Annotated in this window: 40 protein-coding genes; 12 read left to right on the forward strand and 28 right to left on the reverse strand. The window is 40.7% G+C overall.

The genetic code is table 11. The annotated features are described in order from the left end of the window. Positions 1-4: 4 nt before the first annotated feature. The 20 genes from AC1XUD_RS24010 to AC1XUD_RS24105 all read right to left on the reverse strand — a co-directional run bounded on the left by AC1XUD_RS24010 (position 5) and on the right by AC1XUD_RS24105 (position 25571). Positions 5-1900, reverse strand: a complete 1896-nt coding sequence (locus AC1XUD_RS24010) for an acyltransferase family protein (RefSeq protein ID WP_483363579.1) — start codon at positions 1898-1900, stop codon at positions 5-7. Positions 1901-1930: 30 nt separating this feature from the next. Beyond that, entirely contained in the window at positions 1931-3070 is a 1140-nt protein-coding gene (locus tag AC1XUD_RS24015; protein ID WP_483363580.1) for a DUF1972 domain-containing protein, read from the reverse strand. Between the two features lie 12 nt (positions 3071-3082). Then, complete coding sequence (locus AC1XUD_RS24020) at positions 3083-4153, reverse strand: glycoside hydrolase family 99-like domain-containing protein (RefSeq protein ID WP_483363581.1); 1071 nt, start codon at positions 4151-4153, stop codon at positions 3083-3085. A gap of 34 nt (positions 4154-4187) precedes the next feature. Beyond that, positions 4188-5282: a glycosyltransferase family 4 protein gene (locus AC1XUD_RS24025; RefSeq protein WP_483363582.1), complete on the reverse strand. Its 1095-nt coding sequence runs from the start codon at positions 5280-5282 to the stop codon at positions 4188-4190. A gap of 11 nt (positions 5283-5293) precedes the next feature. Continuing rightward, on the reverse strand, positions 5294-6061 hold the full coding sequence (locus AC1XUD_RS24030) for a glycosyltransferase family 2 protein (RefSeq protein WP_483363583.1): 768 nt from the start codon (positions 6059-6061) through the stop codon (positions 5294-5296). Next, positions 6030-7373 (reverse strand): O-antigen ligase family protein, encoded by a 1344-nt coding sequence (locus tag AC1XUD_RS24035; RefSeq protein ID WP_483363584.1) that lies wholly within the window; start codon positions 7371-7373, stop codon positions 6030-6032. Before AC1XUD_RS24035 ends, AC1XUD_RS24030 begins: the two co-directional genes overlap by 32 nt. Positions 7374-7404: 31 nt before the next feature. Next, positions 7405-8568, reverse strand: coding sequence for a glycosyltransferase (locus tag AC1XUD_RS24040; RefSeq protein ID WP_483363585.1), 1164 nt, complete (start codon positions 8566-8568; stop codon positions 7405-7407). Between the two features lie 25 nt (positions 8569-8593). Then, on the reverse strand, positions 8594-9529 hold the full coding sequence (locus AC1XUD_RS24045) for a glycosyltransferase family 2 protein (RefSeq protein WP_483363586.1): 936 nt from the start codon (positions 9527-9529) through the stop codon (positions 8594-8596). Positions 9530-9638: 109 nt separating this feature from the next. After that, the gene (locus tag AC1XUD_RS24050) at positions 9639-10484 is read right to left on the reverse strand and encodes an acyltransferase (protein ID WP_483363587.1); all 846 of its coding nucleotides are present in this window, start codon (positions 10482-10484) and stop codon (positions 9639-9641) included. A gap of 93 nt (positions 10485-10577) precedes the next feature. Beyond that, positions 10578-11471, reverse strand: coding sequence for a glycosyltransferase family 2 protein (locus AC1XUD_RS24055; protein ID WP_483363588.1), 894 nt, complete (start codon positions 11469-11471; stop codon positions 10578-10580). A gap of 6 nt (positions 11472-11477) precedes the next feature. Next, the gene (locus tag AC1XUD_RS24060) at positions 11478-12620 is read right to left on the reverse strand and encodes a polysaccharide pyruvyl transferase family protein (protein WP_483363589.1); all 1143 of its coding nucleotides are present in this window, start codon (positions 12618-12620) and stop codon (positions 11478-11480) included. Between the two features lie 22 nt (positions 12621-12642). Then, positions 12643-13710 (reverse strand): nitroreductase family protein, encoded by a 1068-nt coding sequence (locus AC1XUD_RS24065; RefSeq protein WP_483363590.1) that lies wholly within the window; start codon positions 13708-13710, stop codon positions 12643-12645. A gap of 7 nt (positions 13711-13717) precedes the next feature. Continuing rightward, positions 13718-15163 carry a lipopolysaccharide biosynthesis protein gene (locus AC1XUD_RS24070; RefSeq protein WP_483363591.1) on the reverse strand — a complete coding sequence of 482 codons (1446 nt, stop codon included), beginning with the start codon at positions 15161-15163 and terminating at the stop codon, positions 13718-13720. A gap of 8 nt (positions 15164-15171) precedes the next feature. After that, positions 15172-16317: a GDP-mannose 4,6-dehydratase gene (gene gmd, locus AC1XUD_RS24075; RefSeq protein WP_483363592.1), complete on the reverse strand. Its 1146-nt coding sequence runs from the start codon at positions 16315-16317 to the stop codon at positions 15172-15174. A 56-nt stretch (positions 16318-16373) separates the two neighbouring features. Next, complete coding sequence (gene fcl, locus AC1XUD_RS24080; protein ID WP_483363593.1) at positions 16374-17315, reverse strand: GDP-L-fucose synthase; 942 nt, start codon at positions 17313-17315, stop codon at positions 16374-16376. 80 nt (positions 17316-17395) lie between these two features. Continuing rightward, entirely contained in the window at positions 17396-18400 is a 1005-nt protein-coding gene (locus AC1XUD_RS24085) for a mannose-1-phosphate guanylyltransferase (protein WP_483363594.1), read from the reverse strand. Between the two features lie 76 nt (positions 18401-18476). Beyond that, positions 18477-19805, reverse strand: a complete 1329-nt coding sequence (locus tag AC1XUD_RS24090; protein ID WP_483363595.1) for a UDP-glucose dehydrogenase family protein — start codon at positions 19803-19805, stop codon at positions 18477-18479. 1578 nt (positions 19806-21383) lie between these two features. Beyond that, positions 21384-23750 carry a GumC family protein gene (locus tag AC1XUD_RS24095; RefSeq protein WP_483363596.1) on the reverse strand — a complete coding sequence of 789 codons (2367 nt, stop codon included), beginning with the start codon at positions 23748-23750 and terminating at the stop codon, positions 21384-21386. 47 nt (positions 23751-23797) lie between these two features. After that, complete coding sequence (locus AC1XUD_RS24100) at positions 23798-24544, reverse strand: polysaccharide biosynthesis/export family protein (RefSeq protein WP_483363597.1); 747 nt, start codon at positions 24542-24544, stop codon at positions 23798-23800. Between the two features lie 286 nt (positions 24545-24830). Next, positions 24831-25571 carry a tyrosine-protein phosphatase gene (locus AC1XUD_RS24105; protein ID WP_483363598.1) on the reverse strand — a complete coding sequence of 247 codons (741 nt, stop codon included), beginning with the start codon at positions 25569-25571 and terminating at the stop codon, positions 24831-24833. A 394-nt stretch (positions 25572-25965) separates the two neighbouring features. On the opposite strand from AC1XUD_RS24105, the gene AC1XUD_RS24110 reads away from it, so the two are divergent. Next, positions 25966-27702, forward strand: a complete 1737-nt coding sequence (locus AC1XUD_RS24110) for a T9SS type B sorting domain-containing protein (RefSeq protein WP_483363599.1) — start codon at positions 25966-25968, stop codon at positions 27700-27702. 3 nt (positions 27703-27705) lie between these two features. Here AC1XUD_RS24110 and AC1XUD_RS24115 read toward each other — a convergent pair whose 3' ends face one another. Beyond that, the gene (locus tag AC1XUD_RS24115) at positions 27706-29472 is read right to left on the reverse strand and encodes an ABC transporter ATP-binding protein (protein WP_483363600.1); all 1767 of its coding nucleotides are present in this window, start codon (positions 29470-29472) and stop codon (positions 27706-27708) included. Between the two features lie 133 nt (positions 29473-29605). Here AC1XUD_RS24115 and AC1XUD_RS24120 point away from each other — a divergent pair, with 133 nt between their 5' ends. Continuing rightward, entirely contained in the window at positions 29606-30244 is a 639-nt protein-coding gene (locus AC1XUD_RS24120; protein ID WP_483363601.1) for a 3-keto-disaccharide hydrolase, read from the forward strand. Positions 30245-30246: 2 nt separating this feature from the next. Here the strand turns inward: AC1XUD_RS24120 and AC1XUD_RS24125 are convergent, their stop codons facing one another. Further along, positions 30247-31167: an AraC family transcriptional regulator gene (locus AC1XUD_RS24125; protein ID WP_483363602.1), complete on the reverse strand. Its 921-nt coding sequence runs from the start codon at positions 31165-31167 to the stop codon at positions 30247-30249. A 224-nt stretch (positions 31168-31391) separates the two neighbouring features. On the opposite strand from AC1XUD_RS24125, the gene AC1XUD_RS24130 reads away from it, so the two are divergent. The 7 genes from AC1XUD_RS24130 to AC1XUD_RS24160 all read left to right on the forward strand — a co-directional run bounded on the left by AC1XUD_RS24130 (position 31392) and on the right by AC1XUD_RS24160 (position 37738). Beyond that, a complete protein-coding gene (locus tag AC1XUD_RS24130) occupies positions 31392-32945 on the forward strand; it encodes an aldehyde dehydrogenase family protein (RefSeq protein ID WP_483363603.1) in 1554 nt (517 codons plus the stop codon). Between the two features lie 71 nt (positions 32946-33016). Beyond that, positions 33017-33385: a DUF779 domain-containing protein gene (locus AC1XUD_RS24135; RefSeq protein ID WP_483363604.1), complete on the forward strand. Its 369-nt coding sequence runs from the start codon at positions 33017-33019 to the stop codon at positions 33383-33385. A gap of 235 nt (positions 33386-33620) precedes the next feature. Further along, positions 33621-34931 carry a DEAD/DEAH box helicase gene (locus tag AC1XUD_RS24140; protein ID WP_483363605.1) on the forward strand — a complete coding sequence of 437 codons (1311 nt, stop codon included), beginning with the start codon at positions 33621-33623 and terminating at the stop codon, positions 34929-34931. 141 nt (positions 34932-35072) lie between these two features. Beyond that, positions 35073-35795 (forward strand): DUF1361 domain-containing protein, encoded by a 723-nt coding sequence (locus AC1XUD_RS24145; protein WP_483363606.1) that lies wholly within the window; start codon positions 35073-35075, stop codon positions 35793-35795. 57 nt (positions 35796-35852) lie between these two features. Further along, positions 35853-36587 (forward strand): class I SAM-dependent methyltransferase, encoded by a 735-nt coding sequence (locus AC1XUD_RS24150; RefSeq protein WP_483363607.1) that lies wholly within the window; start codon positions 35853-35855, stop codon positions 36585-36587. After that, complete coding sequence (locus tag AC1XUD_RS24155; protein ID WP_483363608.1) at positions 36587-37309, forward strand: pseudouridine synthase; 723 nt, start codon at positions 36587-36589, stop codon at positions 37307-37309. Before AC1XUD_RS24150 ends, AC1XUD_RS24155 begins: the two co-directional genes overlap by 1 nt. Before the next feature lie 183 nt (positions 37310-37492). Beyond that, entirely contained in the window at positions 37493-37738 is a 246-nt protein-coding gene (locus tag AC1XUD_RS24160; RefSeq protein ID WP_483363609.1) for a DUF4287 domain-containing protein, read from the forward strand. A gap of 125 nt (positions 37739-37863) precedes the next feature. Here the strand turns inward: AC1XUD_RS24160 and msrB are convergent, their stop codons facing one another. The 6 genes from msrB to AC1XUD_RS24190 all read right to left on the reverse strand — a co-directional run bounded on the left by msrB (position 37864) and on the right by AC1XUD_RS24190 (position 44035). Next, positions 37864-38427, reverse strand: coding sequence for a peptide-methionine (R)-S-oxide reductase MsrB (gene msrB / locus AC1XUD_RS24165; protein ID WP_483363610.1), 564 nt, complete (start codon positions 38425-38427; stop codon positions 37864-37866). An 89-nt stretch (positions 38428-38516) separates the two neighbouring features. After that, positions 38517-39242, reverse strand: a complete 726-nt coding sequence (gene bshB1 / locus AC1XUD_RS24170) for a bacillithiol biosynthesis deacetylase BshB1 (RefSeq protein WP_483363611.1) — start codon at positions 39240-39242, stop codon at positions 38517-38519. Between the two features lie 7 nt (positions 39243-39249). Then, positions 39250-40353, reverse strand: a complete 1104-nt coding sequence (locus AC1XUD_RS24175) for a peptidoglycan DD-metalloendopeptidase family protein (protein WP_483363612.1) — start codon at positions 40351-40353, stop codon at positions 39250-39252. Between the two features lie 36 nt (positions 40354-40389). Beyond that, positions 40390-41349: a thioredoxin-disulfide reductase gene (gene trxB / locus AC1XUD_RS24180; RefSeq protein ID WP_483363613.1), complete on the reverse strand. Its 960-nt coding sequence runs from the start codon at positions 41347-41349 to the stop codon at positions 40390-40392. Between the two features lie 158 nt (positions 41350-41507). Beyond that, the gene (locus AC1XUD_RS24185) at positions 41508-43403 is read right to left on the reverse strand and encodes an OmpA family protein (RefSeq protein WP_483363614.1); all 1896 of its coding nucleotides are present in this window, start codon (positions 43401-43403) and stop codon (positions 41508-41510) included. Next, entirely contained in the window at positions 43403-44035 is a 633-nt protein-coding gene (locus AC1XUD_RS24190) for a 7-carboxy-7-deazaguanine synthase QueE (RefSeq protein WP_483363615.1), read from the reverse strand. Before AC1XUD_RS24190 ends, AC1XUD_RS24185 begins: the two co-directional genes overlap by 1 nt. A 107-nt stretch (positions 44036-44142) precedes the next feature. Here AC1XUD_RS24190 and mnmE point away from each other — a divergent pair, with 107 nt between their 5' ends. From mnmE to AC1XUD_RS24205, 3 genes are all read left to right on the forward strand, one after another. Beyond that, entirely contained in the window at positions 44143-45501 is a 1359-nt protein-coding gene (mnmE, locus tag AC1XUD_RS24195; RefSeq protein ID WP_483363616.1) for a tRNA uridine-5-carboxymethylaminomethyl(34) synthesis GTPase MnmE, read from the forward strand. Positions 45502-45690: 189 nt separating this feature from the next. After that, positions 45691-46797 carry a phage integrase SAM-like domain-containing protein gene (locus AC1XUD_RS24200; RefSeq protein WP_483363617.1) on the forward strand — a complete coding sequence of 369 codons (1107 nt, stop codon included), beginning with the start codon at positions 45691-45693 and terminating at the stop codon, positions 46795-46797. Positions 46798-46829: 32 nt separating this feature from the next. Then, on the forward strand, positions 46830-47459 hold a 630-nt coding region (locus AC1XUD_RS24205; RefSeq protein ID WP_483363618.1), incomplete at its 3' end, for a hypothetical protein.

Raw genomic sequence — 47459 nt, forward strand, 5'->3', positions numbered from 1 at the left:
TATTTCAATTGACACTTTGTAAACTGACCAGGTCCAAATTGGACTTGTCGATAAATTTTTCAAAATTCTTATTCGAAAAAATATTCAGAATGATTCGGTCTGCGCCGTGTTTCGTAAAATGATTTTGGTCAAACATGTAAGGGACAAATTCTGGCGATAATTTTTCACTCGCACCAATATTGTAAATGTCGACGTACGATGAGCCTAATTGCTGGCTCAGAAACTCATTTATATTCTCTGCTTCTTTGGTTAGGTATTGATTGCTTATCGATACATTATATTGATATTCGCGTGCAACAATTGAAGGAAAAGGAATAGTATATGTTTCATTTTGACCGATGATAATAGACTTAATATGAAGTTTGTCTAAATAATCAATCGTTTCGTGTAGATCTTTATTCAAGCCAGCAAATCCATTTTTATTTACGTTGGACCAATTTGCACTTAAAATAACGCCGTCGATATATTCAGCATTTTTTGGCAAATAATTAGTATATATATAGTCGATAATTTCGTTACATCTCGTCTCTCCATTTTTCTTGACTGTAGGAAAGCAGCCACTCGCAGAAGCTTGAATCAAATGTATATTTTCCTTTTCAAGTGCCTCTCTTATCGACTGAGAAAAATGAGCAGCGTGGCTATCACCCAAAAGAAGTATATTCTTTTTGTTGGTTTGTATATCCAGGCAATATCTTGCACTGTAATCTTTTAACCCAGTTTGCTCACTTGATATAAAGCAGGAATCTGCCGACCCGAACTGCGCATTTTTCTCATCCTGATGAGTGTCCGAATATCCCGAAATTGCCAATGTATTTTCTTTGAAAAGCAATTTGTTTGGATTTGTAAATGTAAAGATCCCGGCAAGAAGGCAAAGCGAGGAAGTATAAATTAATATGTTTCTTCCATTAAATTTATAAGACTCAACGTACCTGAAGGAAATATATGACAGGGCAATAGAAATTGTAATTAACACGAGCGTAGTTATGGGGCCCTGATCGACGCCGAGATAATTGGCGAGTACATACACCGGCCAGTGCCACAGATACAATGAATACGAGAGTTTTCCGGCCCACTGCACTACATTGTTCTGCAAGATTTTAAAGTCGTTAAAATTAGATATGAGGATCAGGAAAGTTGCGAAAACCGGAAGCGAAGTGTAGAAGCCCGGCCATCTTAGATGACTGTTCAATAATGTTATACACAAGAATAGTGCAATGTAACTCGTAATAGCAATCGCCTTTTTTAACTGTTCGTTCTTCAAATCCATAAAGAAAACTGCGATTCCACCAGCGAGCATTTCCCATGATCGGGTTGGCAACAAATAAAAGGAAGCAGTCGGATCTTTTTTATTGTACCAGACCGATATAATAAAAATTACAAAAGTAAGGCCGCTAAATAAGAGCAGAAATTTATTTTTGTTTGAAGAAAAGAAGCGATAAAATAATGCAATAACAATAGGAAGTATTAAATAAAACTGCCACTCAACTGATAGCGACCAAGTGTGCAGCAAGACATTCGTTTCGGAAGAAGGATGGAAATAGTTACTGTCTTTCCAATACAAAATGTTTGAAATAAATAACAAACTCGCTGTTGCATTTTTGGTCAATACCTGATAATCATTCGGCAGATAAATAAAGAAGCCAATAATCAGCAGAGCGAGAATAAGTGCGAATAAGGCTGGCACTATCCGCTTTACTCTTTTCATATAAAACTCACCCAAAGAAAAGGTATTCGCCTCCAATGAATTCATGACAATTTTTGTCATTAGGAAACCAGAAATGACATAGAAAATGTCCACGCCTGCGAAACCTCCGTCAAGAAATGGAACTTTAAAGTGGAAAAGAACTACCCCAATAACGGCGATAGCCCGTAGAGCATTAATATCGTATCTGAATTTCATATTTTTTTAATTTGGCACATATCATCTTCACTACCCCATTAATTTCGCCTTTTCCGTATGTGCGTTATGCCCGAACTTTTTATCGTAAATAAATTTGAAATGATCCTCATACTGCTCGATGATTTTATTCCATTCATATAAGTTTCTTATTTTGTCCATATTGTTGTCAACAAATGGCAAATAATCTTTTTTGTAAATGGTTTCAATCACTAATTTAACTTCGTTGCTATTAGAAAAATAGAGCGCATCTTTTTCCAATATTGTAGAGTTAAACTCATTTTGATTGGCGCAAATCAAAGTCTGTGAAGCCATCGCCTCTAACAGGGATGGATTCGTGCCGCCAACAGAGTGTCCGTGGAAATATATGTTGGAATAATACCTTAAATTATTGAGCGCGTTGATATCATAAATTCCACCGACAAATCTTATATTTTCAAATTCTTTATACTTATTTTTAAGATATTCTCCATAAGTTGTCGCGTGTTTTCCAACCACCAGAAACGGTGCGCTCGACGAAGATTTAGATACGCCTTCCAAGATTGTATCCACGTTGTTTTCTGGTTCAAGCCTGGCTATTAACATGTTATAGCCATACGCTTTCAGACCATATTCAGTCAGGATAGAATCACTTGCATTTTCAAAAGGAAAGGCACCATATGGGATATAGGTAGAATCGGTTCCGTATTCCTTGCGCAGATAACTCTGAATTCCAAGGGAATCTGCGATCCAATAGTCACTGAAAACTGTGCCGAGATATTCTGCCTTTTTCAAAAAAGCCCTGACCGGTTTTGAATATTTCGTTCGTTTCCATTCAAGACCGTCCATATTGGTCGTCACGATACTCTTTTTTCTCGGTAAAAGCCAGCCCCAAACAGTGCTGCTGGTATAGCCTAATTGTAAAATGATATCGAAATTTTGGGTACGGGTGTGACGAATGCAGTTCAGATCATATACGAACTGTCCTGCTGTTCCCCATTTATCCTCAGGGTCGTTGCAATGCACAAGTTTTACACCATTCCATTCTGATTCCTGGTATGGGTGAGAATGCGAATTATACACCGTAATATCATGGCCGCGTTCTACCAATCCCTTCGCCAGGTATTCAGCAAATTGTTCAAAGCCTCCATAGTGATTTGGAATTCCCCGGGTACCTATTATGGCGATTTTCATTTGATATTTTTATTATTTTTCGTTGAGTCCTGCTTTTAATCCCTCTAGTAAACTATTTTTTGAAGCTTTGGTGGGCGTAAGCCATGCTCCTTCTCCATATTCATTCCAGGCATATAATATTGCAATATTCTCCTTGCACAAATGGGATCGGTTGTTGACCATCCAATGCTTATAGGAAATAATGGATTCTTTAACAGATTCGCCTGAGAATCCTGAAAACCTCCTTGAAACTTTCGAGCTTTTGTTCCAGGGACGCTTATCCCAATTAAGCGTAATTGCCGGTATAATCGGTTTGTTCCACTGTGAAAGAATCTGATTCCAAACGTTTTCTTCCGTAGAACGCATATTGTCTATTGGCATCACTTCGTCCTGGTTGGCAGCAAGGCCATAACTTGCATAATTATATCCCGTTATTATATCGACCTTACAATTGATTGCCATTTTAATTGAGGCAGGTTTTGATCCAAAAACTGCCGCGATTGTGACACCCGGTAATCCCTCGCGAACAGCCATTTTTTTCAGATCGTCAAATTTTTCAACCACCTTATTGGTCGACCCAAACGATTTAACCAGAGAAGGCATATCAAAGAAAGTAAGCAACGGCTTTCCATTCGCTTGTAAATAGTTATCGCTCTTGAAAATTTTTATCCAGTAACGACAAAGCGAATCCCAGTTATCGGGGTTAATGGCATATTGGCCATTGTTGACGATGAGAATAGAAAACTCGAGTTTATTTCTGTTTTTAGCATTTTGAAATAACTGCAATGCATTATTTTTTGGATCCGATCCCAAGACACCAACTGGAGAATCTTTGTCGTTATACCAGCAAAAATTGAAAAAGTCGATTCCTGCAGCATTTGCCAAATCTATCTGCTGTTCCATAATTTCTGGCGTGCTTGTAATCCAGCCCCACTCGGGCTCTCTTTCAGGAAATGACTTTACTAATTTATCTGAAATATGGTAAGTCTTTCCTGTCCATCCATCAAAATAGTAAGCTCCTAATTTTATGGGTTCGTTTTGAGCAGGTTTACCAGAAACAAATAGCGTTGCCAGAAATATTAGGGAACATATTAATTTTGTCATTTTGAATGATTTAAATTGAAGTGTATTTTGTGAATTAAAATACACTTTCAAGCTGTTTGTGAAGCTTGTCGACAGAGAATTTATCCAAAAATATTTTTCTGGATTCCTCTCCATGTTTTTCCAAAAGTTGGCGATCGGCCAGGTATTCTTTTAAATATGTGATAAATGAATTTTGATCGTTTGGGGGGAATAGAAATCCATTCACGTTGTGTTCCACTATTTCAGGTAGTCCACCATGATTTGCCGCAATTACCGGTTTGCCTATACTCATAGCTTCAATGGCAATTCTTCCAAATGGTTCAGGTTTTATCGACGGAACGACGAGTAAATCGCAGTTTTGATATTCCGAAGAAGGATCTTCTGTGAATTCCACAAATTCAATTTGAGATGTCAGGCCCAGATCTCGAGTGAGCTGTTTCAGGTCAACGAGAATATTTTCATTTCCTGCTGCCGTACTTCCAACAATTCTGAGCGAAATATTTTTATTGCCGAGTGCAGCAATTGACCGTATTACGAATTCCTGCCCTTTCCACGGATTGATACGACCTATTACCAATATCTTTAATGGAGTACTGTTCGTTACGGAATCTTCGGCCGACTTTTTTATAAATTCATATCCTTCAAACGCATTGTGGATAACCATACTATTCTCAAACTTCTCAAAACTTTCCTTTGTGGAATATGAATTGAAAATTACAAGTGCATTCGATTTTTTGATAAAACTCGAAAGTACTTTACTTAGCCATGGGGCAGGAATTTCTCTTATATGAATTATTTTTTTAACGTTTATGAAGGGAGCTATCGCATAGAAGTCAAGAATTACCGACGTATTTGCGTACACTATATCATACTTGTTCATGAAAGCCTTCTTTTTATTAAAAGAAAGCAATGGAAAAATGATTTTGTGCCACTGTAATTTTTTCAAATATGTCTTACTTAAAAGGGACATATCCTCAAACTTAACATCCACATCCAGTTTTTGAAGTTCGAGTACCAACGGGCCTGTTCTTGGTAAAATGACAGTGATTAATTCAAATTTTCCGGAGAATTTCAAATACTCGACTACTTGTAAGAAGCTTCTGTCTGAACCGTATAGGTCAGCGCTTTGGTGCAGGCAAAGAATACGCATTTGGATATAGTTTATCGTTTGAGATAAGCATTAATACCAATTCTTCTAAGGGTTTTGCGAGCCGTAAATTTGGAATATACCCAGACCGCATTTTTGTATGCTAAGAACGGAGAATATCCTCCCGTTTTTATGGCTGCAATGCAGTGCTCCTTAATTCCAATTAAGCCATCGCTGATCCCGCCTTCTTGCATCACAACGGTTATTTCGTTCATGAAGCCACTTGATAGCGTGTCTTTTGGCCGTAATAAAAGTTCGAAATCCCCGGCACTTCGATAAGACGAGTCGAATACACCATATTTTTCGAAAAGTTTTTTTGAGTGCAGAGAACCTGGATGAGCTATCGTCGTTTCCTTTAGAAATTTCGGCCATTCCCAACTCCAGCCCTTGACACGAATGGGGTTGTTGTTTTCATCAACCATTTGCATGCGGGAAGAAACATACAGCAGATTATCTCTATCCGGATGTTGCTTTATAAAGGCCTCGTATTTATCGATCGCTCCTGGTAGCAATCTGTCGTCCGCTCCCAAAAACATGATCCAGTCGCCAGTCGCTTTTTTGATTCCTTTATTCCACGCATCATAAATCCCCTTATCAGGCTCACTAACCGAATAACTGATATACTTTTTAAAGCGCTGTATAATTTCCAGAGTACTGTCTTTTGATCCTCCGTCTATCAGAATGAGTTCGTAATCGCCGGAGGTGCCTTCAACAACACTTGACAGTGCTCGTTCCAAATACTTTTCAGCATTATACGTGGCTATAATAATTGAGTATTTCATCTTTACGTTTAACGTTGTCTCTTGTATTGATTTTGTTCATTCCCAGGCCTAATATCAGCCACCAAAAGTAAATGAAAGGCATTCCGTAAGGATTGATTGAAACAAAACTTACAACCAAAGCGGCAAGGGAGATACCGATTGCCAACGAGGCAAAAGGTGATAATTTCTGCGAATCGGCAACTCTAAGTAAAGATATGATTCGAAGATGCAGGAGAATTAAGGTAATCAAGCCAAGAATACCCAGCTCGTATGCGTTGTTTAAAAAAGCAGATTCAACGAAGAATTCTGTATTTTGAGTCCTGTTATCGGTAGTGGCCAGCCCATGGCCGAAAGGTTCCTCCTGTAATTTATCTAGTCCTCTTTGTAAAATACTCCCACGCGCCGCTGCACTTGCTTCCTTCCCGGAAACTGAAGCTTCGAAGATGTCGGATACTTTGGGCACAAAAACTATTACCGAAAACACCACAATGAAAAATGCTGTTACACCTGCAAATACGATTTTTGGGTTAAACGATATACTTTTGGTAACCACTAAATAGAAAAGTGTAATTACCGAGATCACCCAACCCGCCCGTGAAAATGAGAATATAAGGCATATACCCAGCATAATCGCTGTTATAGTAGTGAACATTTTTACCTTGGATGAAACCCGAAGTTTTTCCTTAGCATATAGTTGGTAGATACATATACAGAATGCAAAAGAACAGTATAACCCAAAGTCGTTTGGCCCGCTGAATAACCCAGACATTCTTTCAAAACCCATGATCCTGGCGGACACGGTTCGATATTGAATATAACCCGAACTGTCGATAAAATCGATCGACCCTTTCAGCGTGGAAATGAATTGATTGAAGAAAAACTGCTGCAGGAAACCTCCGCACGCTGTCAGAAAAGCGCCAATAACAAAGGATAAGAATATTCCTTTTGCCTGTTCTTTATCAATGGCCGTTTTAGATATCGCAAGGAAAAGCAAGATCGTAAATATATGGTCACGCAACTTTGCTAATGCCTCACCATAATTTTTTGCGACAACAAAATAAAGTAAAGTTAGAAGAACATAAAACCCCATTACTGTAACCAGTTTGGGATTTATAATTGATTTTCCTGCTTTGATAAGTTTCAATATCAGGAAAATAACGGCAAGTTCCTTCCAAAAGGCAAATAAAGAACCTCCACCAAAATAGTAAAAAAGGGAATTTTTAACAAATAAGTGAAAAGGAAGCAGCAGAACTAGCACCCTTGTAAGGTTATATGAACTGGTAAGAAACAGATACAAAACCAGTATACCAAAAAGTGCAATTTCTACTATCATAACGTCACGTCTAAAATTGAATCAGGAATACCTACTTCAGATATTTCTTTTTTACCTTAATCCAAAGTATATTCAAATAATCTCTGATTCTTTTCTTTCCGTAATAATAATCCCAGTCAATTTCCGTGAACTCAAGCTTCGAACTGTTATCAAAGTTTTCTGCTTTTGATAAAAAAAGGACATCACCAACTACACCATACAGGATATTCAAGGCGGCAGGTTTCAGATCGATGTCATACGATTTTCTGTATTCACCTGTCAGCAATTTCTTGGCAGAAATTACATAATTGCCAGTGTGAAAACTTAAATCTTTTATTCCGTATGTGTCAATCGTAGCAATATCAACATCTGAAATTGGAAGTTTTAATTTTTTTAATTGTCTTGCATCTAATTCAAAATAGCTATCGTAAACATTGATCGATTGATCAAAATTTACGAACTGAATATTTTGAGCATTAAAATCATAAAAGAAAGGAACACTATAAGTGTATTCCTTGCTTTTGTGATGCGTCCCTGCGTCACTCATATTTGAAGTAAACGAACGCTTGGGATATGCAAAATGTTTGTCAGTATTTACTAAATACTTAATGTAATATTTAACCCAGGACGATTCTGGCCAATTCTTGATTTTTTCCGGAATATTATCTTCTGCACCCATTACCGGACCTTTCCCGTACCATTCTGCAAAACCCATCCACTGAGACTTAGTCCATGCCTGACCCCAGGAAGCCGCGATTTGCATAAAATAAACGTCGTTAGAGTCTGGAATCAGGTCAAACGGCAGGTCCGCGCAGTAATTGTGCCGATGGCTGTAGAGTGATATACCACCAATGTTTCCATCATTGGAATAGTATCCGAGCGCTTTTTGAGCGTATAAATAAAAATGTGGGCTCACGACAAGATCGTCTTCCAGCATGATCAGGGAATCATAGTTTTCAACCAGATTTCCGCAACTGATCACATGCTTTCTCAATCCAAGGTTTGCTGCATGAACAATTACCTTTTTGTTACCATGAGCCCATTCAAACTGCTGAGCAATCTGCACCACCTCATTGTGCGCTTCTGAGTCCTGAAAGTCAATGCTGATGACAAGTTCGATATTTTGGTTGTCGTATACAGCTCTATCGACAAAAGACAAAAGCCTTGTCAATGATTTTGGTCTGTTATAAGTTATGACAACAATCGAAGGATTCATTACGTACGCCAATTAGGTTTTATTGCTATTTGAATTTCATTATTTTGAAATTCATCAAATGCTTTTTGATATTATATTTCAAATTTGAACTTAACCAGAGGTTCAAAGGAACATGAAGGTTAAGTTGTCTGATTGTTTTGTCAACGTGGTCAGGAACAAGTAGTTTTTTCCCCATCAAGTGGCTGAAAAGAAACGTGTTGAAATACTCATTGAGCTCGTTGTTGTAACTGCCTTTTGAGATCAAATATTCTTTAACTCTCAACCGAACACCTACCAGGTTATTCAAAATTTTCTCAAGTCTGTTTTTATCCTGAGTCCTCGAAATGGAGTTGTCCACAGAATAAACCACAGCCGAAGTGACCATATCAAAAGTAACTTTACAATCCGCTGCAAGGAGTCTGAACAACAAATCGTATTCCTGAGAAGAACTCAGTTCTTCGTCCCATCCGCCGATGCTCATTAATTTTTCTTTTCTCCAAAGATTGGCACTGGTTATACCTAGCTTGGAGCCGATTAGTCCTTTCCAAACATTTCCCGATTCAGGGTTGACAACACTGTTTTCAATCTGCCCTTTTTTCTCCTTGATGAATTTGTAGGTCGAGCAAATAATGTCCGCCTGATTTTCGATCATCAATTTTACCTGCCGGTCCAATTTGTCTGGCAATATTTCATCATCAGCATCCAAGAACTGTATAACCTCTCCGGTTGCGTACTTTAGTCCCGCATTTCTGGCAGGGCCGCTTCCTTTTTTAGTTTCCAGTAATGACCATACTTTGGTTGGATACTTAAGCTGATATTCGTTAAGTATGGCTTGTGTGCCATCTGTCGAATTGTTGTTTACCAGAATAAGGTTCCAATTTTTGTATGTCTGATTTAATACGCTGTCAACAGCTTTTCTTACATATAATTCACAATTGTAACAAGGGATAATTACCGAAATCGTTGGATTTGAGCTTAACATAAGTATTGAAATTTGAGGGTTTGTTTTTCATAATTAACATTTTTTAAGATTACAAATTTTCTAGAGTGGAATTTTAGGTATTAGTTACTACACTTACTTATACTATTAATTAAATCATTTCGGAATCCATCCTCTCCCGGTGTTCTGGAAAGGGAGTTTTCATCACTATATTCTGAATTTTGCTTACTACAGTAGTGTTTTCCTCGACTTCTAAATTGGAAATTACTGTTCTGTATCCGACTATTACATTTGCATTCAACTTACTTCCTTTTAATATCGCCGCCTCTCGTCCTATCCAACAATCATTCCCGATGTAAATTGGTTTTGTTTTTGGTTTCTCAAACTCATAGCCAAACACTGGGAATTTTGATTTGACAAGTTCTCTTCGGTGTTCATTTGAATAGAGATTATGCGTGTTAGTGTCCCATATGATGCACTTATATGAAATCCTTACAAAATCACCAATTTCAATGCGCTGATCGCAGCGTATTTCACATTCTTCGTTGATATTCGTGTATTCTCCTGTAGAAAAAACGCCACCATATTGTACTTTTACTTTTCCTCTGATTCTGTTATGATGGCCGATATATGCTTCCCCGGTTACCGATATCGGAACTAAAGCCGTCGAGTATCCGCCTTCAACGATCGTGTGATGACCTATCACCAATGTTCCGTTTTTAACAGTAATCTTTACTTTATCCAGTGATACACCTTTGCCTACTATCAGTTTCGCTCCATTTTCGAGTATAATCACAGAATCGCTAATCCTAACTCCTTCAGCAATAGTTGAATCTGACCCCTTTCTGAACCGGATACTGGATCGTTTGATCTTAACATTCGGTGCCAAAACAACCTTAGACCCGTTCTTTCTTACAACTACGGAGCGCTTAAACAAAAACTTGTGATCAATTTGCGTAAGCAGAATATTCAGTATGGAAAAAAAATTACTAATCATGGGGCTTTGTTTTAGTCTGTGGAGGGTAGATTACAGATGCCTGATTTAGTTTTATTCGTGTGTGCTGTCAAATTTTTGGTATTTCGCATGCCTTTACTGCCTGTTTGATGTTTTTCCCAGAGAAATTAACAATGCTTCCTGCGAGCAAACATAGTCGATGTAATAGCGGGTTAAAAATACCTTGAATTTCTGTATTACTGTTAATTCTTTCCCATATTCTAAAATTTGTTTGATGGTGTAAAAAGGTGGTTTTACTGCCTTGATATATCTGACAAACGCAGACATCCTGTTGCGTCTGTTCATCATGGCATGGCCACCGGTTACCCTTTTACTTTTCATCACAAGCAGATCCAGATCTTTTCTTGCAGGATGGTAAATAGATACTTCTTCCCCGAAGACAATATTGAATCCATTTTGATGGGCTCTGGATGACCATTCAAAGTCACCGCCGGAAAAAAGGCTATCGTTGAAATTACCCACTTTGTCCATTACGTATCTCCATGTAAACATGTTTCCTGTTACGGCTGCATGATGCTTGTTGACATATTGCCTTTGCTTGAACGCGAATACTTTTTCGTACAATTCCGCACTGGTCGGCTTTTTCGGATTTTCATAATACAGTTCAATATTTCCAGCTATACGACTGTATTTCTGGCTTTCAAGAATTTTGACCGCACTTTCAATCCAAGTTGGAAAAGGTATACAATCAGAATCAGTAAACCCGTAGATATCTCCTGTAGCAACCTTCAAAGCTGCATTGCGTGCAGCATATGAACCAGGTTTAGATTCGGTAAGCAACTGAAAACCAGATGGTAATATATATCCGGCAGGTGGCTTATCGTTAGGATCATTGTTGACAATAATGACTTCGATAAGTTCTTTGGGATATGTTTGCTGTTTTAAAGCGATAATGCAAAGTAACAGTCTGTCCCAATCACGGTAGGTGGGGACAATTACGGAAACCTTTATCTTTTTTTCAGTGTGCATGGTAACTCAGTTTTTTATTACATCAAAAACCATATTCCACATATCTTGTGATAGTTCTTTTTGTCTTGTTGAGGCAAGTTTAAGCCGCTGATGGATGTCTTCCGAAGACTTAGGATTTAATATTAAATCTAACTTTTCTTTTAAAGCCTCTCCGTTCAAATCTTCATCTTTGATGAGACCTTCGGCAAAAGCATAATCCTCCATGAGCGCAAGATATTTGTGGCTCCAGCCCACACAAAGACATGGGATAGCCTGAGATAAAGCACTCACAAGTCCATGGAATCGGGAGGTAACAACTCCTTGTGATTTCGAAATGATACCCTTCACATGTAAAGGATCGTCTACCCGCAAAATCGGAACTTGCTTGTTATATATCGTATTAACTTCTTCTGCCAGTTTAAAATCTTTCACTCCTTCATGTATAAGGAAAAAAGGCTTTTTACCGCTTTCTGTGATCAAGGTAGTCACATTATTAAGGAAATCAAGGTATTTTTCTCTGCTGCTGAAAACCTTCGATTCAAGAAGCTTATTATTCGGGATGATCGCGATTTCATATTTTTCGCTATCAAAGTACTCAGGAACCTTTCCTTTAATAAGATTGGTAAAATCTGGTCTGAGAAACAAATTGCTATGATTCGCGGGGATATTTTTCAGATATGAATACGAGTAATTATCACGCGCAAAAACCAGATCTGCTTTGTTCAAAATAACAGACATTTTTTCCTGAAGATCTTTATTCTCAAAAGAGCCGAATGCCTGAGAAAGCATGATCACTTTTTTCCCCTGGTGAGTCCATCTTTCGATATGATTGGCCATTCTCATTCCGGCTTTTTCCGGTCCCCAGAAATCTCCGAAAGCAAAGCCTGATCCATCGAGTACAACGTTAATCTCTTTTTCCGGTATATAACCCAATTTCTCGGTCAGTTGCTGAGGAATAAATTCAGTAGTAATTCCAAACTTTTTGCTGTGGAGTTTTGTGAAAATTCCTACCTCCCGCTGTTTCTTAATAGGCGCAATATCTCTCTTTTCCATTACAAATTTTGCGTCAGGAAGCTCTTTACGCACTTTTTCAAGTATTGCGTAAAGCATCAATTCTGCACCTTTGTTGTGAAATTCGACTCCGCGAAGTTCGATGACATATTTTTTCATAAGAAGTAGTGAGTTACGTGATCTAGTTATATTTTCTAATTTGATTAATCGGTCTTTTTTCTGAAAATGCGACCAGACCTTCGGGATCAGGGTATCCGATTCCCATACACATTATTGGCCGTTGATATTTTTCCAATTTCAGAAATGATTCCATTTTTTGCTCACGATCTTCCATATCCGGCCAATTAATAGAGCAGCTGCTGAGTCCCATTGTTTCCAACGCAAACATCATGCTCATTGAGGCTAATGAGGCATCTATATACATCACGTGGCGATCCCTTTCGTCAAAATAGGCATCCAGATTTCCAACTATTACAACCATCACTTGAATACTATGGCCATATCCCTTCGTACCCATTGGAAATTTCACTACTTCTTTTACCTTTTCAGGATCATCGAAAACCCGGAATTCAAAAGGCTGTCTGTTGCATGCGCTTGGTGCCTGATTAGCAGACATAATCGCTTTATCGATGAGTTCGCGCGGCACCGGCTTGTCCAGAAACCAGCGGACGGAGCGGCGTTGCTTGCAGAGTTTATAGAATTCGTCGAAATCTATCGAACTTTTATTTTGATCCAGCCTCAAATAAGGAACCCTCTTGCCGTTGATACTGAGTTGCTTTGGATCTTTGGCTTTATCGACGATCTTTCTAAATCTCTGCTCTTCTTGTTTTATTAATGGATCAGTTAAATCCATGTTTGCAAAATATTCGCTCAAAACGTCATAGAACCATTTCATTTGCGGATTTGGCCCATTGTGCTCCTCAGGTGTCCAGATTCCCTCAAAACTGTCAACTGTTTCAGTAATGAAATCCTTTCCGAAGACAGGTCTTCTTGGCTTCATCAAAAGTCCTTTTTCCAGTCGGTGTGTATTTCTTACCAAAAGGAAATAATTAGCTTTTAATTTATTTGTATCGTCAATATGCTGAATTCGTCCAGCCAAAACGGCTTGCAGTTCGCGGTCAAAAGAACGATCAAACAGTAAGTAGTACAAGGCTGACATTTTTTTCGAATTCACCGACCATCTTGGTAATTTATCCGAAACAATCTGCCGTATTACTGACTTTGGATATCGCAATGCTTTATTTATCATCTGGTATTTATTTTTTTGAAAACCTTAACTCCGATAATTGTGTCTTGAATTCTTTACCCATAAATATCCAAATGACAATCCCATAACTAAGGAATAGAAACAGTCCGGCCACAATGTAATTTAGGTGAAGATAATTATAGAGGAGGTTTGCAATACAATATGCGACCAAGCTGCCAATCCAGGGATCTTTAACCGCATAAAGGAATTCTGCTGTTGTAATTTTGATAGACAACAGATTATTAAAAGTATACTGAGCGATAATTACTGCAATGAATTTGTTTATCAGCACGGCATAAGCTGCACCGACTACGCCGTAATAGTAAATCCCGGCGATTAGCATTGGAATGAAAATGGCACCCTTTAAAAGCTGCAACTTCATTTCCAGATCCGGTCGTCCCATTCCCCTGATTAGTGCGGCATTGCTGTTTACCAACATATGCACCATAACGGAAAACGACAGGATTTGAAGTGGAACTATCGAATCCACCCACTTTTCACCGAAAAACATAAAGATGAAAGGTTGACCAAGTGTTATAAAAAACACCATGATCGGGTACATTACAATGCTGTTGTAGTTAATTACTTTCAGATAGTACTTTTTTAGAGATGCCGGGTCAGACTGTTTTTTTCCGTACATCGGATACATTACAGTATTCACCACCATCATAATTTTTGTCCTGAAAGTATCTGTCAGAATAAAAGCAAAGGTGTAAGATCCAAGTGCCTGCGCCGATAATAGTTTACCAATAAAAAGGTAATCCACATTATTAATCAGGTAGTTGATCACTCCGGTTCCGGTGGTATATACTCCGAACCCGAATACGTCTTTAAACGCCTGATCATCCCACATGAACTTAGGCTTCCACTTCGTCGCGTTGAAGTATAATGGAATGGCAATTACAATCGAAGCAACAGAATTGAAGGCAAGTGACCAAACTCCTAAGCCTTGGAATGCAAGAACCAGCGCGATACATCCTGAGATAATGTTCGAGGTATTATCGATGAACGCTATCTTCTTGAAATTCATTTGCTTGGTCAGCTGCGCCTTATGAACCAGGTTTACCGGACCAGATAAGATTCCCAAACTAAGAAACGGTACAAGCTTTCCTAAAACAGGCTGATTGTAAAAATCGGCAATAAAAGATGCGGCAACAAAGCTGATAATAAGGTACAAAAAGACTGACCATATAACACCTGTCCAAAAGGCTGTGTGGAAATGTTCTTCCCTCAGGTTTTCGTCCTTTCTTTGGATTAAAGCCGCACCAATACCTATATCATTCAATACCTGAACAAATCCTATGAAAACTGTGGCCATCCCCACTAACCCAAACTGCTCAGGAAAGAGCACTCGGGCCAGGACGAGACGAATAACAAAACTAAAAGATGTGTTAACCACCATCTGTAAGCTGCTCCAGAATACGCCACTTACAATTTGCTCTTTAGACTTATCCATGGTAGCGATTATTCAAAATAATTCAACACTCCAAAGCCTTCTTTAAGAAGCAATTGGTCTTTCTGGAATAGACGAAGATCTGATCCAGCCATATCTTCAATAAGCATATCCAGCGAATATTTAGGTTTCCAGCCTAATTGAGTTTGCGATTTTGTCGGATCTCCGATCAACAATTCAACTTCGGTAGGGCGGTAGTATCTTGGATCAATACGCAGAACGACAGTTCCGACAGCCAGGTGCTCACCGTTGGCAAGTCCCAGTTCTTCCAATCTCAACGGATTGACAGAAGCTATTGTCGCTATTTCATTTTCTTCGCTCCCGGTAAATTCCAATTCAACACCTAGGAAGGCAAATGTTTTACGGATAAATTCACGAACGCGGGTTGTTACACCAGTTGCGATGACAAAATCTTCCGGTTTTTCCTGCTGAAGAATAAGGTACATTGCTTCAACGTAATCTTTGGCATGGCCCCAGTCACGTTGAGAATCAATATTTCCCATATAAAGGCAATCCTGAAGTCCCAAAACGATTTTTGCGGCAGCTCTTGTAATCTTGCGGGTCACGAAAGTTTCACCTCTCAAAGGAGATTCGTGGTTGAAAAGAATACCGTTACAAGCGTACATGTCATATGCTTCACGGTAATTCACTGTAATCCAGTATGCATACATTTTAGCAACTGCATATGGAGAACGTGGGTAGAACGGTGTGCTTTCCGACTGAGGAACAGCTTGAACGAGGCCGTATAGTTCAGAAGTAGAAGCCTGATATATTTTCGTTTTTTTGGTAAGGCCTAAAAGTCTTACAGCTTCAAGGATACGCAAAGTGCCAATTCCGTCAGCGTTGGCCGTATATTCAGGTTCGTCAAAACTTACCTTCACGTGGCTCATCGCCGCAAGGTTATATATTTCATCAGGTTGAACTTCCTGAATAATTCTGGTGAGGTTCATGGAGTCCGTAAGGTCTCCATAGTGCAAAATAAACCGGGGGTTTTCGCTATGAGGGTCCTGGTATAAATGATCAATACGTTCTGTATTGAACAGTGAACTTCTACGTTTAACACCGTGAACAGTATAACCTTTGCTTAGCAGAAGCTCGCTTAAATAAGCTCCATCCTGACCGGTTACTCCTGTTACTAAAGCTACTTTGTTTTCCATCTTAAGATATCGTTGAGTGACTTGTATTAGATTCGATTTAGTTATTTCCCGCCGGTTTAAACGGCATATATTTCTTGATTGTTCAGGTAATCCTGGTAGGCTAATTCAATCCCTTCCCGGAGGTTAATCGTATGTTTCCACCCCAAACTGTGCAGTTTGGAAACATCCATCAACTTACGCGGTGTGCCGTCCGGTTTTGAAGTGTCCCATTTGATTTCACCGCTATAGCCCACGATCTCAGCTACCAGTTCGGTAAGGTCTTTAATGGAAAGGTCTTCGCCCGTTCCCACGTTTACCAGTTCACGTCCATTATATGTTTCCATTAAAAATAAACATGCCTCAGCGAGATCGTCGGCAAAAAGGAATTCGCGTAGGGGAGAGCCCGTACCCCAAGCCTGAACAAAAGGCTTGTCTTCGGTTTTGGCTTCGTGAAATTTCCTGATCAAAGCAGGGAGAACGTGCGAATTATTTAAATTGTAGTTATCGCCATAACCATATAAGTTGGTTGGCATTGCGCTTATAAAATTGCTGCCATATTGGTCATGATATGCTTCACAAAGTTTAATACCAGCGATTTTTGCAATGGCATATGGTTCGTTGGTTGGTTCAAGCACACCTGTTAGGAGGTAATCTTCTTTCAAAGGTTGCGGAGCCATTTTCGGGTAAATACATGAAGACCCCAAAAACATCAGCTTCTTGACTCCACAAACATGAGACTGGTGAATGATATTGGATTCTATCATCAGGTTTTCATAAATGAAATCAGCGCGGTAGGTATTGTTGGCTACGATACCACCAACTTTTGCTGCAGCCAAAAAAACATATTCAGGTTTTTCATCTTCAAAGAAATCGGCAACAGCCTGTTGATTTCTAAGATCAAGTTCAGATGAAGTGCGCGTGATGATGTTGGTAAATCCTTGTTGTTCCAGCGCTCTTGTAATAGCACTTCCAACCATCCCACGGTGCCCTGCTACGTATATTTTAGATTCTTTTTCCATGTTAATAATTCTTGCGGGGGGCTTTTGTATAAATTCTGTTACCCTTTTTGAGGCGGATATTCTGGTAATTGATATTGGTGTTACCTTACTAATTCAGGTTTTTCTTTCTCGAGTCTTTCATAAATGTTCTTCACTTCCTGAGAGTTGTCTTTTGACAAAACCAGAATAGCATCTGGTGTTTCCACCAAAACAATATTGTTTACTCCCAAAAATTCCACGTGCTTTGTCGAACCAACAACACAGTTGTTATTTACAAAATGGTAAGTTTCGCCCTGTCCTTCCCAGTGCTCCCAAATAGATTCAAACGAACCCAGATCAGACCAACCGAAATCGGCTTTTACTACCTTAATTTTTTCCGAGCGTTCCATCACAGCATAATCAATACTTTTCGATGGAATAAGCATTGTCTCATATTCAGGCAAGAAATTCTCCATGCTTTTTTCATAGCAAGCAATGGATTTATCGAAGATATCTTCTTCGAATTTTTTCAATTCCTCAAGATATACACCTGCCTTAAAGCAAAACATACCACTATTCCATAGGAAATTACCGCTTTCGATGAAACTGATTGCATTCTCAGCATTCGGTTTTTCACGAAAAGAAAGGACTTCGTTTTCCTTATATTCAATATAACCGTAACCAGTCTCAGGTTTTGTTGGGTTGATACCAAACGTAACCAAAGATCCAGCTGTTGCCAGAACAATAGCTTCTTTCAATGCGAGGGCATATGCCTGATCGTCAGTGATAATGTGGTCGGAAGGAGTAACAAAAAGAATGTCATCCGGATCGCAGGCGGAAGCGGCAAAGGCAATCGCAGCAGCAGTGTTTCTGGGCGCAGCTTCAATAATCTCGCTATACTTTTTCAGTCCAGCCCTGATCAGGTCTGCTTGTGACAACAGATAATTGTCCTTATTGCCAACGATTATCGTATGATCGGCAAAAATCTTGTTTCTCTCTGCCGTTAGCTGGAATAAAGATTTATCTCCAAACATTGGAATATATTGCTTGGGCATCGATTTTCTGGAAACCGGCCAAAGCCTGCTTCCAACACCTCCTGATAATATTACATGAACAATGTTTGACATTCTGTTTTATTTTTTGCTGTTCGAATGATTCTTGGAACGTGACGTCGTTGCCGACGTCACTTCTTACAGTCATTTTTTAAGCTTCAATAAATTCTTTCTCGTTAACTGCGGAGCGTCCGATACTATAGTAAGTGAAGCCCATTTCTTCCATCTGGCTCAGTTCGTACAGGTTACGGCCATCGAAGATCACCTTTTCCTTTAGTAACTTACCCATTTTTTCAAAATCAGGAGTCCGGAATTGCGGCCATTCTGTGAAGATCATCAGAGCGTCCGCATCGTCCAAAGCTGCATACGCTGTATGCGTATAAGTTACTTCCGGGATCAGTTTTTTCACGTTTTCCATCGCCTCAGGATCGTATGCAGTAACCTTAGCTCCCGCAGCAAGAAGTGCTTTGATATTCTCCAAAGCCGGAGCTTCACGGATATCATCTGTATATGGTTTGAAAGCCAATCCCCAAACTGCAATGGTTTTGCCAGCCAGCTCACCACCGAAATATTCGCTTACAATAGGAATTAGTTTTTTCTTTTGGTCATCGTTAACAGCCATTACCGATTTAAGGGTACGGAAGTCATATCCATAGTCTTCAGAGGTTTTAGCCAAAGCCTGAACGTCCTTAGGGAAACAGCTCCCGCCGTAACCAATACCAGCAAACAAAAATCTTTTGCCTATTCTGCTATCTGTTCCAATTCCGCGACGAATATCGTCCACGTTCGCGTTTACTTTTTCGCAAAGGTTCGCGATCTCGTTCATAAACGTGATTTTCAGCGCAAGGAAAGAGTTGGCAGCATATTTCGTCATTTCAGCAGAACGTTCGTCCATGAAAATAACTGGATTTCCCTGGCGAACTAGTGGTGCATAAAGCTTTTCCATAACCTTTTTCGCTTTGTCCGAAGTTGTTCCAACAACTACACGGTCAGGCTTCATGAAATCTTCAACAGCAACACCTTCGCGCAAGAATTCAGGATTTGATACTACATCAAAGTCAACAGTTGCGTTTTTAGCAATAGCTGCACGAACTTTCTCCGCTGTTCCCACAGGAACGGTGCTTTTGTCAATAACCACAACATATTGATCCAGGATAGGACCGAGGTCATCCGAAACACCCAATATATATTTAAGATCTGCCGAACCATCTTCTCCTGGAGGAGTAGGCAACGCAAGGAATATAACCTCCGCTCCTTTGATCCCCTCTGCAAGGTTGGTAGTGAATGAAAGACGACCTTCAGCAATGTTACGGTCAAACAGAACGTCAAGTCCTGGTTCGTAAATAGGAATTTCGCCGTTTTGAAGTCTTGCTACCTTGGAAGCATCAATATCTACGCAGGTAACCTGGTTTCCTGTTTCAGCAAAACATGTTCCTGTTACAAGGCCAACATAGCCTGTACCGACAACTGCAATTTTCATATGTTATGTTTTTATGATTATGATCTGGAAGTAAGACTTTATAGTAAATTTTCAGATTTTGACTGAAAAGAAAAGAATCCGAAAAGTTCTTGGAACCCTCGGAGGCCAGGATCCCTTGATGATAAAATTCGATGTGTAGTTTTCATAATACGTTGAGCAAATTGTTAGGTGAAAATTCCCTGATACCTTATTAAACGACTTAAGTTTGTATTAAGAGATTATCACAAGTCGAAAATAAGACTTTTTTAAGAAACGCGCAACTATTTTTAGTCGAAACTTGATTAAGTGCAAAAGACCACATGATTAATAAAATTAAATTTAATGCAAATAAAAGTTTTGCATTTTCCCGAAGCGTCGAACAGTTTATGATTTCATTCGCACTTTTGCCAAGTTTTCTTCTGTTTCCAATGCTAAAGAATTTAACAAAATCTTAATGACAATTTATCTAGCGGTAAGATACAAGTTGTACAAAATTCATACTTAACGGTTAGGATTTAATTATTGCCCATAATAGGAGTGCAAATAATTAGTGTCCGATTTCTATTTTGGTGTTTATTTCTCAATTTAATGCCATGGCGAAGGTTAAGCTCCTTGCTCGAGCAACTGGGCGTTGTGAAGATCCAGCCTTTCAAATCGGGATGCACCGGTTTGACTACTACAATATAAAGCTGTTGGTGTATAGTAGTAGTTTTACGAGATTTTATGGGTAAAGTTCTTTAAAATATACAATTCGATAAAATCAATTTCTCTCCGGAATTATGGTTGATTTTCCAACATTATTGTGTCAATACGCGACTTTTATGGCAAATCGTGTAGCGGTACAGGTTGCTCAGCTAAGAATTTTCTCATTTTTAATTGTATATATTGTTGTAAATGAGTCTATTGTGCTTTTTTTACGTATCAGTTTGAGAAGATCGATTTATTCGCTCTTGCGATAGCAAATTCAGTTGGTCGCGCTGGAAGCATTCATGATCAGTCATTGATATAGAAATCCTCCTTATTTTATGCAATTCCAATTCTAGTACAAATGTAGAATAAATTGTATTAAATATCCAGCAGGTTGATAAGGTTTTTTGCGCAACATATTGAAATTTGTGTAGTGCTCGGAGTGGGAGTCAAGCATGATATAATTAATTATCTAGAAATTTGGAAAAAGACCAGAATTACCGCTGCTACCATATTAATTGGGAACTTGCATGTTACTCAAAGCCTCATTTGGGTTTGAGATTGGTTCAGAGCTGTGTTTCATGATACGTAATTTGCCAGCGGTATGCTGTTAGAAGTAATCCTATTTAAATAAAGAATATTCCTCCACGAATTGCAGAATTTTGATTTAGGTTTTTTTCTTCAATCTAAGGAGACGAGAGAATTATTCTAGACCCTGCAATCGTTAAAGTTATATTTTATCGAAGATGGCTGGGTATAAACGTAACATATACAATTTTGTATTTTTCTTATCAGAGGCCATTCTCGATCATCTCCCATAATATTGGTTTGAAATGCGGGGATCCTACGAAAAAAGGCTTCAGGAGAGATCCTGAAGCCTTTTTTCTTTGAGCTATGCTAATTGAAACATTCCTAGCTTTTACCAACCAGTTTCTTTAAATCAAACTTTTTGGATTTGGTTGACGAAGGATCGTCCTCCGTATAATAACCGTAGCCATAACCCCCATATCCGTAGCCGTAGCCATATCCTGCACCGTAATTGACACCATTGAATATGATACTCAAGTTTTTGAAACGTTTTGATCTCTGAAGGTCTCCAATTCTTCTAAGGTGATCCAGAAGAGTATAGTTAAAGCGCACTACATATAACGTCGCTTGAACGAACTCTCCAATTAAGGAAGCATCGGTAACCAAGCCATATGGAGCGGAATCGATCAAAACATAGTCATATTCTTCTCTTAGCTCAGCAATAAGTTGAGGCAAACGGCCGTTGGTCAACAACTCCGATGGGTTAGGAGGTACAGGACCGCTGGTCATTACATCAAATTTCGGATGGACTCCCGTCGGTTGGATAAGATCAGCCAGATTGGTTTGACCCACCAGATAATTGGATACACCTTTTTTGTTCGCAACCTGCAGTCTGTCCTGCAACGAGGGTTTCCTTAAATCTATCCCCAGTAGGATGACGCGTTTGTCAGAAAATGCAAGACTGGCTGCAAGGTTAATACTGATAAAGCTTTTCCCTTCTCCACCGATTGAAGATGTGAACATGATTGTTCGACAATTGCCATCTCCGAGATATTGCAAATTCGTTCGGAGCGCCCTGAATTGTTCTGCAACCGCACTTCTACTTGTCATTTTAATGATGGCGTCGGAAGCCGGCTGATCTTTGGAAGTTTTCATTAATCCAATTTCACCCAAAATTGATGAGTTGGCTTTCCTTTCGATCTCGTCACGACTTTGAACTGTATTGTTTAACAGAAATAGCAGGTTAATAATAATCAAAGGTATTGCAAACCCACCGACACCTGCGCCGAGCCAGATGATGAGTTTCTTAGGTTTTATCGGAGCTATCGAAGCAACAGGTGCGTCCACCAAACGGCTATCCGTAACAGTAGAAGCATATGCAAGTGCCGTTTCTTCGCGTTTTTGAAGCAAATACAAATAAAGATTTTCCTTAATTGTTTGCTGACGTTTGATGCCCACATATTCTCTTTCTTTCTGAGGAATCGTTCTTAACCCAGCAGAAAAACGGGTGTTAACTGACTCTAGCCCTTGTTTCGTAACATCCATACCACGACGGAGATTCTGAACATTTTCCTTAATAGCCTGTCTTGTCTGGGCTAATTGGGTATTGATCGTCTCAAGCAGCGGGTTATTGGCCTGTGTAGTTCTCGCATAGCGTTCTCTTTGAAGATCAAGATCATTGTATTTCGTTAATAACGAGACAAGGACCGGGTCATTGATCATGTATGTAGCCGGCGCCGGTGCTCCTTCGCCCGCTTTCTGAATGTAATTATCAACGCTTTCCAGAATTTTGATCTGCGTGTTGATTTCGGTCAGCTTATTGTCATTCTCCTTGATGTTTTGAAGAAACAACTGAGACTCAGTACTAATGTCCGTAAGCCCTTTTGATGTTTTGTAAGATTCTACGTCTTTCTCAACATCACCCAATTCTCCCGTTATAAGTCCTAGCCTGGTTTCAATAAACTTCAGTGTATTGCTTGCTTCGGTATTCTTGTCGGCCAGAGACGACTGCACATATACATCCAAAAGCTTGTTAAGAATATCCTTACCACGTTGAATAGAAACGTCTGAATACGTCAATTCAAGAACTGTACTCTTTACATTTGGTTGTTCAACAGTGAGATTCAGAATCATTGACTCCACCAGAATGCTTGGGTCGTAGAAGAAGACGTTAACGTCTTCCACTTCAACATCCATTCCTTTTTTTACAACAAAGGCGCCCCATTTATTTTGAAAACGTTGGCCGAACTTGTAAACCTGATCTTCATCATTAAACCTGAAATGGTCTTTGTCTGCGACGTGAATAATAAGCGGTTCCTTATATCCTTCCTTGGTAATTACCTCAGGAGTCACAGAAATAGGGCTGCGTTTATAAAGCGTTTCCGTTTTCAAGCCATTGGAAGTAGTATAAGCGACATCAAGATCAAGTTCTTTAATTACCTGATCCATTAAGGTCTGCGACTTCAGGATTTCGATTTCGTTTTCTACAAGTTTATTTCCTCCGAATTGAGAAAGTTCGTCCAATATTTCATTTGTACCTCCGGCCGAAAGTCCTTTCTTTTCATCTTTAATCAAGATTGAGGTTCTGGACAAATAAACAGGCTGGGTAATTTGTAAATAGAAAAACGCAGCAATCAGCGCTCCAACAAAAAATATAGGGAATAAATACCAGTATCTGATAAAACGTCTTAAATACCCTTGGAGGTCAAACCCCTCTTCCTCTTCCGAGGATCCATTTTTAAAACTATCCATGCTACTCATAACGTTAAGTTCTTAAGTGATCAATTTTTAGCGAGGGGTTAAGGTATTCTCGTTAATATAAGGGATAAAGAAACTGCCAAACTAATGAACAAAGGAGCAAGCTGAACCATTCGGTCGGTCGCATTCATTCTTGTTTTGCCCGGTTCTACATAAATAATATCATTTTTGTGAATATAATAATATGGGGAATTGAAGGTTTCACGGGAGGTTAGGTCAACGCGCGCATATTCTCTTTTTCCATTCTCCTCGCGAATCACCAAAACGTTGTCACGTTTTCCATAGATAGTAAGATCACCTGCCAAGCTCAACACTTCCGGCAGCGTGATTTTCTCGTCAGGAACAACATATACGGCAGGACGAGAAACTTCACCAAGGATTGATACCTTGAAATTCAGGTTTCTAACTATGACGGAAGGCTCTTTCAGATATTTCTCCAGTCGTTTTTTTATGGTATCGGCCGCGGCCAGAGTTTCCAGCCCTGAAATTTTTATTTTGCCAACCAGCGGAATGTTAACTTCACCGTTAAAGTCAACCAAGTAACCAAGTGGCTGAATTCTTCCGCCACTTCCGGAGGCAGTTGAATAGTTCATGCTAGTTGTTGTAGCAGTATTGGCCGAATTGAAAACTTCGTTTGCCTCTGCATTCAAGCTCCCAACCACAATAGACAACAAATCGTTTGGCTGAATGGTGGGCACGTATTTTTGATGAATCTCCTGAATTGAATACCTGGCAGAGTCACCTTGGAAATATACAATTGTCTTCGGGTTCACGCATGAGGTGAACATTCCTAGAAAAGTTATACACGCAAGAAGAAGGGTAGAAATTGATTTTGTTATCGTGGCGTTACGGAATTTCATAGAAAATGGTTGAGTAAAATTTTTCAAGCTTTTGACTTATTATTAGGAATTATGACTTAAACTTTTCCGTTTTTTTTCATGTACTTTCAAGTGTGCGTAGGAAATACATTCCTTGTGACTGCCAGTTAATTATCATTGATCTCTTTTTTCGAAAAAATGCTACCAGGTAATATTAGGATTAAAACTACAAATGTAGGATAAATTCTAGATAAACTTACTTTTCAAGTCGAAGTTTTTCGTTTTGAAAAGGGTAATCTGTCAATCTCCCTTGTTTGTTGCTCTTACTTATCATTTCCAGATGTTGAATTCTGTGTGCGTCTGTACCCAAAAATGTAATCAGCTGATTTTTAAGCAACCAGTCAGCCATTTTATGTACATTTTCTCCATAATAATTTCCCAGCGAAAGAATGTTTACCTGTAGCTCACAGCCTTGCGCACATAGTCTTTCGTAAACTGACGGGTCGGAATGGAAATAGGTGTATCTCTCCGGATGAGCCAAAACAGGTCTATAACCCTTCTCAATGATCGAGAAAAGGGTTTCCGAAGTGTTCATCAGTGGCGTTGAGTAGGGAAGTTCAACCAGCAACCGATTGCCTGGCAACGTAAGCAAACGTTCCCCATTATTAAGCATTTCAACAAAATGTTCGTCGATAAAATACTCGGCAGCGGCATTCAGGCTTATTTCAATCCCATTCTCCTTTGCTGCTATCTTTACTTCCTCAAGTCCAGACAGAATAATATCAGGTGTATTTCGATAGCAATCCCAAATGACGTGCGGTGTGGTAAAAAGGGTATCATATCCTAATTGCTCATATTTTCGGAGCATAGCCAGCGATTCCTCTACCGTTTCGACACCATCGTCGATTCCGGGTATGAGGTGGGAATGAATATCAATCCCAATTCGGGCAAGGTTAGTTTCCTTGGATTTTTCCTTTTTAAATAGCCAGTCTAGCATAATCTTTTCCGGATTCACGAATCTTTGCTATTTACTATATTGAACAGCAAATACCAGTTTTCCGAAATATTGAGTCTATCACAATTGAGCAAATTTAAGTGAAAATACACGACTTCTTCCAAAATTTTCTATCATTAATTTCTTAATAATGCTGGAATAGTAGAATAAAACCATTCTACTGGACGTTTTTACGTTTCTGAAATAAATATAATATTCTCTTTGTTCCCAACTGCAACAAAACCTACTAGGTAGGCGTACTACAAAGAGTATTCCAGCAGGTAAACCGTTCTACATAAAATATTTTATTCTAAAGGCGGGCGTCTGAAATTATTCTACTATATATCTGGAAATTAGTCGATTATGATTTTGAGGAAAATATTGTTCCTGTATAAAAATGAGGAAATTATTTTACTACGTATTTTTTGCCCTTTTGCCCTTTTTCGCTGAGGCACAGGTTGACTGCAATAATATTGGTTTCGAACTTGGAAATACCTCAGGTTGGAAACTGAGCTACGGTACGGTGGATGATCAAAATCAAAAGGTGGTATATCTCAACGAGGTCGACGGAACACGTGAAAACGAACATTATATTACAAGTGCCTCTGACGGTAGTGATCCGAAAGTTGCCGCCATATCGGCGGTTGCTCCCGGAAGTACGCATTCGATTCGGATTGGGAATATGTCAACAGGAACGCATTTTACTCGAATAAAGACAGAATATCTCGTTACCGGCGACAACACTTTGTTTCAGTATAAATTCGCCGTTTTGTTGCAAAATACCTCAGGTGGAACGCAAAATCATGAATCATATCAGAAGCCTGGGTTCAACATTGAAATTTTCAACAGCAAAGGTGATCCGTTAACGTGCAGCAACTATGATATTCAGTTACAGGGTAATAATACAGTTGACGGGTTTCAAACATATGGTGATATTCAATATCGCAACTGGACAACCGGGGCGATTGATCTGAGAAGTTATATCGGTCAAACGATAACGATTGTTGTGACTGCCCATGGTTGTACTCAAAGGGGACATTTTGGATATGCCTATTTCGACGCCCAATGCTTGAAATCTGAAATCAGCGCCGCATCGAGTTGTCCTGACCAGGAGGGCTATATGACACTTGTAGCACCGTCCGGCTTCGGAAAATATACCTGGAATACCGGTGAAACTTCCCAGGCAATTAAAGTAAAGGCGAATCTGGGTGACAAATTTAACGTTCAGATGGTGCCCCTGGCGAGCTTGGATGAGTCTTGCTCTTTGGGCCTCGAATATAAGATCAGGTTTAACCAGGCATCTTACGAATTTGCAAAAAGCATTTGTGAAGGAGAAGAAGTAGCAGTTGGAGATACAGTTTATCGAACGTCCGGAATTTTCGTGAGGAACGTGAGCACGAGCAACGTATGTGACAGTACCGTTACGTTAAATTTGACGGTAAACCCAAAAGCGGCATTTACTCAGGATTTGCAGATTTGTAGAGGAGAGCAAGTAAAAGTGGGAGACTCCACCTATACGGAATCAGGCACATACACTAATTTATTTTCCCTTCCAACAGGGTGTGATAGCCTTGTCACAACCAACTTGGATGTCAAGGAGGTAGATTTAACAGTTACACCAAACGTAAATATCGTTGCCGGAGAAGTGGCCGAGTTACATGCTATGGTATCACCTGCTGGTGCTTATTCTTACAGTTGGACATCGGATGAGGGGTTGTCTTGCTCCACTTGTCCGGATACCAAGGCGAGTCCCGCCGTAACGACGGTTTATACCGTTTTGGTTACGGATAATGAGAATATTTGTGCTGAACAGGCACGGGTTACAGTCACGGTCCGGCCATGTGGGATCATCGTTCCTGACGTTTTTACTCCAAATCAGGACGGTAAAAACGAGATTTTCTTTGTCTATGGAAATAGTTGTGTGAAGCTGGTGACAGAAATGACGATATACGATCGCTGGGGCATAGTGATATTTAATAAGGTCAATTTTATTGCCTCCGATCCTGCCAGTGGTTGGGATGGCAGCTACAAAGGTGCGCTGGTTAATGCTGGGGCGTACCCCTACAAGATTAAAGTAGAACTGAACAGTGGTGAGAAACTTGATTATAAGGGTGCTGTTACGCTCGTAAGATAGACTCTATTGCTGTTGCTGCTCCTGATGTTTCCAAAGTTCCTGGAAATAGACGCTGTTATTTTTCAGTTGGCCGAAATTCCCTTCGTCAATAATTCGTCCATCCTTGAGAATATATATATAATCGAATTTGGTGAGCAAATGCAGGCGGTGCAGCGAAGAAAGTATGGCTTTTTCCTTAAATTCCTCAAACATTTTATCATATATAAGCGATTCAGTCTTTGGATCCACGCTGCTGGTTGGTTCGTCTAGCAACACGATATCACTACTTCGGGCAGCTAACACGCCTCTGGCGAGCGCAAGCCGCTGTTTTTGTCCTCCTGATAAGTTGACTCCTTTTTCCTGAATATTAGATTCAAGGCCGTTAGGAAGTTTGCCAATCACTTCGGTAAAATGAGCGGTATCACAAACCTCAAGAATGTCATCACTCTCAAATGGAAGTCCGAGGGTAATATTGTATGCAATTGTATTTTCAAAGATTTCGGGGTCTTGAGGAAATAGTGTGATCGTGTCAGACAGGGCTCCCATCGACGATTTTGTCTTTCCGTCAATGACGACATTGGCGTTTGGCTCGGCCTCATAGAGTCCCCTCAATATGGCCAGCAGCGTACTTTTACCGCTGCCGCTTTCGCCTATGAAAGCGATTCTTCGTCCTCTTTGAATACGAATATCAACACTGTGAAGGCTGTGTGCTTTAATATTGTCATAGTCTTGCCCATGAGTAAAACTAAGGTTTGTTATACTGATATCAAGCCAATTAGGAGGAAGCTCTTCCTGCCCGACGGACAAATGATTTTCTGCGAAAGCTTCGGAAATATTTCTGGCAGTCTGAACTTCAGTATTATATCGAATGATCTCGGTATACTGCCACGCCACGTCTTGAAAGACACTGGTAAATTGGTTGACATAGCCAAGAAGTGTGACCAGTCCGCCTACCAGAAATGCTTGTCCCGGCGTATATTGTTGATATATATATCCAACGGTAACTACAATATAGATAACGCCGATTAGTATACTTGCAACAAACCATTTCCATTCATTGATGACCACAGACCGGCGAAATGGAGGAAAAACATCCGCCACTTTTTTCATCAAACTGTTCTGCATCCTTTTTTCAAGCCTCAGCGTGATGACGGTTACAATATTGGACAAGCTGTCAAAAAGCGTTGAGGAGACAATATGTTCTTTTTCGTTGGTTTCGTCCAGTGCCTTGATGAACGGCTTATCGAATCTGAAAATAATATAGATTGTAAGAACACCAATTGCAATTCCGATTGAACCAAAAAGTGGCGAATACCAGACAATTGCAATGAATGAAAAGACAAACTTTGAAAAGGCATGCAAAAACATAAAACCGTTCTGAAAAAAGTCTTTCAAAGCCTCATATGCCTTTCTTATTCTGTTGATCGTTGCGCCGCTGTGGTGATCCTGATGCCAGCTGATAGGTAAATGAAGTGCCTGATGATACATCTCGTCCAGGAAATTTTTGCTAAGATCAAAAGCCAGCTTTCGCTCCATTATCCTGGCCGGGCCGTGAAATGCCCATTCCCCCAGAGTTAGCGCCATATATGCAGATCCGTACAAGGCTACATTCGATAGCACAGCATCGGGCTCTGTTTGTATTGATTGTATAAACCAGCCATATATCAATGGATGAATGGCCAAAACGACGTTGGCCATGATAAAAAGCAGGTATACCGATACATAGCGTTTCTTGTCACGGCGTGCATATCGCCAGGATGTCGACAGGAGTGAGATATACGGATTTGGCATCTGTTTCGTGTGAATTTTGTCTCAAATATAACGGGCTTCCCGCCTTAAAGTTAAATACAAGCTTCAAAGAGTAGTTTTAAAGCCGGACTTCTCTTTTTGAATAAAAGTTTTAGCAAAACATTATTTCGCACATATGAAACACAAGTTTTTTGGCCGGGCCGTATTGGTGCTGGCGTTGCTTTCAGGAAGTCTTTCATCTTTCGCGCAGGATGGATGGATATCGATTTTTAATGGTAAAAACCTGGACGGTTGGAAAGTTGGGAATAATGCGTCTTCCTTTAGCGTAGTGGATGGTACGATAAAGGTGGCCGGGCCGGTTGCGCACTTGTTCTATGACGGAGCCATTAAAAACCATATGTTCAAAAATTTTGAGTTTAAGGCACAGGTAATGACTAAGCCCGGTGCGAATTCAGGAATTTATTTCCATACGGCTTATCAGGAAACAGGCTGGCCGGCTAAGGGATATGAGGTGCAGGTAAATAACTCACATACAGACTGGAAGCGTACAGGAAGTTTGTACAATGTGGTCGATATCAAAGAAAATTATGCGAAGGATGACGAGTGGTATACCGAGCATATCATCGTAGAAGGCAAGCATATCACCATCAAAATCAATGACAAGGTGGTTGTCGACTACGAAGAAAAGTTAGATAACCGCAACGACGATATGAAAGGCCGGATCATCAGCAGCGGCACTTTTGCTTTGCAGGCGCATGACCCGAAAAGCGTTGTGTATTATAAGGATATTCAGGTTAAGCCTTTGACTGAGTAATATCAGCCAGCGTGTGAGGTAAGAATTCGATATTGGGAGGGAGAAATTCCCTCCATTTTTTTGAACTGTCTTCCAAAATAATTCAAATCCGAGAATCCCAGCTCGTAACATATCTCGGTAATACTGCTGTCAGAAACAGCCAGAAGTTGCTTCGCTTTCTTGATTTTTTCGTTCAACACAAAATCTAACGGACTGATATTGAACTCCCTTTTAAATGCGCGATAGAAGGATGCTCTGCTCATGCAAGCTTTTTCGCTCAACTTATCGACGTGAATCTTCTCGGTAATATTGGCTTTTATATAAGCGATGATATAACCTAAAGCGTGATCCGGTTCCACTTTTTCATGTTCGCATGCCTGCAGATTCTGAGACTGGATAATATGAACAATCAGCTCCTGAATGGCCAAGTCCGCCAGAATATCTTTTCCCAGATCACTTCCTGAGCAAATCTTGATGAGCTTGTTAAGATTTTGAGCCAGCTCTATATTATTCAGGAAATGGTATTCATTGAATTTCAGATCCCAATATTGGTTTTTATCTTCTCTTGGATAGCGCTCATTTAATACCTGCAAGACATGTTTGATTTTGCTCTGATCCAATGCCAGGGCGATGCACTGCGTGGGGTTTGAGGTTGTAGCTTCCGGAAAATCAATCTTCATGGTAACATTCGCAGGAACAAGTACCGTTTCGCCGGGTAGATAGTCAAAGCCCGGTTTGTCAAACAAATGCATCACCTTTTTACCCCGGAGCATGCTGGTTACTACAAAGTCAGAAAAGGTAAGGGGTACCAGCGCCGATGTCTGCAAGGTTTCAAACACATTCAGTTCGCAGTTCTGAAGTGAAAAAGCGCGCCTGTTTTCCACCATGGTCTTGAGTGATTTCTCATCAGAAATTGCGACGTGATTCAACTGGAAGCCTTGCATATTGATTTACTTTTCTGGGAAGCGGTTAACTTTTGGATAGGTACTATGAACAAAACGATGGAGGAATGAACAAAGATATGGTTATGCTCATCTTCTTATATAAATATAAATGTTTTTTGAATAAATGAGATAATTGTGCGACACAATGGAACGATTGTACCAATGATTCACAATTGTTAAATCTAGATTTGAATTAATAATTCATTATAACTCTTGATCAAATTATGGATACTACAATTGCAAGCCCGGATTTGGATTCACAAACCCATGTGAACGAAAATTTGGCTAAAAGACCTCAGTTCAAGGAAAAGTATGGAAATTATATTGGCGGGAAATTCGTGGATCCAGTTAAGGGAGAATATTTCGACAACGAATCACCGATTGATGGCAAAGTATTCACAAAAGCTGCGAGATCAACAAAAGAGGATATTGAGCTGGCTCTGGATGCAGCACACGCTGCGTTCGCAACATGGAGCAAAACGGCAGCAGCATATCGAAGCAATATTTTATTGAAAATTGCGCAGGTCATCGAGGATAATCTTGAATATCTGGCGGTTGTGGAAGCTATTGACAACGGAAAAGCGATCAGAGAAACGCGCGCGGCTGATTTGCCCCTTTGTGTTGATCATTTCAGGTATTTCGCAGGCGTAATACGCGCCGAGGAAGGTTCCGTGTCAGAGCATGACGAAAATACAGTTTGCATTAACCTTCATGAACCGCTTGGGGTAGTTGCCCAAATCATTCCATGGAACTTTCCATTGCTGATGGCGACCTGGAAAATTGCGCCTGCGCTGGCGGCTGGTTGTTGCGTTGTTGTAAAACCGGCTGAGCAAACGCCGACTTCTATTATGATATTGATGGAATTGATCGGTGATATCCTCCCAGCTGGGGTGTTGAATATTGTCACTGGTTTTGGCGTGGAAGCTGGAAAGCCCCTCGCTTCATCACCACGAGTTGCGAAAGTCGCTTTCACGGGTGAAACTACCACTGGTCGTCTGATCATGCAATATGCATCTGAAAACCTGAATCCGGTGACGATGGAGTTGGGAGGAAAGTCTCCCAATATCTTCTTCCCTTCTGTCGCTGATGCAGACGATGCATTTTTTGATAAAGCGATTGAAGGAGCGGTACTTTTTGCTTTAAATCAAGGAGAAGTTTGTACTTGTCCTTCCAGGATCCTCGTACACGAAAGTATATATGAAAAATTTATTGGTCGGGTTATTGAGCGCACGAAGGCCATCAAAATGGGACACCCGCTGGACGGAACTACGATGATGGGGGCCCAGGCGTCTAATGATCAGTATGAAAAAATTCTGTCGTATCTCCAGATAGGAAAGGAAGAAGGAGCAGAGGTATTGGCAGGAGGTGCGGCGCAGAAATTTGAAAACGGGATTTCAGGTGGGTACTATATCCAGCCAACGATTTTTAAAGGGCATAACAAAATGCGGATATTCCAGGAAGAAATCTTCGGGCCTGTTGTATGCGTAACTACGTTTAAAACCACGGAGGAAGCGATTGAGATTGCAAATGATACCCTATATGGATTAGGCGCAGGTGTTTGGACCAGAAATGCTCATGAGCTGTATCAGGTTCCGCGGGCCATTAAAGCGGGTAGGGTATGGGTGAATAATTACCATGCATATCCAGCGCATGCCCCTTTTGGTGGATATAAAAAATCAGGTTTTGGTAGAGAAAACCATAAAATGATGTTGGATCATTATCGCCAGACTAAGAACATGTTGATCTCTTATGATCAAAATAAGCTTGGGTTTTTCTGAGATCTGAGGAGGGTAGAATGATGGGGGAGTTAAGGGGTTGGCTCCCCATTTTTTAACTTAACAAAACGGAAATGACCAGAAGAGTGACGGTGACCGCGGAGGCAGAAAAGGTGATAAACCAGTTGAGAGAGAGATATGGAGAATTGATGTTCCATCAAAGCGGCGGATGTTGTGATGGCTCGCAGCCAATGTGTTTTGAAAAAGGCGAGTTTAAAACAGGAGATAGCGACGTGAAGCTGGGTGAGATAGCCGGTTGCGAATTTTTCATGAGCCGTGACCAGTTTGAGTATTGGAAGCATACGCAACTTACCATCGATGTCACACCCGGGCGCGGGGCCAGTTTTTCGCTTGAGATTCCTTTGGGCGTGCGGTTTATCACCAGATCAAGAATGTATACAAAGGAGGAGGAAAGGGAATTAGAGGAAGTATTTGTTGAGTAAAGTTGTTGGTAGTATATAGAGTAGCAGGTATCTGGGGGCGTTTTTCTCCTCGTTTACCTGCTCTCTTTTTTTATTTTAAACTACGTATAATGTGGAAGAAGTTTGTCATATTTTATAGTAGTATTTTATTTGTTATCTTTGATGAAAATCAGGCGGTTTGCTGACTCGGATTTTAAAGTCAGCTAGTATTAAACATATGTTAACGAAAGTATAGTTAACTCTAAAAAGCTGAACTTTGAATTTCAATGAATTTGAACTCCATCAGGACGTCATTGACGCGGTGGAATCCATGAGTTATAACCAGGCTACACCTATTCAGGAACAAGCCATTCCACATATTTTGAAAGGGAAGGATTTGCTGGCATGTGCCCAAACGGGAACGGGTAAAACTGCGGCATATCTGATACCTATTCTCGACAAGGTCGCTCATGAAAGCAACGAGCAGACTGGTGCATTGATATTGGTGCCTACCCGCGAGCTGGCGGTTCAGATTGACCAGCAGATCCAGGGTCTTGGGTATTTTGTGGGAGCGACGAGTATTGCAGTATATGGGGGCAATAAAGGGCCTGAATGGGATCAGCAGAAGAAAGCACTGACGCAAGGTGCTGACATCATTATTGCTACTCCCGGAAGGTTAATCGCACATTTGCAGTTAGGATATGTCAATTTCAGTCATCTTAAGCACTTGGTTCTGGACGAGGCGGATCGCATGCTGGATATGGGATTTTTGGGGGATATCATGAAGATAATGAGTTTCCTGCCCGCCAAGAGGCAGACATTGATGTTTTCGGCAACCATGCCTCCCAAAATCGGAGAGCTTGCGAAACGAATACTTCACCAGCCCGAAGAAGTCAGGCTTCAGGTATCAAGACCAGCCGAAAGAATTGATCAGCAGTTTTACCTGGCCACTGATAATCAAAAGCTTCCCTTGCTGATTCACCTCTTGAAAGAGGCGGGAGATACTAGCATGGTATTGTTCACGTCAAGGAAAAATACAGTCGATACAATCGTTCGCGCACTCAGGAAACTGGGTTTGGATTCAAGAGGTATATCTTCGGATTCGGATCAAACGGAGAGAGAGCAGGTGCTTCGGGATTTTAAAAACAGAACCTTCCCTGTTTTGGTAGCTACTGACGTTCTGTCCCGCGGTATTGATATAGATAACCTGAGTCATGTCGTGAATTATGACGTGCCTAAAGACCCTGAAGATTATGTCCACCGCATTGGACGTACAGCGCGCGCAGCTTCCAAAGGTATTGCGATCACGTTCATCAATGAACATGATCAGAAATATGTCCTGAAAATCGAGCGACTGTTTGAGAAGGAAGTGGAAAAACGCGCGGTAACCGCCGAACTTGGCCTGGGAGATGCTCCGGTTTTCGAGCCCAGAAGATTTAACGGAAACAGTAATCCAAACAGACGGAAAACCAAACCAGTTTCTGCCACGTCGTCATCTCCGTCTGAAAATGGAGAGAAACCTAAGCCTAAGAGAAATCAGAGGAGAAAACCTAAAAACCAGGTTAAAAAAGAAGCAGATCCGTCATAATAGATACCTAATTTGCGACTTTGGTACGAAAGTTTAGGGAACGTTGATATCGAGAACGTATAGAGCTGGTAAGTTGTTACCTTTCTGTACGTTTTTCCCTTTTATATTCAACGTTCATGAAGAAGTTTAACGTTTTTGTTTTTGGAAAGATTAATCGAATGGATCAGAGGATACAGGTTTAGTGTTGTTGATCCTCCTATTATTTCTCTGGAAGGCCTATTTTCACTACTCCTTCTATTACTATTAAGTGTTGTTGCGGTTACTTTTCACGTAATTCGCATGTTTTTCAATTTTCCGGTGGACTTTTCACTGGACTGGAATCTCTTTTTGAGCTGGATACCCCTAATTGTGGCATTTTTGGCCAATACGATCACCATTCGCTTCCCGAATAATCGTTTCCTGATTTTTTTATTGTCAATAGTCTGGATCTTATTCTTTCCAAATGCGCCTTATATGATCACGGATCTCGCGCATTTAACAATCGATTATCATCGCGACTTGACTTGGCACGACGTGATCATGCTGTTTTTTTATGCAGAAGTGAGCCTTTTCAACGGTTTGGTGTCCGTATATTGGATGCACGAATCCTGGAAGAGAATGTTTTCAACCAAATGGACGCGAATCTTTTTATTTCTCAGTTTCCCGCTTGCAGGTTTCGGCGTATATTTGGGCCGTGTTCACCGTATGAATAGCTGGGATATTGTCCACGATCCCAAAGGCTTTTTTATCGGTTTGTTCAACAGTGTAATGGACCGCACAGCGCTGGTGCTGAGCCTTGAGCTGGGACTATTGTTAGGAATTCTTTACGTAGTGCTCTGGTCGGTAATCAGGTTCCGGATCCGATATAAGGAACGAGCATCTTAGCAAGTGGAAATGTTTCGAATCAATTTGAGAGATAAATTTTAGAGTTTTATACAGTCCATGCAGATATCGGAGAATGTAAAATCGTCTTATTCTGAGCAATATGATCAAAATGCTGTAGCATGGAGAACCATGGGCGCCAGGTATAAGGCTATTAATATCGTTGAGCTTTCAAAGAATATCACCTTCAGGAATGTATTGGAAGTAGGTGCAGGAGAGGGAAGTATCCTGAGCTGGCTTTCGCAATGGGATTTTTGTGATGACCTTAATTGTGTGGAGATTTCGGAAAGCGGAATTGAGATTATGAAGTCGAAAAACATCAAAAATCTGAAAGAAATCCTTCTTTTTGACGGTTATAAAATTCCGTTTCCGGATAATCATTTCGACTTGGTAATATGTTCGCACGTCATGGAGCACGTTGAACATGAGCGTATATTATTGAGAGAAATTAAAAGAGTTTCCAAATATCAGATTTTCGAAGTACCGATCGATTTTTCATTTTATGTTGACAAAAAGCTAAAACACTTTTTGTCATATGGTCATATCAATATTTATACACCGGGTCTATTCAGATTTCTCCTGACTTCCGAGCAATTTCGTGTTGTGAAAGATATCTGTTATTTCTACGAGAAAGAGGTTTTGGAGCCGTTATTTGTCAACAACAGCATGGGATTAACCATCACCAGATTAAAACAGTTTGTCCTGAAATCTATTCCGTTTTTACGAGGAATTAAACCTAGCTCTTACGCTGTTCTGACCGAGAAAAGTGACCTGGAACTGTCTATTTTCAAATAATGGCTTCTCTTGAATCAAGCTATAATGCCGTTATTTCCCCTCTTGAAATTATTTACCAGGACGACCGACTGGTGTCTATTAACAAGCCGCACGGCCTGTTGGTACACAGAAGTCCCATCGCAGCTGATGCTACCGAATTTGCTGTCCAAATTCTGAGAGATCAACTGGATCATAGAGTTTTTCCTGTGCATCGTCTGGATAGAAAAACGGGTGGTGTATTGTTGTTTGCATTGGATGAAAATACCAATAGCATCGTTCAACAAATGTTTTCTAATGGCGAAGTGTCTAAGGAATATCTTGCGATTGTACGTGGATTTACGCCAGACGAATTAGAAATTGATTATCCCCTAAGAAGAGATGATGGGGTTTTGCAGGATGCTCAGACAAGCCTGAAGACATTGTCTCGCTCAGAAATTAATGTCCCATCTGGCAAGCATCCAACTTCCCGGTACTCGCTGGTAAGTCTCAACCCTTCTACCGGAAGAATGCACCAATTGCGAAAGCATATGGCACATATTTTCCATCCCATCATCGGCGACAGGCCTCATGGCTGCAATAAGCAGAATAAATTTTTCCTTGAAAAATTTGAAATGAACACTATGCTATTACACGCTCGAAAACTCTCTTTTAATTATCCCGATTCAGGAGAAGGTGCTATTATTGAGGCAAATCTTCAGTTCGAGTTTATGAGAATGCTTTCATCTTTGAAGCTGCAATATTAGTTCAATCGGCTCTTTTTTCTCAGTTTTCGTTGCACTTCTAAACCTTGTGGTATCCCTTTTTTAAGAAAGTGGTATAGATCTGTAACTCATAGAGTGCAGGTTGTGGCCCTATTCACATTACACCACATTAATTGCAATACGTTTAAATACTAAATCTGTTATGCAAAATTAAATTCTACGTACATGCGCAGCGAATCGTTAAAATTGGCAGAGGAGAACCAGTTGAAAAGTCTTGAATTAAAAACGGGACGGAAATTGGTAGAATGGGCTGTAATTGTTTCTGAATGCCGGTTTTCAAGGCAGTCTGAGTTGGTCTATTTCTTAAAAAAGAAATATGCGTTGGGACATGGTTATGCAAATATGATCGTCCATTGGGTTCGTGAAAGTAAGCCTTGTATCACCAATATGCTGAGGCAGAAGTTGGAATAAAGTAAATTCTTGGGTGAAAATTTATTGTAGAAAAATTTCCACTATTGCTGTGGAAGTTTTTGCCGAATAAAAAAGGGGATATTCATTGTAAACTGAATATCCCATTTTTGTTGAAATTATGCTGACTAGCTGCCTTTCTCTGATTTCTCAGCGTTATATTTCTTTTCAGCAGTTTGTGCTTTTTCGAAATCGAGCACGACTCCGTTGATACAATATCTCAAACCAGTCGGTGGTGGACCGTCGTTAAATACGTGTCCTAAATGAGAATCACATTTTCCACACATCACTTCGGTTCTTACCATTCCATGACTGACGTCCTTTTCATAAATGATTGAGTTCTTACTGATGGGTTCGTAGAAACTCGGCCATCCACAACCGCTCTCAAATTTTGTATCACTTTTGAATAAAGGATTACCGCAAACTGCGCAGTAATATGTTCCAATTTCCTTTGAATGCTCAAAAGCACTGGTATATGGTCTCTCTGTCCCTTTCAGACGGGCTACTTGATATACTTCCGGCGATAATACTTTTTTCCACTCTTCATTCGACTTTTTCATACTGGAATCGGTTTGTGTGGTTGAAACATGTTTGTCGGGGATACTGTTTTTCTTGGCCGACTGTCCTGAACATGAGAACTGCAGGCAGCTCAATGTCAGAATTACGAAGCTAGTGACCGCAATCTTTTTCATATGACTTCTTAAGTTTGTATTACTTCTATATACGAAAAAAGAGTCAAAATAGATTCATAAGCGATCATTATTTAGACCACCTCTGCTGGTTATAGAAATGTTCCTAAGTCGGTAACACCCAGCATACGGTGGGATGTAAAACCCTCTCCGAATGTGGTACCGATCGAATGCCCATACTCTCTGGATCTTGCAATAATGAATTCCAGAAAATCAGGTGTTGAAATATAGCTTTGCGGCTCGTCTTTTTTGTATTCGGTACTGTGAAACTGACTTTTGAATGCGCGAATAGCCTCCAGTTTTTTGTCGTGATATGGCGTGATATCCACTACAAAATCAGGTTTGATATAGCGATCCTGGATGGTATGAAAAACATTTTTTGGCCTCCAGGCTGCCTGAGATTCGCCATTTTCATCCAACGTTTCAACCATTCTGAGTCCCGAATAGAAGCAGCTGTCAGCTACCAGTTTTGCGCCTCTACCATGATCCGGATGCCGGTCATCAATTGCATTAGTGATCACAATATCCGGCTGATATTTACGGATATATCTGATCACTTCTTTTTGCTGCTCTTCAACATTTTCGAAAAAACCATCCTTGAGTCCGACGTTCTCTCTAACCGCAACATTCAATATCCTTGCAGATTCCAAACCTTCCTGTATTCTTCCTTCAGGAGTTCCACGGGTACCAAGTTCTCCTCTTGTGAGATCGATCAATCCAACTGTTTTTCCCAGGGCCATTTGAGCAAGCAGTGTGCCTGCACAACAAAGTTCTATGTCGTCTGGATGTGCCGTGATAGCCAATATGTCAAGTTTCATTCTTTTGTTATTTGATTCTCAGCTTCTGGCCGACACGTAACGTGGATCTTGTTGATATTCTGTTTTTTCTGGCAAGCGCTGAGACACCGACACCATATCTGCCTGCAATAGACGAAAGGGTTTCGCCCGAACGAACCTTATGTAAAATGGAACGGGTATATGCCACAGGAGCATCGCCAGCTTCAAATTCACTTTTTGCCGGTCCTTTCAAATTAGTCAACACCTCCTGCGTCAGCAAAAAATGATCTGACTTGATCTGCCTGTTTTCCCAGTCGAACAAGTTCCTTGGGTCAAAAGGGTTACCCTCATACCGGTTTTCGTAATGCAAATGTGAACCTGAACTACGGCCAGAGTTTCCGCCCAGCCCGATTACATCGCCAGCTTTAACCAAGTCACCAGATTCAACCATTTGTTTTGAGAGGTGACCATATAATGTTTCAAGCCCGTTGTAATGCCGCACCAGAATAAACCTTCCATATCCGCTTCCATCCCAGGCCACGATCCGCACCATCCCGTCATAGGTCGTTTTTACAGAATCACCGGTTTCTAGATCCAGATCAGTTCCGTTATGGCGGCGCCCCCAGCGGAAACCGAAATTTGAGGTGACTGGAGTTTGCGTCATCGGTGTACTCCACATATGGTTTTGCGCAGGATTATAAAGCGTAAGATCAACTGGCTCATCAAATTCCTGTGGAGTAAGTCCGTAGGGATTGATGACCCTCGGATCCCATATGGCATAGTATTCAGCCACTTTAACCCATTCATCCTCAACGAGTAAGGAATCTACCATTTCTATCACTTCCGGCTCACCTTCCTCGATCTTGGAGGTATCTTCACTAACTACAGGGTTCAGCGGTTTGACAGGCTCAAACTGACTTTGAAATTGTAATCCGGAACTCTCAATGATGTATTCGTCTTCCGCCTGCGGAACAACGGCCTTAGTAGGTCCTTCATTTGCATTACTTCCCGTTTGATTGATTTTTGGGTTTTTACGGAATTTCCCACGCTCTTGCGCATGAGCATTCCCGCCAACCAGACAAAGAACTAACAGCAAGCCTACAATAAGCTTTTCTTTCATAAATAGTCTACCTCCGGCTATGTGTAGGGGCACATATAGCCGATTTTAAAATTTATTGTGGGTTACAAATCAGGCTGTTTCTGCGATCTCTTTTTCCACCTCCAATTCTACCAAAAACCTTTCCGCATCCAGTGCAGCCATACAACCTGTTCCTGCAGCGGTTACCGCCTGGCGATATACATTGTCCTGAGCATCACCACACGCAAAAACACCTTTGATATTGGTCAGCGAACTTCCTTTAACGGTTTGGATATACCCGGTTTCGTCCATATTAAGGTAACCTTTGAAAATATCCGTGTTAGGTTTATGACCGATCGCTACAAAAAAGCCGGTAGCATTTAATACGCTTTCTTCGCCGGTTTTATTGTTACGGATAGCTACAGACTCAAGGCCATGTTCGCCTATCAGATTGTAAGCTTCTGTGTTCCAGATAATTTCAATATTTGGCAGCGTTTCCAATCTCTTTTGCATGATTTTGGAAGCTCTCATTTCATCTCTTCTTACAAGTAGATACACCTTACGGCACAACTTTGCAAGATAGCTGGCTTCTTCGGCAGCAGTATCACCCGCTCCAACTACAACCACATCCTGGTTACGGAAGAAAAATCCATCACAAACCGCGCAAGCCGATACGCCATGGCCATTGAGACGATCTTCGCCTTCTATTCCAAGCCATTTTGCCGAAGCACCAGTCGAGATAATGACTGCATTTGCCTCGATGTGTTTTTTGCCATCAACTACGATTTTATGCGGGTGACAAGTAAAATCCACTTCGGTAACCAAACCGTAGCGAATATCAGTGCCAAATCTTTTTGCTTGCTTCTCAAAGTTGATCATCATTTCCGGACCGGTAATTCCATCCGGATATCCAGGATAATTATCCACTTCAGTGGTGATCGTAAGCTGCCCCCCAGGCTGACCGCCCTGATACAAGACAGGGTTTAATCCAGCTCTGGAAGCATATATTGCAGCAGTATATCCGGCAGGACCGGAACCTATTATAAGACAGTCAATTTTTTCAGGTACCATGTTAATACTATGTGATCTTGGTTTTTAAAATTAATTCGACGAACGGATTCAGGTGCCGTTTGATATAGTGTGAAAGGTCGAATAATACTCGTTCCTTAGTTGTAGCAACATAAATTGGTGTGCAAAAGTGCGAAAAAACCCTTGGCTATGCAAGTGCTCTAAAGTACACTCCACTGAATCCGTCGGTTTTTCTGGCGGTTTTCTTCTGAATTATTTGGTGCAATAGGCCTTGTTTTGCCATATCCTTTGGCAGCGAGCCTTTCCGGCGAAATTCCGGAAGTTTTAAGATATTCTACAACAGAAATGGCGCGCTGGTTTGAAAGTTCCTGATTGGCCTTATCTGTACCTACGTCATCCGTATGACCCGATATTTCTATCTTGATTTTTTTGTTTTCATTCAGAAAAGCGGCAAGGCGATCAAGTTCCACTTTCGACTTTTCATCTAGTTCAAAAGAACCTGTTTTGAAGAATATATTGCTCAATATTTCAGAGTGATCTTTCTCGATACTTTCCAGTGGAATTTCCATATTAAGAACCGAAACCGAATCGTTGATACTGAATGACAGGCTTTTAAATAAATAACCTTCTTCGGAAACGTAGAAAGCGTAAGAGCTTCCGTGATTTATCACAGCCAGAAAAGCGCCGGTTTTTTCATCAGATTTATATTCTCCAACCTTTTGCTGCGATTGAAGATCGAATAAGTCAATATGCGCACTGACTGGTTTGCCGGTTTTCTTGTCAAAAACTTTTCCTTTCGCATAGCGGGTAGGAATTACCATCTCCCTGATCTTTCCCGGTAATTCGAAGGTATATAAAGAAGGCTTGCCCGACTGTGGATTTTCGTCTGTGAAGTACGCTTCCTTCCCATCGGATGCTATGAACAGTCCGACTTGATCTCGTACCGTGTTGAGAGGATATCCCAAATTGACAGGTTTTGCCCAAATAGTATCGGCCAATTGAGACAGAAATAGATCATATCCACCCATTCCCGGAAGTCCGTTTGAAGAATAGAAAAGAACCCGGCCGTTGGCATGTATGAATGGAGCAACTTCCTCATATTCAGTGTTGATTTGATTTCCAGCATTCACGGGCTGGCCCCATGCCCCGTTGTTGGTCATTCGGGAATACCATATATCCGTTTTGCCAACGCTGCCTTTGCGGTCAGAAGAGAAGTACAAGATACGTCCGTCGGCAGAAAGTGAAGGCTGCGACTCCCATTGTCGAGAATTGATTACATCGCCCATGTTTTTGGGGATCGACCAGTCGCCTCCCTGTTTTTGGGTAATATACAGATCACAGCTTCCATATCCATCTTCCCGGTTGCAGGCAGTAAAAACGAGGGTTCTTCCATCGGCCGAAATCGAACAGGTTCCTTCGTTGTTGGAGGAATTAATCGCTTTTGAAATCTCTTCCGGAATATCCCAAAATCCCTCTTTTTTATTGGTGATATAGATATTCTCGTCTTTTTCCGGTGTCAGTCCGCTGAATATAAGGGTTTCATTATCAGCAGTTAATACCGGGAAGTATTGCGAATCCAACGAGTTGACAGTATCACCAAGCGACCGTTTTTTTACAAACAAAGGAGATTTAATGGCTTCCGTTGCAAATCTCGCTGAGGTTAGTAATTTATTTGTAAGTTTATGTTGACTGGATTTTTCTGGGAATAACGCCAGCGCTTTTTCAAAATAGATGGCCGCCGAATCATATGCTTCCTTTTGAAAAAGGCTGTTTGCGATCCATTGATACGCTCCTGCCGACTGAGGATCAGCAGGTTTGAGCGAAATCAGTTTTTGGTAATACTTTTTAGTAAGCGCCTGGTTTTTCTGTAAGTCAGCTATCTGAGCGAGCTTCAGATTTGAATCATAATGATCAGGCTCGATTTCCAGCACTTTTTCATAATTGAGGACTGCCTGAGGAATCTGCCGGTCCTGCCATGCTTTCTGAGCCTTATCAAATGCCTCTTTTGCCTTCCGGGAGGACGGCGGTGTTTGCCCGTACAGGGCTAGAGGAACCAGAATAAAGCAGAGCAGGGAAGTGGCAAACCAATATCGCATTAGGGAATGTTCATGTACTTATGGGTTTGTAACGACATTTTCCATTTGGGATTGTCTTTGATATAATCAATTATTAAAGGCAGCATTTGCTCGTGTTTACTCCATTCAGGTTGAAGGAGGTGGACGCAGTTTTCATTTACTTTTGCCGCATGTTCTTCGGCAAAGTCAAAATCACTTTTGTTGTAAATGATGGCCTTTAACTCATTGGCATGTTTATATATATCCGGATGCGGAGTTTTGAATTTTTTGGGAGAAAAACAAACCCAGTCCCATTGGCCCGTAAAAGGATATACCCCCGATGTTTCAATATTGGTTTGAAATCCAGTGGTTTGAAGGGTTGACGTCAGCTCCTGAAGGTCATACATCAAAGGTTCTCCACCCGTAATAACAGCCAGCCTTCCCGGATATTCCATCGCCCCTGCAACTATACTGTCTATTGAATATTTGGGGTGAATATCAGCATCCCACGATTCCTTGACGTCACACCAATGACATCCTACATCACAGCCCCCTAGGCGTATAAAATAGGCAGCTTTTCCGCTGTGTTGTCCTTCACCCTGCAGGGTATAAAAGGCTTCCATAACAGGTAATTGCTGCGTGATGATCGGTAAAGTTGCTGTTTCCACTTCCATATTGTTGTATTTGCTGAGTCAGGAGAACACCATATTTCCCCTTAAAATGCCCAAAGATACGAAAATAGGAGGATGATTTTTTGAGACAACCGTCGCATCTTTGTAGTATGGTTCAGCAAGAAGTACATCAGCAGGATATTATTTGCGCTTTGGCGACACCTTCGGGAGTGGGTGCGATAGCAGTGATCCGTGTTTCCGGATTAGGGTCTATTGCGTTGGTTAGCAAGGTTTTCAAAGGAAAAGATCTAAAGTCTGTCGATTCGCATACCATTCATTTTGGTACGATAAGAGACGGCGAGCAAATTATAGATGAAGTATTGGTTTCGGTTTTCAAGACCCCTAAATCGTTCACCAAGGAAGATTCAATAGAAATCAGCTGTCACGGCTCCGACTATATCATTCGTCAGATATTAAAGATATTGATTAAAAATGGTGCCCGCATCGCCAAGCCAGGGGAGTATACCCAACGCGCATTTCTGAATGGCCAGTTTGACCTCGTTCAGGCGGAAGCTGTGGCCGATTTGATAGCGGCCGATTCGCAGGAAAGTCATAAAACTGCCTTGAATCAATTGAGGGGAGGTTTTTCCAAAAAGCTTGCGTCATTACGAACAGAATTGATACATTTTGCATCATTGATCGAGCTAGAACTGGATTTCGGCGAGGAGGATGTGGAATTTGCGGAAAGAGATGATTTGCGAAGGTTGATCAATTCATTGCTCGCGACGATCAATCCCTTGATAGAGTCTTTTGATTTCGGGAATGCGATCAAAGAAGGAGTTCCGGTAGCGATTATTGGCTCACCAAACGTAGGGAAATCGACATTGCTGAATGCGCTATTGAATGAAGAAAAAGCAATCGTAACAAGTATAGCCGGCACCACCCGCGATGTGATTGAGGATACGATGATCATCGACGGCCTGAAATTCAGATTCATCGATACAGCCGGAATCCGTGAAACCTCAGATTTGGTAGAATCCATAGGAATCGAACGATCGAAAAAAGCCATGGAAGGCGCGGATATTATTATATTCCTTTTCGATAGTCAGGAGACCTATATGGACCTGCAAAGCCTGGCACCATCGGTTGCCTCTGATAAAAAAGTTTTTTGGGTACGGAATAAGGCTGATCTGAAAAACGATATTGACCTGAAAAACTCTCAAGGCGTGATTTCAATTTCCGCCCAAACCCAGGATGGGATTGCATCACTTACGAGCACATTAGTGGGCCAAGTTCGCAGGCAAGCTGCTACCGATACGGTTGTGACAAACTCCCGCCATTACGAACACCTGTTAAAAACGCAGCAAGCGCTGCAAGATGTTTTGGATGGACTTTCGACTGGTGTCACAGGCGATTTTCTCGCCCAAGATATCCGTTTGTCCCTGCATCATTTGGGTGAGATAACCGGGACTATAGTTACTGATGATTTGCTGGATAATATTTTTAGCAAGTTTTGTATCGGAAAATAATTGTCTGTTTTGTTACTCGACCAAAGGAAAACAAAAGTAGGGGAAAGGAATTAAATATCTATTTATCAGTTGTTTGTAAATTTATTAGGTGGGTTAGGTCGAGATGTTGATTTCTGTTGTTAATTTTTAAATCACCAATATTTGTTGCTTATTTGTTACTCGCTAATCACGAGTAACAAAAGTAACAAAATGGGAAAGAAACAAAAAGAGTTAATTCATGTCCGAGAAAAAGTTCTGGCGAATGGCGACATAAGTCTTTATCTAGATATTTATTTAAACGGTAAAAGAAAGTACGAATTCTTAAAGTTGTACCTAGTTGCAAATCCGAAATCTGCAAAGGACAAGGAGGAAAACAGAGCGACCCTTCAACTAGCGCAGGCTGTTAAGGCGAAGCGACTTGTAGAAATTCAAAACAATGAATATGGATTCGCCAGTCCTACAAAGACCCAAACTAACTTCTTAGACTATTTCAGTACATTAACTGAAGAACGAAAAAAGGAGCAAGGTAACTATGGGAACTGGGCAAGCGCACTAAAATACCTGAAACAGTATTGTAAAGAATCCACCACTTTCGATGACGTGAATTCTGGATTTGTCGAAGGCTTCAAGAGCTTTTTAAAGGACATTAAAACCAAAAGCGACAAACCTCTATCCCAGAATACACAGCACAGTTACTACAATAAGTTGGCCACTTGTTTAAAGCACGCTCATGATAAAGGGCTTCTTCCAACTAATCCTACCAAATCAGTCAATGCTCCTAAGCCCGGAGACCCGCAGCGTGATTACCTATCTTTTGATGAAGTAAAGGCTTTGACTCTCGCTGAATGTAAATTTCCAGTCATGAAAAGAGCGTTTTTGTTTAGTTGTCTCACCGGAATTCGCTGGTCAGATATTAATAAAATGACTTGGAGCCAGGTGCAAGATTTAAATGGTGTTCCGCGAATTGTATTCAGGCAGAAAAAAACACAAGGGCAGGAGTACCTGGATGTGAACGAACAGGCTCTTGAATTTCTTGGCGAGCGTAGCAAACCAGAGGATAGGGTATTTGAAGGGTTGAAATATTCTGCGTGGCATAATATGGAACTCCTAAGATGGTGCACTAGGGCTGGAATAACAAAGGACATTACGTTCCACTGTGGTAGGCACACTTTCGCCGTTATGATGCTTGATCTGGGTGCGGATCTTTTTACTACATCGAAATTACTGGGACATAGGCATATCAAGACGACTCAGATTTATGCGAAGGTATTGGATAAGAAAAAACAAGAGGCCGTAAGCAGAATACCCAAGCTTTGAAATAAAGACATTTCATCTAAACTTTAACAAACATGAGAAGGTCAGACAATAGTATCGAGCAGCTTATTGACAAGTATTTGGAAGAAATCACTTCAAGGGAAAAGCCGGATGTTAAGCTCTATAAGGGCACTTTTGAATTCATACTGCAGCTCTCTGTTCAAAAAATAATCGCGGAGTTGGATGAAGTCAGGAGACTCGTTTTGGCTACGACTGAAAGGAAAACTTATTCGGTTTTAAAAGACTACGTTGAAAAAGTTGCACTCTTATATAGGGAATCCGGTTCTGTTGGTCGTGGTGATGTGCAAAGGTTAAGTAATCTGAGTCAGGAGGTAGATGACTTTGAGACTGCATCATATCAGTTTATCGAGGAACTGCTATTCAAAGCTTATATGGTCGATATGGCTCGACTTGAACGACTTCCACATATTAATTATGGGAACTTTTTTTACTACAACCAGATGGCGCCCAAGGACGTTGATATTGCCGAGGATGTTCATTTTTTAAATGAAAATGTAGAAGGGTTCGTTTATGCGAGATTTCTTCTTGATATGGATGAGTTAGGATTAAAAGGTGATCAACGGAAGAAAGAGGTTGAGAGTAAGGTGAAAAGCCAAAATGAAATCCTACGATATCTTTCTAGCTTAATTGATACATACACTAAC

Source organism: Dyadobacter sp. HNCC25DJ184 (assembly GCF_056895215.1).

What these genes read in the sequence shown, in the direction of transcription:
- AC1XUD_RS24155 (WP_483363608.1), top strand. Translation starts at nt 36,587, where the DNA reads ATGGCTTCTCTTGAATCAAGCTATAATGCCGTTATTTCCCCTCTTGAA.
- trxB (WP_483363613.1), bottom strand. Translation starts at nt 41,349, where the DNA reads ATGGTACCTGAAAAAATTGACTGTCTTATAATAGGTTCCGGTCCTGCC.
- AC1XUD_RS24135 (WP_483363604.1), top strand. Translation starts at nt 33,017, where the DNA reads ATGACCAGAAGAGTGACGGTGACCGCGGAGGCAGAAAAGGTGATAAAC.
- AC1XUD_RS24120 (WP_483363601.1), top strand. Translation starts at nt 29,606, where the DNA reads ATGAAACACAAGTTTTTTGGCCGGGCCGTATTGGTGCTGGCGTTGCTT.
- AC1XUD_RS24190 (WP_483363615.1), bottom strand. Translation starts at nt 44,035, where the DNA reads ATGGAAGTGGAAACAGCAACTTTACCGATCATCACGCAGCAATTACCT.
- AC1XUD_RS24055 (WP_483363588.1), bottom strand. Translation starts at nt 11,471, where the DNA reads ATGCACACTGAAAAAAAGATAAAGGTTTCCGTAATTGTCCCCACCTAC.
- AC1XUD_RS24185 (WP_483363614.1), bottom strand. Translation starts at nt 43,403, where the DNA reads ATGCGATATTGGTTTGCCACTTCCCTGCTCTGCTTTATTCTGGTTCCT.
- AC1XUD_RS24060 (WP_483363589.1), bottom strand. Translation starts at nt 12,620, where the DNA reads ATGAAAAAATATGTCATCGAACTTCGCGGAGTCGAATTTCACAACAAA.
- AC1XUD_RS24050 (WP_483363587.1), bottom strand. Translation starts at nt 10,484, where the DNA reads ATGATTAGTAATTTTTTTTCCATACTGAATATTCTGCTTACGCAAATT.
- AC1XUD_RS24015 (WP_483363580.1), bottom strand. Translation starts at nt 3,070, where the DNA reads ATGAAAATCGCCATAATAGGTACCCGGGGAATTCCAAATCACTATGGA.
- AC1XUD_RS24070 (WP_483363591.1), bottom strand. Translation starts at nt 15,163, where the DNA reads ATGGATAAGTCTAAAGAGCAAATTGTAAGTGGCGTATTCTGGAGCAGC.
- AC1XUD_RS24130 (WP_483363603.1), top strand. Translation starts at nt 31,392, where the DNA reads ATGGATACTACAATTGCAAGCCCGGATTTGGATTCACAAACCCATGTG.
- AC1XUD_RS24030 (WP_483363583.1), bottom strand. Translation starts at nt 6,061, where the DNA reads ATGAAATACTCAATTATTATAGCCACGTATAATGCTGAAAAGTATTTG.
- AC1XUD_RS24110 (WP_483363599.1), top strand. Translation starts at nt 25,966, where the DNA reads ATGAGGAAATTATTTTACTACGTATTTTTTGCCCTTTTGCCCTTTTTC.
- gmd (WP_483363592.1), bottom strand. Translation starts at nt 16,317, where the DNA reads ATGGAAAACAAAGTAGCTTTAGTAACAGGAGTAACCGGTCAGGATGGA.
- AC1XUD_RS24160 (WP_483363609.1), top strand. Translation starts at nt 37,493, where the DNA reads ATGCGCAGCGAATCGTTAAAATTGGCAGAGGAGAACCAGTTGAAAAGT.
- AC1XUD_RS24010 (WP_483363579.1), bottom strand. Translation starts at nt 1,900, where the DNA reads ATGAAATTCAGATACGATATTAATGCTCTACGGGCTATCGCCGTTATT.
- AC1XUD_RS24025 (WP_483363582.1), bottom strand. Translation starts at nt 5,282, where the DNA reads ATGCGTATTCTTTGCCTGCACCAAAGCGCTGACCTATACGGTTCAGAC.
- bshB1 (WP_483363611.1), bottom strand. Translation starts at nt 39,242, where the DNA reads ATGAAACTTGACATATTGGCTATCACGGCACATCCAGACGACATAGAA.
- AC1XUD_RS24105 (WP_483363598.1), bottom strand. Translation starts at nt 25,571, where the DNA reads ATGCTAGACTGGCTATTTAAAAAGGAAAAATCCAAGGAAACTAACCTT.
- AC1XUD_RS24125 (WP_483363602.1), bottom strand. Translation starts at nt 31,167, where the DNA reads ATGCAAGGCTTCCAGTTGAATCACGTCGCAATTTCTGATGAGAAATCA.
- AC1XUD_RS24100 (WP_483363597.1), bottom strand. Translation starts at nt 24,544, where the DNA reads ATGTTCACCTCATGCGTGAACCCGAAGACAATTGTATATTTCCAAGGT.
- AC1XUD_RS24065 (WP_483363590.1), bottom strand. Translation starts at nt 13,710, where the DNA reads ATGATAAATAAAGCATTGCGATATCCAAAGTCAGTAATACGGCAGATT.
- AC1XUD_RS24095 (WP_483363596.1), bottom strand. Translation starts at nt 23,750, where the DNA reads ATGGATAGTTTTAAAAATGGATCCTCGGAAGAGGAAGAGGGGTTTGAC.
- AC1XUD_RS24020 (WP_483363581.1), bottom strand. Translation starts at nt 4,153, where the DNA reads ATGACAAAATTAATATGTTCCCTAATATTTCTGGCAACGCTATTTGTT.
- AC1XUD_RS24085 (WP_483363594.1), bottom strand. Translation starts at nt 18,400, where the DNA reads ATGTCAAACATTGTTCATGTAATATTATCAGGAGGTGTTGGAAGCAGG.
- msrB (WP_483363610.1), bottom strand. Translation starts at nt 38,427, where the DNA reads ATGAAAAAGATTGCGGTCACTAGCTTCGTAATTCTGACATTGAGCTGC.
- AC1XUD_RS24090 (WP_483363595.1), bottom strand. Translation starts at nt 19,805, where the DNA reads ATGAAAATTGCAGTTGTCGGTACAGGCTATGTTGGCCTTGTAACAGGA.
- fcl (WP_483363593.1), bottom strand. Translation starts at nt 17,315, where the DNA reads ATGGAAAAAGAATCTAAAATATACGTAGCAGGGCACCGTGGGATGGTT.
- AC1XUD_RS24045 (WP_483363586.1), bottom strand. Translation starts at nt 9,529, where the DNA reads ATGTTAAGCTCAAATCCAACGATTTCGGTAATTATCCCTTGTTACAAT.
- AC1XUD_RS24150 (WP_483363607.1), top strand. Translation starts at nt 35,853, where the DNA reads ATGCAGATATCGGAGAATGTAAAATCGTCTTATTCTGAGCAATATGAT.
- AC1XUD_RS24200 (WP_483363617.1), top strand. Translation starts at nt 45,691, where the DNA reads ATGGGAAAGAAACAAAAAGAGTTAATTCATGTCCGAGAAAAAGTTCTG.
- AC1XUD_RS24115 (WP_483363600.1), bottom strand. Translation starts at nt 29,472, where the DNA reads ATGCCAAATCCGTATATCTCACTCCTGTCGACATCCTGGCGATATGCA.
- AC1XUD_RS24035 (WP_483363584.1), bottom strand. Translation starts at nt 7,373, where the DNA reads ATGATAGTAGAAATTGCACTTTTTGGTATACTGGTTTTGTATCTGTTT.
- AC1XUD_RS24040 (WP_483363585.1), bottom strand. Translation starts at nt 8,568, where the DNA reads ATGAATCCTTCGATTGTTGTCATAACTTATAACAGACCAAAATCATTG.
- mnmE (WP_483363616.1), top strand. Translation starts at nt 44,143, where the DNA reads ATGGTTCAGCAAGAAGTACATCAGCAGGATATTATTTGCGCTTTGGCG.